This is a genomic window from Kitasatospora sp. NPDC088391 (assembly GCF_044753345.1).
In the GTDB taxonomy this organism is placed as follows: domain Bacteria; phylum Actinomycetota; class Actinomycetes; order Streptomycetales; family Streptomycetaceae; genus Kitasatospora.
Map to the genome: position 1 here is coordinate 225661 of NZ_JBIVNB010000010.1, position 57671 is coordinate 283331.

46 protein-coding genes (2 of these 46 only partly in view) are annotated in these 57671 nt (G+C 73.7%); 23 read left to right on the top strand and 23 right to left on the bottom strand.

The genetic code is table 11. The features are described 5' to 3' along the window. On the top strand, positions 1 to 60 hold the final stretch of the coding sequence (locus ACIQBJ_RS27395; RefSeq protein ID WP_400715831.1) for a discoidin domain-containing protein. 1884 nt of this gene lie to the left of the window's left edge; only the last 60 of its 1944 coding nucleotides appear in the window; its start codon lies beyond the left edge, outside the window; it ends in the stop codon at positions 58 to 60. 1 nt (position 61) lies between these two features. On the opposite strand, the gene ACIQBJ_RS27400 is transcribed toward ACIQBJ_RS27395, so the two are convergent. Then, a complete protein-coding gene (locus tag ACIQBJ_RS27400; RefSeq protein WP_400715689.1) occupies positions 62 to 1120 on the bottom strand; it encodes an AAA family ATPase in 1059 nt (352 codons plus the stop codon). After that, positions 1117 to 1707, bottom strand: coding sequence for a nicotinamide riboside transporter PnuC (pnuC, locus tag ACIQBJ_RS27405; RefSeq protein ID WP_400715691.1), 591 nt, complete (start codon positions 1705 to 1707; stop codon positions 1117 to 1119). Before pnuC ends, ACIQBJ_RS27400 begins: the two co-directional genes overlap by 4 nt. Positions 1708 to 1843: 136 nt before the next feature. Here pnuC and ACIQBJ_RS27410 point away from each other — a divergent pair, with 136 nt between their 5' ends. Both ACIQBJ_RS27410 and ACIQBJ_RS27415 read left to right on the top strand, forming a co-directional pair. Next, a complete protein-coding gene (locus tag ACIQBJ_RS27410; RefSeq protein ID WP_400715693.1) occupies positions 1844 to 3562 on the top strand; it encodes an ABC transporter transmembrane domain-containing protein in 1719 nt (572 codons plus the stop codon). A gap of 112 nt (positions 3563 to 3674) precedes the next feature. Then, complete coding sequence (locus ACIQBJ_RS27415; protein WP_400715695.1) at positions 3675 to 5408, top strand: ABC transporter ATP-binding protein; 1734 nt, start codon at positions 3675 to 3677, stop codon at positions 5406 to 5408. Positions 5409 to 5551: 143 nt separating this feature from the next. Here the strand turns inward: ACIQBJ_RS27415 and glgP are convergent, their stop codons facing one another. Continuing rightward, positions 5552 to 8224, bottom strand: coding sequence for an alpha-glucan family phosphorylase (gene glgP / locus ACIQBJ_RS27420; protein WP_400715697.1), 2673 nt, complete (start codon positions 8222 to 8224; stop codon positions 5552 to 5554). Positions 8225 to 9295: 1071 nt separating this feature from the next. Between glgP and ACIQBJ_RS27425 the strand changes: the two genes are divergently transcribed. The 4 genes from ACIQBJ_RS27425 to glgB all read left to right on the top strand — a co-directional run bounded on the left by ACIQBJ_RS27425 (position 9296) and on the right by glgB (position 17363). Next, on the top strand, positions 9296 to 11251 hold the full coding sequence (locus ACIQBJ_RS27425) for an alpha-1,4-glucan--maltose-1-phosphate maltosyltransferase (RefSeq protein WP_400715833.1): 1956 nt from the start codon (positions 9296 to 9298) through the stop codon (positions 11249 to 11251). Then, positions 11248 to 12966 (top strand): maltose alpha-D-glucosyltransferase, encoded by a 1719-nt coding sequence (treS, locus tag ACIQBJ_RS27430; protein WP_400715699.1) that lies wholly within the window; start codon positions 11248 to 11250, stop codon positions 12964 to 12966. Before ACIQBJ_RS27425 ends, treS begins: the two co-directional genes overlap by 4 nt. A gap of 271 nt (positions 12967 to 13237) precedes the next feature. After that, positions 13238 to 14725, top strand: a complete 1488-nt coding sequence (locus ACIQBJ_RS27435) for a maltokinase (RefSeq protein WP_400715701.1) — start codon at positions 13238 to 13240, stop codon at positions 14723 to 14725. A 157-nt stretch (positions 14726 to 14882) separates the two neighbouring features. Then, complete coding sequence (glgB, locus tag ACIQBJ_RS27440; protein ID WP_400715703.1) at positions 14883 to 17363, top strand: 1,4-alpha-glucan branching protein GlgB; 2481 nt, start codon at positions 14883 to 14885, stop codon at positions 17361 to 17363. Positions 17364 to 17447: 84 nt separating this feature from the next. Here the strand turns inward: glgB and ACIQBJ_RS27445 are convergent, their stop codons facing one another. Further along, positions 17448 to 18629, bottom strand: a complete 1182-nt coding sequence (locus tag ACIQBJ_RS27445; RefSeq protein ID WP_400715705.1) for a Fic family protein — start codon at positions 18627 to 18629, stop codon at positions 17448 to 17450. A gap of 280 nt (positions 18630 to 18909) precedes the next feature. Between ACIQBJ_RS27445 and pta the strand changes: the two genes are divergently transcribed. From pta to pyk, 3 genes are all read left to right on the top strand, one after another. Beyond that, complete coding sequence (gene pta / locus ACIQBJ_RS27450; RefSeq protein ID WP_400715835.1) at positions 18910 to 21048, top strand: phosphate acetyltransferase; 2139 nt, start codon at positions 18910 to 18912, stop codon at positions 21046 to 21048. Next, on the top strand, positions 21045 to 22250 hold the full coding sequence (locus ACIQBJ_RS27455) for an acetate/propionate family kinase (protein WP_400715707.1): 1206 nt from the start codon (positions 21045 to 21047) through the stop codon (positions 22248 to 22250). The genes pta and ACIQBJ_RS27455 overlap by 4 nt, the downstream gene beginning before the upstream one ends. Positions 22251 to 22362: 112 nt before the next feature. After that, positions 22363 to 23793, top strand: a complete 1431-nt coding sequence (gene pyk / locus ACIQBJ_RS27460; protein ID WP_400715709.1) for a pyruvate kinase — start codon at positions 22363 to 22365, stop codon at positions 23791 to 23793. Positions 23794 to 23871: 78 nt separating this feature from the next. Here the strand turns inward: pyk and ACIQBJ_RS27465 are convergent, their stop codons facing one another. The 4 genes from ACIQBJ_RS27465 to trxA all read right to left on the bottom strand — a co-directional run bounded on the left by ACIQBJ_RS27465 (position 23872) and on the right by trxA (position 28022). After that, positions 23872 to 25128 carry a hypothetical protein gene (locus ACIQBJ_RS27465; protein ID WP_400715711.1) on the bottom strand — a complete coding sequence of 419 codons (1257 nt, stop codon included), beginning with the start codon at positions 25126 to 25128 and terminating at the stop codon, positions 23872 to 23874. Next, positions 25125 to 25664 carry a DUF6114 domain-containing protein gene (locus ACIQBJ_RS27470; RefSeq protein ID WP_400715713.1) on the bottom strand — a complete coding sequence of 180 codons (540 nt, stop codon included), beginning with the start codon at positions 25662 to 25664 and terminating at the stop codon, positions 25125 to 25127. The genes ACIQBJ_RS27465 and ACIQBJ_RS27470 overlap by 4 nt, the downstream gene beginning before the upstream one ends. Before the next feature lie 147 nt (positions 25665 to 25811). Further along, positions 25812 to 26459 (bottom strand): DUF6230 family protein, encoded by a 648-nt coding sequence (locus ACIQBJ_RS27475; RefSeq protein ID WP_400715715.1) that lies wholly within the window; start codon positions 26457 to 26459, stop codon positions 25812 to 25814. Between the two features lie 576 nt (positions 26460 to 27035). Beyond that, positions 27036 to 28022: a thioredoxin gene (gene trxA, locus ACIQBJ_RS27480; RefSeq protein ID WP_400715717.1), complete on the bottom strand. Its 987-nt coding sequence runs from the start codon at positions 28020 to 28022 to the stop codon at positions 27036 to 27038. 446 nt (positions 28023 to 28468) lie between these two features. On the opposite strand from trxA, the gene ACIQBJ_RS27485 reads away from it, so the two are divergent. Further along, on the top strand, positions 28469 to 29092 hold the full coding sequence (locus ACIQBJ_RS27485; protein ID WP_400715837.1) for a TetR/AcrR family transcriptional regulator: 624 nt from the start codon (positions 28469 to 28471) through the stop codon (positions 29090 to 29092). 7 nt (positions 29093 to 29099) lie between these two features. Here ACIQBJ_RS27485 and ACIQBJ_RS27490 read toward each other — a convergent pair whose 3' ends face one another. The 4 genes from ACIQBJ_RS27490 to ACIQBJ_RS27505 form a co-directional block, all read right to left on the bottom strand. Then, on the bottom strand, positions 29100 to 29990 hold the full coding sequence (locus ACIQBJ_RS27490; RefSeq protein ID WP_400715719.1) for a sigma-70 family RNA polymerase sigma factor: 891 nt from the start codon (positions 29988 to 29990) through the stop codon (positions 29100 to 29102). 83 nt (positions 29991 to 30073) lie between these two features. Beyond that, complete coding sequence (locus ACIQBJ_RS27495) at positions 30074 to 31759, bottom strand: methylmalonyl-CoA mutase (protein WP_400715721.1); 1686 nt, start codon at positions 31757 to 31759, stop codon at positions 30074 to 30076. Between the two features lie 176 nt (positions 31760 to 31935). Next, entirely contained in the window at positions 31936 to 32268 is a 333-nt protein-coding gene (locus tag ACIQBJ_RS27500; protein ID WP_400715723.1) for a DUF3817 domain-containing protein, read from the bottom strand. Positions 32269 to 32288: 20 nt separating this feature from the next. Continuing rightward, entirely contained in the window at positions 32289 to 32828 is a 540-nt protein-coding gene (locus tag ACIQBJ_RS27505) for a MarR family winged helix-turn-helix transcriptional regulator (protein ID WP_400715725.1), read from the bottom strand. Between the two features lie 461 nt (positions 32829 to 33289). Here ACIQBJ_RS27505 and ACIQBJ_RS27510 point away from each other — a divergent pair, with 461 nt between their 5' ends. Continuing rightward, complete coding sequence (locus ACIQBJ_RS27510) at positions 33290 to 34936, top strand: M4 family metallopeptidase (RefSeq protein ID WP_400715727.1); 1647 nt, start codon at positions 33290 to 33292, stop codon at positions 34934 to 34936. 96 nt (positions 34937 to 35032) lie between these two features. On the opposite strand, the gene ACIQBJ_RS27515 is transcribed toward ACIQBJ_RS27510, so the two are convergent. After that, positions 35033 to 35362 carry a DUF3817 domain-containing protein gene (locus ACIQBJ_RS27515; RefSeq protein ID WP_400715839.1) on the bottom strand — a complete coding sequence of 110 codons (330 nt, stop codon included), beginning with the start codon at positions 35360 to 35362 and terminating at the stop codon, positions 35033 to 35035. Positions 35363 to 35515: 153 nt separating this feature from the next. On the opposite strand from ACIQBJ_RS27515, the gene ACIQBJ_RS27520 reads away from it, so the two are divergent. The 4 genes from ACIQBJ_RS27520 to ACIQBJ_RS27535 all read left to right on the top strand — a co-directional run bounded on the left by ACIQBJ_RS27520 (position 35516) and on the right by ACIQBJ_RS27535 (position 38769). Next, complete coding sequence (locus ACIQBJ_RS27520) at positions 35516 to 36292, top strand: DUF2127 domain-containing protein (RefSeq protein WP_400715729.1); 777 nt, start codon at positions 35516 to 35518, stop codon at positions 36290 to 36292. Positions 36293 to 36431: 139 nt separating this feature from the next. Beyond that, positions 36432 to 37070, top strand: a complete 639-nt coding sequence (locus ACIQBJ_RS27525) for an AIM24 family protein (protein WP_400715731.1) — start codon at positions 36432 to 36434, stop codon at positions 37068 to 37070. Further along, positions 37070 to 37720 (top strand): AIM24 family protein, encoded by a 651-nt coding sequence (locus ACIQBJ_RS27530; RefSeq protein WP_400715733.1) that lies wholly within the window; start codon positions 37070 to 37072, stop codon positions 37718 to 37720. The genes ACIQBJ_RS27525 and ACIQBJ_RS27530 overlap by 1 nt, the downstream gene beginning before the upstream one ends. A gap of 188 nt (positions 37721 to 37908) precedes the next feature. Beyond that, the gene (locus ACIQBJ_RS27535; protein ID WP_400715841.1) at positions 37909 to 38769 is read left to right on the top strand and encodes an AIM24 family protein; all 861 of its coding nucleotides are present in this window, start codon (positions 37909 to 37911) and stop codon (positions 38767 to 38769) included. Between the two features lie 74 nt (positions 38770 to 38843). Here ACIQBJ_RS27535 and ACIQBJ_RS27540 read toward each other — a convergent pair whose 3' ends face one another. The 6 genes from ACIQBJ_RS27540 to ACIQBJ_RS27565 form a co-directional block, all read right to left on the bottom strand. Continuing rightward, positions 38844 to 40019, bottom strand: coding sequence for a cytochrome P450 (locus ACIQBJ_RS27540; RefSeq protein WP_400715735.1), 1176 nt, complete (start codon positions 40017 to 40019; stop codon positions 38844 to 38846). Beyond that, positions 40016 to 40564 (bottom strand): GTP-binding protein, encoded by a 549-nt coding sequence (locus ACIQBJ_RS27545; RefSeq protein ID WP_400715843.1) that lies wholly within the window; start codon positions 40562 to 40564, stop codon positions 40016 to 40018. Before ACIQBJ_RS27545 ends, ACIQBJ_RS27540 begins: the two co-directional genes overlap by 4 nt. A gap of 70 nt (positions 40565 to 40634) precedes the next feature. Next, on the bottom strand, positions 40635 to 41003 hold the full coding sequence (locus tag ACIQBJ_RS27550) for a DUF742 domain-containing protein (RefSeq protein WP_400715736.1): 369 nt from the start codon (positions 41001 to 41003) through the stop codon (positions 40635 to 40637). Further along, positions 41000 to 41419 (bottom strand): roadblock/LC7 domain-containing protein, encoded by a 420-nt coding sequence (locus tag ACIQBJ_RS27555; protein WP_400715738.1) that lies wholly within the window; start codon positions 41417 to 41419, stop codon positions 41000 to 41002. Before ACIQBJ_RS27555 ends, ACIQBJ_RS27550 begins: the two co-directional genes overlap by 4 nt. After that, the gene (locus ACIQBJ_RS27560; RefSeq protein ID WP_400715740.1) at positions 41416 to 42807 is read right to left on the bottom strand and encodes an ATP-binding protein; all 1392 of its coding nucleotides are present in this window, start codon (positions 42805 to 42807) and stop codon (positions 41416 to 41418) included. Before ACIQBJ_RS27560 ends, ACIQBJ_RS27555 begins: the two co-directional genes overlap by 4 nt. A 44-nt stretch (positions 42808 to 42851) precedes the next feature. Then, positions 42852 to 43844, bottom strand: coding sequence for an MBL fold metallo-hydrolase (locus ACIQBJ_RS27565; protein WP_400715742.1), 993 nt, complete (start codon positions 43842 to 43844; stop codon positions 42852 to 42854). Positions 43845 to 43978: 134 nt separating this feature from the next. Here ACIQBJ_RS27565 and ACIQBJ_RS27570 point away from each other — a divergent pair, with 134 nt between their 5' ends. Then, complete coding sequence (locus ACIQBJ_RS27570) at positions 43979 to 44497, top strand: MarR family winged helix-turn-helix transcriptional regulator (protein ID WP_400715744.1); 519 nt, start codon at positions 43979 to 43981, stop codon at positions 44495 to 44497. A gap of 9 nt (positions 44498 to 44506) precedes the next feature. On the opposite strand, the gene meaB is transcribed toward ACIQBJ_RS27570, so the two are convergent. Together meaB and ACIQBJ_RS27580 are read right to left on the bottom strand one after the other, a co-directional pair. Beyond that, positions 44507 to 45460: a methylmalonyl Co-A mutase-associated GTPase MeaB gene (meaB, locus tag ACIQBJ_RS27575; protein ID WP_400715746.1), complete on the bottom strand. Its 954-nt coding sequence runs from the start codon at positions 45458 to 45460 to the stop codon at positions 44507 to 44509. Positions 45461 to 45542: 82 nt separating this feature from the next. After that, entirely contained in the window at positions 45543 to 46733 is a 1191-nt protein-coding gene (locus ACIQBJ_RS27580; protein ID WP_400715748.1) for an acetyl-CoA C-acetyltransferase, read from the bottom strand. 245 nt (positions 46734 to 46978) lie between these two features. Between ACIQBJ_RS27580 and mce the strand changes: the two genes are divergently transcribed. The 3 genes from mce to ACIQBJ_RS27595 all read left to right on the top strand — a co-directional run bounded on the left by mce (position 46979) and on the right by ACIQBJ_RS27595 (position 53140). Then, complete coding sequence (mce, locus tag ACIQBJ_RS27585) at positions 46979 to 47413, top strand: methylmalonyl-CoA epimerase (protein ID WP_400715750.1); 435 nt, start codon at positions 46979 to 46981, stop codon at positions 47411 to 47413. 351 nt (positions 47414 to 47764) lie between these two features. Next, on the top strand, positions 47765 to 52102 hold the full coding sequence (locus tag ACIQBJ_RS27590) for a hypothetical protein (protein ID WP_400715752.1): 4338 nt from the start codon (positions 47765 to 47767) through the stop codon (positions 52100 to 52102). A gap of 108 nt (positions 52103 to 52210) precedes the next feature. Further along, positions 52211 to 53140, top strand: coding sequence for a cellulose-binding protein (locus tag ACIQBJ_RS27595; protein ID WP_043916053.1), 930 nt, complete (start codon positions 52211 to 52213; stop codon positions 53138 to 53140). A gap of 98 nt (positions 53141 to 53238) precedes the next feature. On the opposite strand, the gene ACIQBJ_RS27600 is transcribed toward ACIQBJ_RS27595, so the two are convergent. Further along, positions 53239 to 54042, bottom strand: a complete 804-nt coding sequence (locus tag ACIQBJ_RS27600; protein ID WP_400715755.1) for an alpha/beta fold hydrolase — start codon at positions 54040 to 54042, stop codon at positions 53239 to 53241. A gap of 97 nt (positions 54043 to 54139) precedes the next feature. Between ACIQBJ_RS27600 and ACIQBJ_RS27605 the strand changes: the two genes are divergently transcribed. Then, a complete protein-coding gene (locus ACIQBJ_RS27605; RefSeq protein WP_400715757.1) occupies positions 54140 to 55102 on the top strand; it encodes an ABC transporter ATP-binding protein in 963 nt (320 codons plus the stop codon). Position 55103: 1 nt separating this feature from the next. Beyond that, positions 55104 to 55871: an ABC transporter permease subunit gene (locus tag ACIQBJ_RS27610; RefSeq protein WP_400715759.1), complete on the top strand. Its 768-nt coding sequence runs from the start codon at positions 55104 to 55106 to the stop codon at positions 55869 to 55871. A 7-nt stretch (positions 55872 to 55878) separates the two neighbouring features. Here ACIQBJ_RS27610 and ACIQBJ_RS27615 read toward each other — a convergent pair whose 3' ends face one another. Then, a complete protein-coding gene (locus tag ACIQBJ_RS27615) occupies positions 55879 to 56193 on the bottom strand; it encodes an ATP/GTP-binding protein (protein ID WP_400715761.1) in 315 nt (104 codons plus the stop codon). 417 nt (positions 56194 to 56610) lie between these two features. On the opposite strand from ACIQBJ_RS27615, the gene ACIQBJ_RS27620 reads away from it, so the two are divergent. Then, a protein-coding gene (locus ACIQBJ_RS27620) for an LLM class flavin-dependent oxidoreductase (protein ID WP_400715845.1) crosses the window boundary here: on the top strand, positions 56611 to 57671 show its 5' portion. It continues 55 nt past the right edge of the window; 1061 of the gene's 1116 nt are visible here — the first part of the coding sequence; its start codon is at positions 56611 to 56613; its stop codon lies beyond the right edge, outside the window.

The window sequence follows — 57671 nt, forward strand, 5'->3', positions numbered from 1 at the left end:
ACCGCCAACACCGGCTGGCCGGCCGGCCAGGTCGCCGGGCTCCAGGTGTACGCCTCCTGATTCAGAGCGCCGCCAGCACCGCGGCGACCCGTTCGGCGCGCCCGCCGCGGACCTCGGTCCAGGGCGCGCCGTGCGCGGCGAGCACCTCGCGGAACCGCCCGGTCATCCAGGTCCGCAGGTGTTCGCCGTCGCGCAGGCCGTCGTCCTCGAACGGGACGCCGTCCTCGGTGGTGAGCACGTAGAGCGCGCGGGGCGGCTGGGCGCGGGCCGCGGCCCAGGTCGCGGGGCCGGTGCGGCCGAGGTAGCGCTCCTCCCAGACGGCAGTGGCCAGCAGGTCGGTGTCGCAGACCAGCAGGGGGCCGCCGGCCCGGGCGGCCCGCTCCTCGGCCTCCGCCTGGCGCCGCCGGACCAGGGCGAAGTCGGCCTCGTCCCAGTCGAGCCGGTCCACGGTCGGGGCCGGCGCCCCGGCCCGGACGGCCCGGGCCCGGGCGACCGCCAGCTTGGCGGCGGTCAGTTCGCGGCCGTACTCGGCGACCCAGCCGGTCAGCGCGTGCGGGCCGCCGCGGGCGCGCAGCGCGGCGGCCAGGTCGCGGGAGAGCGTGGTGGTGCCGGTGGACTCGGCGCCGACCACCACCACCCGGCGGGCCAGCCCGGCCCGGACGGCGGGCTCCAGGTCGGCCCAGTGCGCGGCGGGGTCGGCCCGGACGGCGGTGCCGGAGACCGGGAAGGTCGCCCGGCCGAGGTCGAGCACCACGGGCGCGGCATCGAAGCGGCGGGCCAGTTCGACGCCGTAGTCCTCCGAGGAGAAGACCGCGTCGACCTGCTCGCCGGGGCGCAGCGCGGCGCGCATCAGGGCGACGTGGCCGTCCCAGATGTCGGGGTCCTCGTAGTCGACGGGGATGTTGTCGACGGTGCCGACCACCCGGACGTGCGGGTCGTCCCGCCAGCTCTCGCGGAGCCAGCCGAGCCGGTCGGCGAGCGGGATGTGCTCGCTGTCGGCGGCCATCACCACGACGGTGACCTGCCGGGCGGCGTCGGCGGCGCTGCGGATCAGGAAGTGGTGGCCGGCGTGCGGCGGGTAGAACTTGCCGATCACCAGGGCGTGGGCGAAGCGGCTCATGCGGCGGCCTCCAGCGGCCTTCCGGCGGTGGGGAGTTCGGCCCGCCAGCTGCGGAGGCCGTAGCAGCAGAGGCCGAGGAAGAGGCAGTAGACGGCGGCGGTGGGGTACAGGCCGCGGGCGAGGTAGAGCGGGACGTAGACCAGGTCGGCGGCGATCCACAGGTACCAGGTCTCGATCCGCTTGGTGTTCAGCAGCCACTGCGCGGCGAGCGAGAGCGCGGTGGTCAGCGCGTCCGCGAACGGCGCGCTGTCGCCGACCGCGGCCAGCAGCAGGTAGAGCCCGGCGGTGGCGACCGCCACGGCCGCGAGCGCGGCCCCGAGCACGGCCGGGCCGCCCCGCCGCACCGCGAGCCGGTCGCCGCGCTCGCCGCGGCGCAGCCAGCGCCACCAGCCGTGCGCGCCGAGCGCCAGGAAGACCACCTGGAGCCCGGAGTCGGCGTACAGGCCGGCCCCGGCGAAGATCACCAGGAAGAAGGCGTTGTCGGCGATGCCCACCGGGAAGTTCCACACGTTCGTCCGCACCGTCAGCCACACGCACACCGCGCCGGTGACGAATCCCAGCCACTCGGCCGTCGTTCCCCCTCGCACCCATTAACGTCAGGTTGACGATAATGGGTCGCGCCGTCCCCCGCAAGCCCCGCCCGGGGCCAGGTACCGGGGTGACCTGCGGAGGTCCCGGAAATCACATCGACCGGCCGGAGGGCGCGCCACTAGTCTTCGCTCCGTGGACGACCCGATCGCCGGCCACCCCGGCACCCCCGACGCCCGCGGCCCGATCCGCTTCCTGTGGTGGCTGGTGCTGAGCCAGCGCCGCCGTTCGCTGGCCGGCACCTTCTACGGCACCGCCTGGATGCTCTGCCTGACGGTGCCGCCCTACCTGCTGTCCCGGGCGATCGACGACGGGCTGCGGCCCGGGCGCCCGGGGACGACGCTGGCCTGGTCCGGCGCGCTGCTCGGCTACGGCGCGGTCAACCTGGTGCTGGCCTGGTGGCGGCACCGCACCATGACGCTGATCCGCAACGACGCGACCTTCCGCACCGTCGCCGTGGTGCTGCGGCACAGCGTCCGGCTCGGCGCCGCGCTGCCCCGGCAGGTCTCCGCGGGCGAGCTGGTCACCATCGGCATCTCCGACGTGGTGCGGATATCCCTGGCGCTGACCTTCATCGGCCCCGGCGTCGGCTCGGTGGTCTGCTACCTGACGGTCGCCGTGATCCTGCTGACCCTCTCCCCGCTGCTCGCCCTGGTCGTCCTGCTCGGCCTGCCCGCCCTCGGCCTGGTGCTGCGCCCGCTGTTCGCCCGCCAGCAGCGCACCGAGAGCAGCTTCCGCGAGCAGCAGTCCCGGCTGACCGCCCGCTTCGAGGACCTGGCCGGCGGCCTGCGGGTGCTCAACGGCCTCGGCGGCAAGGACGTCTACGCGGCCCGCTACCGGGACGACTCCCGGCGGCTGCGCGCCGAGGGCTACCGGGTCGGCGGCACCGCCAGCTGGATCCAGGCCCTGGGCACCGGCCTGCCGGTGCTGCTGCTCGCCACCGTCACCTGGCTCGGCGCCCGGCTCACCCTCCAGGGCCAGCTGACGCCCGGTCAGCTCGCCGCGGTGTTCGCCTACGCCGCCGTGCTGGTCGCCCCGATCTACTTCCTGATCGAGAGCGGCCAGGACATCACCCGCGCCGTGGTCTGCGCCCGCCGGGTCACCGACTTCCTCAACCTGCGGCCCGACCCGGACGCCGGCACCGCCGAGGCGCCCGCGGCCCCCGCCGAGCTGGCCGACCCGGAGTCCGGCGTCCGGCTCGCCCCGGGCGAGTTCACCGTGCTGGCCGGGCCCCGCCCCGCCGAGACCGCCGCCGTCGCCGAGCGGCTGGCCCGGCTCGCCCCGACCGCCGCCGAGTGGGACGGCGTCCCGCTCGCCGACCTGCCGCTGACCGAGGTCCGGGCCCGGATCGCCCTCGCCGAGAACGAGGCCGCGCTGTTCGCCGGCCCGCTGCGCGACACCGTCGGCGGCCGCACCGGGGCCGCCGACGAGACGCTGCTGGCCGCCCTCGGCTCCGCCGCCGCGCTCGACGTGCTGCACGCCCTCCCCGGCCGGCTGGACGCCCCGGTCGCCGCAGGCGGCCGCGACCTCTCCGGCGGCCAGCGCCAGCGGCTGCGGCTGGCCCGCGCGCTGACGGCCGATCCCGAGGTGCTGCTGGCCGTCGAGCCCACCTCCGCGGTCGACGCCCACACCGAGGCCGCGATGGCCGACGGCCTGCGCGCCGCCCGGGCGGGCCGCACCACCCTGGTCACCAGCACCTCCCCGGCCCTGCTCGACCGGGCCGACACCGTCCACTACCTGGTCGACGGCAAGGTCGCCGCCAGCGGCACCCACCGCGACCTGCTCCGCACCCAGCCCGGCTACCGCGCCCTGGTCTTCCGCGGCCCCGACTCCCCCACCGAGGACAACGGTTGAGCACCCTGCCGACCACGGCCGTCCGGCCCGCCCCGGCCGACCGCACCCGCCCCCGGTCCGACCGCCGCGCCCTGCTCCCACAAGGCCCCCACTCCCCCACCGAGGACGCCAGTTGAGCACCCTGCCGATCGCCACCGCCCGCCAGGTCCGGCGGGCCGCCGTCGCCCTGGTCCGCGCCGACGGCCGGGCCTTCGCCGTCGTCCTGCTGCTCAACGGCGCGGCCGCGCTGCTCGGCCTGGCCGGGCCCTGGCTGCTGGGCCGGATCATCGACCTGGTCACCCGGGCCCGGGGCACCACCACCGGCGAGATCGACCGGCTCGGCCTGCTGCTGCTCGGCTGCGCCGCCGCCCAGATCCTGACCAACCGCCAGGCCCGCTACCTGGCGCACAAGTTCGGCGAGCGGGCCGCCGCCCGGGTCCGCGAGCAGTTGCTCGACCGGGTCCTCGCGCTGCCCGCCTCCACCGCCGAACGGGCCGGCGCCGGCGACCTCACCGCCCGCGGCACGGCCGACGCCACCGCCGTCGGCGAGGCCCTGCGGGATGCCGCCCCCGAACTCCTGGTCGCCTGCGCGCAGGCCCTGTTCATCCTGGTGGCGCTGCTGGTCCTGAGCCCGCTGCTGGGGAGTTGCGCCCTGCTCGGCGTCCTGATGATCAGCCTGGGCGCCCGCTGGTACCTGCGCCGCGCCCCGGCCGCCTACCTGGCCGACCGGGCCGCCAACGCCGACCTCGCCGAGACCCTGTCCGCGACCGCCTCCGGCGCCCGCACCGTCGACGCCCTCGGCCTCCAGGAGCAGCGCCTGGCCGCCGGGCGGGACGCCCTCGCCGCCGCCCGCCGCACCCGGCTGGGCACCCTCCGGCTGCGGCTGCGCTTCTTCGCGGTGATCAACGCCGCCTACACGGTGCCACTGGTGCTGGTCCTGCCGCTCGGCGCCGTCCTGGTCGGCAACGGCACCATCACCCTCGGCGCGGCCGTCTCCGCGGCGCTCTTCCTGCGCCGCCTGGAGGACCCGCTGGACACCGTGGTCGTCCTGCTCGAATCCGTCCAGAGCAGCACCGCCGCGTACGCCCGGGTCGAGGGCCTGGCCGCGCCCGCCGAGGAGCGGCCCGTCGTGGACGCGGTGCCCGCCGACGACCGCATCCGGGTCACCGGCGTCCGCTACGCCTACCCGGACGGGCCCGACGTCCTGCACGGCCTGGACCTCGACCTGACCCCGGGCGAGCGGCTCGCCGTGGTCGGCCCGTCCGGCTCCGGCAAGACCACCCTCGGCCGCCTGCTGGCCGGCATCGACCGGCCCCGGGCGGGCAGCGTCACGGTCGGCGGCGTGCCGGTCGCCGAACTCTCCCCGGAGCGGCTGCGCCGCCAGGTCGTCCTGGTCACCCAGGAGCACCACGTCTTCCTCGGCACCCTCCGCGACAACCTGCGGATCGCCGCCCCGGACGCCGAGGACGCCGCCCTGACCGCGGCGCTCGACTCGGTCGGCTGGCAGCACGACCTGCCGGACGGCCTCGACACCGAACTCGGCCCCGCGGCGACCGTCCTGGACGGCGCCCGGGCGCAGCAGCTCGCCCTCGCCCGCGTCATCCTGGCCGACCCGCACACCCTGATCCTGGACGAGGCCACCGCCCTGCTCGACCCGACCGCGGCCCGCAGCACCGAACGCGCCCTCGCCGCCACCCTCACCGGCCGCACCGTCATCGCCATCGCCCACCGGCTCCACACCGCCCACGACGCCGACCGCGTGGCCGTCCTCACCCAGGGCCGCCTCACCGACCTCGGCCCGCACGAGACCCTGCTCGCCGCGGACGGCCCGTACGCCAGGCTCTGGCACACCTGGCGCACGGAGTAGGGGACTTCACGCCCCGGGCCCGCCGGGAGCGAAGCTCCAGGGGCCCGGGGAACGGCGGTGCCGAGGGGCGGGTGACCGACGGGCCGCGAGGCGCCGACCCCGTTCCGGGCCGAAGGCCCTCGGCGGAAGCCCGGCGCACGCCCCTAGCGCAGCACCCCCGAGTCGATCCCGCCCGGCTCCACCGGTACGGCCACCAGGCCGAGTTCGGCGATCGAGGCGAGTCGCGGGTGGGACGGCAGGACGCGGACGGTGTAGCCGAAGGGCCCGGTGCGGGCGAGTTCGAGGTGGCCCTCGTAGCGGACCCGGCCGTCGAGGTCGGTGCCGCCCGCGGCGGGCTTGAGGGCGAGCGCGGTCGCCTCGGAGATCCGGTCGCTCTCGTCGACCCGCCCGGAGACCACCTGCACCTCGACGTCCTCGGGCCGGAGCCGGCCGAGCGCGACCTGGACCCGGAGGGCCAGTGTCGTGCCGAGCTCCTGGGCCTCGCCCGTCCCGTCGGCCTCGACGTGCTCGACCCGGACGGCCGGCCAGCCCTCGCGGACGGCGGCCTTCCAGCCCGCCAGGGCCTTCGCCGCCGCGTACCCGCCGTCGCCGCCGGCCAGTTGCCGCCGGGCGTCCGCCGCGGGGGCGTACAGCCGCTCGACGTACTCGCGGACCATCCGCCCGGCCAGCACCTTCGGGCCGAGGGTGACGAGGGTGTGCCGGACCATCGAGATCCAGCGGTGCGGGAGGCCGTCCTCGCCGCGGTCGTAGAACCGGGCCGCGACCTGGTGCTCGATCAGGTCGTAGAGCGCGGCGGCCTCGATGTCGTCGCGCCGTTCGGCCTCGGGGCTGTCCGGGTCGAGGACGCCCTCGCCGGTGCCGCCGTCGGCGGTGGGGATGGCCCAGCCGTTCTGGCCGTCGTACCACTCGTCCCACCAGCCGTCCAGGATGGACAGGTTGAGGCAGCCGTTCAGCGCGGCCTTCATGCCGGAGGTGCCGCAGGCCTCCAGCGGGCGGAGCGGGTTGTTCAGCCAGACGTCGCAGCCGGGGTACAGGGCGGTGGCCATCGCCATGTCGTAGTCGGGCAGGAAGACGATCCGGTGCCGCACCGCGGGGTCGTCCGCGAACGCGACGAGCTGCTGGATCAGCCGCTTGCCGCCGTCGTCGGCGGGGTGCGCCTTGCCGGCCACCACGATCTGCACCGGACGCTCGGGGTGCAGCAGCAGCGCGCGCAGCCGGGCCGGGTCACGGAGCATCAGGGTGAGCCGCTTGTACGAGGGGACCCGGCGGGCGAAGCCGATGGTGAGCACGTCGGGGTCGAGGACGGCGCCGGTCCAGCCGAGTTCGGCCTCGCCCGCGCCGCGCTGCCGCCAGGAGGCGCGGAGCCGGCCGCGGGCCTCCTCGACGAGTTGGGCGCGCAGGGTGCGGCGCAGTTCCCAGACCTCGGTGTTGCCGATCCGCTCCAGGCCGGTCCACTGGGCGGCGGTGCCGACGGCCATCGCGGCCTCGGCGCGCTCCTGGCCGATCTCGGTGGCGCCGAGCCGGACGACGGCGGGGTCGATCCAGGTGGGGGCGTGCACGCCGTTGGTGATCGAGGTGATCGGGACCTCGGGGGCGTCGAATCCCGGCCACAGGCCGCGGAACATCTCCCGGCTGACGGCGCCGTGCAGGGTGGAGACGCCGTTGGCGCGCTGGGCGAGCCGCAGGCCCATCGCGGCCATGTTGAACAGCTTGGGGTCGCCGTCGGGCCAGCTCTCGGCGCCGAGCGCGAGCGCCTGCTCGACCGGGACGCCGGGGAGGGCCGCGTCGCCGCCGAAGTGCCGGGCCACCAGCTCCCGGTCGAAGCGGTCGATGCCGGCCGGGACGGGCGTGTGGGTGGTGAAGACGGTGCCGGCCCGGACGGCCTCCAGCGCGTCGGCGAAGCCCAGGTCCGGGTGGGCGCCGGTGAGTTCGCTGATCCGCTCCAGGCCGAGGAACCCGGCGTGGCCCTCGTTGGTGTGGAACACCTCGGGCTCGGGGTGGCCGGTGAGCCGGCAGTACGTCCGGACGGCGCGGACGCCGCCGATGCCCAGCAGTATTTCCTGCAGCAGCCGGTGTTCGCTGCCGCCGCCGTAGAGGCGGTCGGTGACGTCGCGTTCGGCGGGGCTGTTGGCCTCGATGTCGGAGTCGAGCAGCAGCAGCGGAACCCGGCCGACCTGGGCGCGCCAGACCTGGGCGGCCAGGGTGCGGCCGCCGGGGAGCGCGAGGTCGATCCGGCAGGGGGTGCCGTCGGCCTCGCGGAGCAGGGTGACGGCGAGCGCGTCGGGGTCGAGCAGGGGGTAGCGCTCCTGCTGCCAGCCGTCCCGGTCGAGGGACTGCCGGAAGTAGCCGTGCCGGTAGAAGAGTCCGACGCCGATGATCGGGACGCCGAGGTCGGAGGCGGCCTTGAGGTGGTCGCCGGCCAGGATGCCGAGGCCGCCGGAGTACTGCGGGAGGGCGGCGGCGATGCCGTACTCGGGGGAGAAGTAGGCGACGGCGGCGGGCAGCGGGTCGGCGGCGTCGGCGTTCTGGTACCAGCGCGGTCCGGTCAGGTAGTCGCGCAGGTCGTCGGCCAGGTCGCCGAGGCGGCGCAGGAAGCGCCGGTCGCCGGCGAGTGCGGCGAGTTTGGTGGCGGGGACCTCGCCGAGCAGTCGGACCGGGTCCTCTCCGACGGCGGCCCAGACCTCGGGGTCGACGGAGCGGAACAGCTCCCTCGTCTCGGGGTGCCAGGACCAGCGGAGGTTCAGCGCGAGCTCGTGCAGTGGCTGCAGTTGTTCGGGCAGGACGGTGCGGACGGTGAACCTGCGGATTGCCTTCACGGCATGGAGCGTAGACCCGGACGCACGCCTGAGGGGGCGTCAACTCCCGCGCGCCGCACCCGTTCGGAGCAGTGTTGAGATCGTTCCGGGCGCGCGGTGGCAGATCGGGGCGCACAAGGGGCGCAAGCCGGGATCGGACGCGCCGTCAGGTGTGAACTTCTGGGGACGGCGGTGTTGCCGTTGTCCGTTTCACCGTTGCATACCGGCCGAAACCGCGCGCCTACCCGCACGTAGCTCTTGCCGGTGGTGCGAGGATGCAACAAGGTCGTGGTTGCTGCGGTGCGCGATCGGGTGGTCGCTCTCCGCTGCCTTCGGCCGGTTCATGCCCTGTTCGACGAACCCTCACCCCCTCCCTCCCCCTTCGCCCGTTCGGCCCCAGTTGCCGGGCCTTCGCGTGTCCTTGTTCCCGGCCCCGTCGTTTGCCGGTGGGTTGGGTCACGCGGGGGCGTGCACCGAGGCGACGCACGCCGGGACACGTGCGCTCCGCTCGGCACGCCGCCGCACGGCCGGGTCCGGCGGGCGGGGGTGGCGGGGTGCGTCGGCACGGCAGGACCCGGTCGCGCGTCCGTCCTCTACCCAGTAGTCCTCCCGGCCCTCCCCGCCGCGCCGCTGCCGCGGGAGGCCGCCGATCTCGGGCAGGAGCTTGGCATGCACGGCGACACACGGGACCAGTCCACGGTGCCGACGGACGACGCGACCGACCCGGCGTCGGCCGGGGAACCCCCGGTGCCGTCCCCGCGGGCCGGGGCGGCGCGCCGGAGAGCGGCCGAACCGGCCGCGAAACGCGCCGCGGGCACCCCGCGCAAGGCCGCCGCGAAACGGACCACCACCGTCAGGTCCGTTGCCGCCGAGGGGAGTTCGGACCCCACCGGGCCCGCCGGCGCCACCGCCACCGCGACCAGCACCGCGACCACCGCGACCAGCACGACCAGCACCGTCGACGGCCGGGGCGCCGACACCGGCGCCACCGCCGCGAAGCCCCCGCGCAGGGCCGCGAAGAAGTCCCCGGCCGGTTCCCCCCGCACCGCCGGTCCCACCCGTACCGCCCGCAAGACGACAGAGAGCGACACCGTGATCGGCCGCATCCCCGTGCTTGACGTCTCCCCGCTCGTCGACGCCGGTCGGCGTCCGGCCAAGGCCGTGGAGGGGGAGCGCTTCCTGGTCTCCGCCACGGTCTTCCGGGAGGGCCACGACGCGGTCGGCGCCAACGTGGTGCTGCGCGACCCGCGCGGCCGCAGCGGCCCGTGGACGCCGATGCGCGAGCTGTCCGAGGGCAGCGACCGCTGGGGCGCGCACGTCACGCCGACCGCGCCGGGCCGCTGGTCGTACCTGGTGGAGGCGTGGTCGGACCCGGTGGCGACCTGGAAGAAGCACGCCGCGGTGAAGCTGCCGGTCGGGATCGACACCGCGCTGGTGCTGGAGGAGGGCGCGCAGCTGCTGGAGCGCGCGGCCGGCGGGGTGCCGAAGAAGGACGGCCGGCCGGTGGTGCTGGCGGCGGTGGACGCGCTGCGCGACCCGGGGCTGCCGCCGCTGAGCCGCTACGCGGCGGCGCTGGACCCGGAGGTGACGGCGCTGCTGGCCCGGTACCCGCTGCGCGAGCTGGTCTCGGCGACCCGTCCGCAGCCGCTGCAGGTGGACCGCAAGCGGGCGCTGTTCGGCTCCTGGTACGAGTTCTTCCCGCGCTCGGAGGGCGCGGTGGTCGACCCGTCGGGCGTCGAGCCGCCGGTCTCCGGCACCTTCCGGACGGCGGCCGAGCGGCTGCCCGCGGTGGCGGCGATGGGCTTCGACGTGGTGTACCTGCCGCCGGTCCACCCGATCGGCCGGGCGCACCGCAAGGGTCCGGACAACTCGCTGACGGCCGGTCCGCGGGACGTCGGCTCCCCGTGGGCGATCGGCTCGCCGGAGGGCGGGCACGACGCCGTCCACCCGGACCTCGGCACGATCGAGGACTTCGACCACTTCGTGGCCGAGGCGGGGGCGCTGGGCCTGGAGGTGGCGCTGGACTTCGCGCTGCAGTGCTCGCCGGACCACCCGTGGGTGCAGAAGCACCCGGAGTGGTTCAGCCACCGCGCGGACGGCACCATCGCGTACGCCGAGAACCCGCCGAAGAAGTACCAGGACATCTACCCGGTCAACTTCGACCAGGACTTCGACGGGATCGTCCGCGAGACGCTGCGGGTGCTGCGGTTCTGGATGGCCCGCGGGGTGCGGATCTTCCGGGTCGACAACCCGCACACCAAGCCGGTGAACTTCTGGGAGAAGGTGCTGGCGGACGTCGCCCGCACCGACCCGGACGTGCTGTTCCTGGCGGAGGCGTTCACCCGCCCGGCGATGATGCACACCCTGGGCAAGGTGGGCTTCCACCAGTCCTACACGTACTTCACCTGGCGGGACACCAAGCCGGAGCTGACGGAGTACCTGACCGAGCTGACCGGCGAGGCCGCCGCGTACATGCGGCCGAACTTCTTCGCCAACACCCCGGACATCCTGCCCGAGTACCTGCAGCACGGCGGCCCGGCCGCGTTCGCGGTGCGCGCGGTGCTGGCGGCGACGCTCTCCCCCACCTTCGGGGTGTACGCGGGCTTCGAGCTGTTCGAGAACGAGGCGGTGAACCCCGGCTCGGAGGAGTACCTGCACTCGGAGAAGTACGAGCTGCGGCCGCGCGACTGGTCCCGGCAGGACTCGCTGGCCCCGCTGCTGACGGCGCTGAACCGGCTGCGCCGCCGGCACCCGGCCCTGCAGCAGCTGCGCGACCTGCGCTTCCACTCCGTCGACAACGACCGGATCATCGCGTTCTCCAAGACCGCCGTGACCGAGGACGGCCTGGAGGACCACGTGATCTGCGTGGTCAACCTGGACCCGCACCACGTCCAGGAGGCCACGGTGACGCTCGACGCGCCGGGGCCGCTGACGGTGCACGACGAGCTGACCGGCGCCACCTACGCCTGGGGCCGTCACAACTACGTCCGGCTCGATCCCTCTTCCGGGCCGGCCCACCTCCTCACGGTTCGGAGGAACCCGCAGTGACAGTCAACGAGCCCGTCCCCGACACCTTCGCCGACACCCCCGCCCGGGACCGCGACCCGGAGTGGTTCAAACGCGCGGTCTTCTACGAGGTCCTGGTCCGCTCGTTCCAGGACAGCAACGGCGACGGCGTCGGAGACCTCAAGGGGCTCACCTCCCGGCTCGACTACCTCCAGTGGCTGGGGGTGGACTGCCTCTGGCTGCCCCCGTTCATGAACTCCCCGCTCCGGGACGGCGGTTACGACGTCTCGGACTACCAGTCGGTGCTCCCGGAGTTCGGCAACCTGGCCGACTTCGTGGAGTTCGTGGACGCCGCGCACCTGCGCGGCATGCGGGTGATCATCGACTTCGTGGTGAACCACACCAGCGACCAGCACCCGTGGTTCCAGGCCTCCCGGAGCGACCCGGACGGCCCGTACGGCGACTTCTACATGTGGGCCGACGACGACAAGCAGTACCCGGACGCGCGGATCATCTTCGTCGACACCGAGTCCTCGAACTGGACCTTCGACCCGGTCCGCAAGCAGTACTACTGGCACCGGTTCTTCAGCCACCAGCCCGACCTCAACTACGACAACCCGCAGGTGCAGGAGGAGGTGCTGGCGGCGCTGAAGTTCTGGCTGGACCTCGGCATCGACGGCTTCCGGCTGGACGCGGTGCCGTACCTGTACGCCCGCGAGGGCACCAACTGCGAGAACCTGCCGGAGACGCACGACTTCCTGCGGATGGTCCGCAAGGAGATCGACGCCAACTACCCGGACACCGTGCTGCTGGCCGAGGCCAACCAGTGGCCGGAGGACGTGGTCGACTACTTCGGCGACTTCGCCTCCGGCGGCGACGAGTGCCACATGGCGTTCCACTTCCCGGTGATGCCGCGGATCTTCATGGCGGTCCGCCGGGAGTCCCGCTACCCGGTCTCGGAGATCCTGGCGAAGACCCCGGCGATCCCCTCGGGCTGCCAGTGGGGCATCTTCCTGCGCAACCACGACGAGCTGACCCTGGAGATGGTCACCGACGAGGAGCGCGACTACATGTACGCGGAGTACGCGAAGGACCCGCGGATGCGGGCCAACGTGGGCATCCGCCGCCGGCTCTCGCCGCTGCTGGAGAACGACCGCAACCAGGTCGAGCTGTTCACCGCGCTGCTGCTCTCGCTGCCCGGTTCGCCGGTGCTGTACTACGGCGACGAGATCGGCATGGGCGACAACATCTGGCTGGGCGACCGGGACGGCGTCCGCACCCCGATGCAGTGGACCCCGGACCGCAACGCGGGTTTCTCGTCGGCGGACCCGGGCAGGCTCAGTCTGCCGCCCATCATGGACCCGGTGTACGGCTTTCAGGTGACCAACGTCGAGGCGCAGCAGAGCAGTTCGAGTTCGCTGCTGCACTGGACGCGCCGCATGATCGAGATCCGGAAGCTCAACCCCGCGTTCGGCCTCGGCAGCTACACCGAACTGCCCTCCAGCAATCCCTCGGTGCTGGCCTTCGTCCGCGAGTACGAGGGCGACCTGGTCATGTGCGTGAACAACTTCTCGCGGTTCGCGCAGCCGACCGAACTGGACCTGCGGCAGTACGGGGGGCGCTACCCGGTCGAGCTGATCGGCGGCGTGCGCTTCCCCACCATCGGCGAGTGGCCGTACCTGCTGACGCTGGCCGGCCACGGGTTCTACTGGTTCCAGCTGCGCCAGGCCCGGACGGACCCGTCCGGTTCGCGGTAGCGGCCGGAGCCGCCGCAGCACGTCCACGAAGCAACGATCCCTCGTCAGGCCCCGAACGGGACGTCACCCTCCGGGGGTGCGCGGGTCTCCGCGCACCCCCGGGGGTCTTCGCACCACCGCGTACGGAGAACAGCCCAACGGCCACCCACACGAAGGCGTGACACCGAGCCGCGGCTCGCGTGCCGCCGCCGCCGCGCCGCCGAAATCCGGAAGACTGAAGGGCCCGGCCACGATCCGTCGGGGAGCCGCCCGCTTCCGGGGAAAGGGAGTCATGTCCGAACCCTCCCGTTCTCGAGCCCACCTGCACCGCGAGCCCTCCGACGCCCCCGGGCCGGTCGGGACGCGGGCGCCGGGGGCGCGGAGAACCGCCGCGGGAGTCAGCGAGCTGGTCCAGGCGGCGCTGCCGCTGATCGCCGAATGGCTTCCCACCCAGCGCTGGTACGCCGGCAAGGGCCGCCCGATCGCCGCCCTCACCCCGGTGGTCGGCACCCCGCTCCAGGTCGGCGACCCGGCACTGCTGCACCTGCTGCTGCGGGTGGAGCACGGCGGCGCGGCCCCCGGGCCGGACGACGTCTACCAGCTGCTGCTGGGCGTCCGCTCGGAGCGGCCGGCCCCGGTCGGCCCGACGGCGGTGCTGGGCCGGCTGGCGGGCGGTACCTACGACGGCGCGGTGCTGTACGACGCGGTGCACGACCCGGAGCTGACGGGCCGGCTGCTGGAGCACCTGGCCACCGGCGACCGGTTCGGCCCGCTGTCCTTCCGGCGCACCCCGGGCCCGGGCCTGCCGGGCAACCTGCCGGGGCGGGCGTCCACCGCGGAGCAGTCCAACTCCTCGGTGATCTACGACACTTCGTTCATCCTGAAGCTGTTCCGCCGGATCAGTCCGGGCACCAACCCGGACCTCGAACTGTCGCTGGCGCTGTCCCGGGCCGGCTCGACCCGGATCCCCCGGGTCGCCGCCTGGTTCGAGTGCCGGCTGGAGCGCTCCGAGCCCGCCACCCTGGGGCTGCTGCAGCACTACCTGGCGGACGCCGAGGACGGCTGGGAGCTGGCCCTCGACCAGGTCGCCCGGCTGAAGGGCGACCCCTCGCCCGGCAACTTCGCGATCGAGGCGCACCGGCTCGGCCGGGCCACCGCCGAGGTGCACCGGGTGCTGGCCCGCACCATGCCGACCGCCCGGCTGGACCGGGCCAGGACCGGCGAGCTGGCGGCCGCGATGGCCGACCGGCTGGACTCCGCGGTCACCGCGGTGCCCGGCCTGCTGCGCTACCGCTCCGCGCTGCGCGGCGCCTTCCGGCAGCTGACCGAGGCCGACCTGGACGGGCTGCCGCTCCAGCGCGTCCACGGCGACCTGCACCTGGGCCAGGCGATGCGCACCCCGCAGGGCTGGGTGCTGCTGGACTTCGAGGGCGAGCCCGCCAAGCCGCTGGCCGAGCGCCGCCTGCCGCAGCCCGCGCTGCGGGACGTCGCCGCGATGCTCCGCTCCTTCGACTACGCGGCCGCCCACCTGCTGGCCGGCGCCCCCGGCCAGGACCCGGAGCTGGCCCACCTGGCCTCGGCCTGGGCGGCCCGCAACCGCGCCGCGTACTGCGCCGGCTACACGGCGGGCGGCGGCGCCGACCCGGCCGGCGCACCGGAGCTGATGCGCGCGCTGGAGATCGACAAGGCCGTCTACGAGGTGGTGTACGAGGCCCGGCACCGGCCCGGCTGGCTCCCGATCCCGCTGGCCGCGATCAACCGCCTGGCCGACTCCGCCTGACCCCGCCCGGCCGCCCCGTGGGCGGCCGGGCGACCCGCTCTCCCGAACTCCCGTTCCCCGCAAGGTCATTGCCCTCCCCGCCGTTCGCTCCCCGCCACCCCTTCCGTACTGCTCCTGCGTCCCCGTGCAGGACACCCCGCTCCAGGAGGACTCCGCCGTGACTCCGCTCGGTCCGCTCGACCCGTCCGCCGACCGCCAGTCGGCCGTCCCGGCCACGTTCCGGGGCGGGCCGCGCACCGAGGGGGCCGCCGGGCGGGCGCCCTCCCGGGCCGCGAAGACCCCGGCGGCGAAGACCCCGACCGCCAAGACCCCGACCGCCAAGGCCCCGACCGCCAAGGCCCCGGCCGGGCGGACGACCGCCCGCGGCACCGCCCGGGGCACGGCCGCCCGGCACCCGGAGCCCGCCCGCGCGGCGCGCGCCGCCGACCCGTCCGGGGCCGCGCTGCGGCTGCCGGAGGCCCCGCTGCCGCCCGCCGAGGTGGAGCGGCTGGTCTCCGGCGCGCACCACGACCCGCACGCCCTGCTGGGCGCGCACGCGACGCCGGAGGGCACCGCGGTCCGGGTGCTGCGCCCGTTCGCGGAGCGGGTGGTGGTGGAGACCGACCTCGGCCCGGCGGAGCTGACGCACCAGCAGGACGGCCTGTTCACCGGTCTGCTGACGGGCCGTGACTTCCCGCGCTACACGCTGCGGGTGACGTACCCGGGCGCCGAGCCGGTGCTCCAGGAGGACGGCTACCGTTTCGCCCCGACGCTGGGCGAGCTGGACCTGCACCTGATCCGCGAGGGCCGGCACGAGCAGCTCTGGCGGGCCCTCGGCTCGCACCTCCGCACCGTGGACGGCGTCGCGGGCACCGCGTTCGCGGTGTGGGCGCCGAACGCGGTCGGGGTCCGGGTGATCGGCTCCTTCAACCACTGGGACGGCACCGCGCAGCCGATGCGCTCGCTGGGCTCCTCGGGCGTGTGGGAGGTGTTCCTGCCGGGCGTCGGCGAGGGCGAGCGCTACAAGTACCAGATCCTCACCCGGGGCGGGGAGCGGCTGGAGAAGGCCGACCCGCTGGCCCGGGCCACCCAGTGCCCGCCGGACACCGCCTCGGTGGTGACGGTCTCCCGCCACGAGTGGCAGGACGCCGACTGGATGGCGCGCCGGGCGCAGGTGGTCCAGCACCGGGCCCCGATGTCCGTCTACGAGCTCCACCTCGCCTCCTGGCGGCCGGAGTTGACGTCCTACCGGGCGATCGCCGAGGTGCTGCCCGGCTACCTGACCGAACTCGGCTTCACGCACGTCGAGTTCATGCCGGTGATGGAGCACCCGTTCGGCGGCTCCTGGGGCTACCAGGTGTCCGGCTTCTACGCCCCGACGGCCCGGCTCGGCACCCCCGACGACTTCCGCTTCCTGGTCGACACCCTGCACCGGCACGGCATCGGCGTGCTGGTCGACTGGGTTCCGGCGCACTTCCCGAAGGACGGCTTCGCGCTGTCCCGCTTCGACGGCGAGCCGCTGTACGAGCCGGCCGACCCGCTGCGCGCCGAGCACCCGGACTGGGGCACCCTGGAGTTCGACTACGGGCGCACCGAGGTCCGCAACTTCCTGGTCGCCAACGCGGTGTACTGGTGCGAGGAGTTCCATGTCGATGGCCTGCGGGTGGACGCGGTGGCCTCGATGCTCTACCTCGACTACTCCCGCGAGGGCGACGCCTGGACGCCCAACCAGTACGGCGGCCGGGAGAACCTGGACGCGGCCGCCTTCCTGCAGGAGATGAACGCCACCGTGTACCGGCGCTGCCCGGGCGTGCTGACGGTGGCCGAGGAGTCCACCGCCTGGGACGGCGTGACCCGGCCCACCGACTCCGGCGGCCTGGGCTTCGGCATGAAGTGGAACATGGGCTGGATGCACGACTCGCTGGTCTACATGTCCAAGGAGCCGGTGCACCGCAAGTACCACCACCACGACATGACCTTCTCGATGGTGTACGCGTTCTCGGAGAACTACGTGCTGCCGATCTCGCACGACGAGGTGGTGCACGGCAAGGGCGCGCTGGTCGCCAAGATGCCCGGCGACTGGTGGCAGCAGCGCGCCGACCACCGGGCCTACCTGGGCTTCATGTGGGCCCACCCGGGCAAGCAACTCCTGTTCATGGGGCAGGAGTTCGCGCAGGGCGCGGAGTGGGACCACGAGCGCGGCCCGCAGTGGTGGGTGCTCGACGAGGGCTGGCCCGCGCACGGCGACCACCGCGGCGTGCAGCGCCTGGTCGGCGACCTCAACCGGGTCTACCGGGACACCCCCGCGCTGTACGAGCAGGACACCGTCCCGGCCGGCTTCCGCTGGCTGGACGGCGGCGCGGCCGACGACAACGTGCTCTCCTTCGTCCGCTACGCCGCCGACGGCACCCCGCTGGTGGCGGTCTGCCACTTCTCCCCCGTGGTCCGGCACGGCTTCCGGGTCGGCCTGCCCCGGCTGGAGGGCGCCGAGCAGCTCTGGGAGGAGGTGCTCAACACCGACGCCGAGCAGTACGGCGGCAGCGGCCTGACCAACTCCGCCCCGGTGAAGTCCGAGGGCACCCCCTGGAACGGCCAGCCCCGCTCCGCCGAACTCCTCCTCCCGCCCCTCGCCACCCTCTGGCTCCGCCCGGCCCGCTGACCGGCTGCGGCCTCACGCTCCCTTGCAGCGAGGAGTGCGCGGTCGCAGCCGCCCGGTGTCCCCCGGCGGGCCGAAACACCGGGGTCAGGGGGCCTGCACCAAGACGTCCAGCACCTCGTCGCAGACGAAGACGCGGTCGTAGTTGCCCTCCGAGAACTGGCGGAGGTAACCGAGGTCGACCAGGCGGCGGACAGCCGTGTTCGCCGCCTGGTAAGTGACACCGTGACGGTCCTTCATCGCGTTCACCGTGAGCATCGGGTATCCGATCAGCTCCCGGGCGATCTCCAGCGGCGTCCCCTTCGCCTTGTGCCCCTTCAGCTCTTCGAGCATGCGGTTCCGAACGGCGACGAGTCTGTCGACCCGGCGAACAGCGGCCACGGCCTGCGCCTCGATCGCCTGGCAGACGAAGACGATCCACGGCTCGAAGTCGCCCGTGACACTGACCTGGTAGAGGTGGTCCTGGTACTTCCTCCGGTTCGCCTCCAGCCAAGGTGACAGGGCGATGCTCGGCAGCCGCAGCTCCTCCGCAGCGATCAGCTGAAGCAGCATCACCAGCCGCCCGAGTCTGCCATTGCCGTCGTTGAAAGGGTGCAGGGTCTCGAACTGGTAGTGACCGAGGGCCAGTCGAGCGAGCAGTGGCAGATCGCTGGGGCGATTGATCCATGCCTCCCAGTGCAGCAGCCCGTCCGTCAGCCGTTGCCCCGGTGGGCACGGAATGAACCGGGCGTCCTCGATCCGGTGCCCTTGGACGCCGATGAAGACCTGGACATCCCTCACTCGACCGGCCTGGGGGCCGTCACTGGTGGTGCCGGTGACGAGCTGCCGCTGGAGGTACTCCAGCAGATGAACGCTGATCGGCCGCGGCTCCCTGATCCAGTCCACCGCGGCCTCGGCCGCCAGTACGTAGTTGTAGACCTCGGCGACGTCACCGCTGTACTCCGACGAGGCGAGGAAGTCTGCCTGGAGCACTTCCTCCATCTGCACGTACGTACCTTCGATGGCAGAGGTACTGACGGCCTCCTGCCTGATCACCAGTCGGGCCAGAAGTTCGGGATTAGGAAGCTGGACCATGGCCTGGTCCGCCCGGGCCACCTTGCTCATCGCCCTGCTGAGGGCGTTGTGGGTGGCGCCGGACAGCACGAGATCGTCGGGGAGCTGGTTCGGCAGGTAGGCGGACGCCGAGTAGTCGGCACCGCGACGGGGATCGTATCCGCCCACTGGCACCAGCAGGCCGATCGGAGAGTTCGCCAGAGGAGAGGTGGACATGCCTTGAGGCTAGCCAACCTTGAAAAGTAAGGGGACCTTCTCAAGCAACCTTGCATTCCTGCTGACTGCATAGGCATCCAGCTCAGGGCGGTTCTGCACGTTCAGGTGAGGTACTCGCGATTGCTTGACGCTCACCGTTGAAATTCAAGGTTGGGCGCATGGAGCACCCTCATCATCCACCTGGCGCTAGCACCGGTGCCATAGCAAGTTCCGCGTGTTGTACGACGGTATGGTCGGTATGACCGCGGCCTGGGACGACGGACGGACGGAGAGCTCCACTGTGGCGCGCAGCGTGTACGTGACCGGGATCGACCGGGGGGACGGTCGGCAGGCGGTGGAGCTGGGGGTGATGGAGCTGCTCACCCGGCAGGTGGACCGGGTGGGGGTGTTCCGGCCGCTGGTGCACGCGGGGGACGCCGGGGAGCCGGGCAGCGACCACGTGGTGGAGCTGCTGCGCGGGCGGTACCGGCTGGACCTGCCGACGGCGGAGCTGTACGGGCTGACGTACGACGAGGCGGCGGCGCTGCAGGCCGCCCGGGGCCAGGACGAGCTGGTCTCGGCGCTGGTGGACCGCTTCCACCGGCTGGCCCGGCGCTGCCAGGCCGTCCTGGTGCTGGGCACCGACTTCGCGGGGACGAACATCCCGGACGAGCTGGCCTTCAACGCCCGGCTGGCGAACGAGTTCGGGGCGGGCGTCCTGCCGGTGGTCGGCGGCCAGCACGAGGACCCGCAGGCGGTGGTCGCCGAGGTGCGCAACGCCCACCGCGCCTACCGGGACCTGGGCTGCTCGATCCTGGCGATGATCGCCAACCGGGTCGCGCCGGGCGCCAAGCAGCAGGTGCAGCGGGCGCTGGCCGAGAAGCTGCCGGTGCCGGTGTACGTGATCCCGGAGGAGCCCGCGCTGGCCGCGCCGACGGTGGCGCAGCTGGTGGAGGCGACCGGCGCGAAGGTGCTGCTGGGCGACGCGGCGGGCCTGTCCCGGGACGTGCGGAGCTTCGTGTTCGGCGGCGCGATGCTGCCGACCTTCCTGGACGCGCTGACGGAGGGCGCGCTGGTGGTGACCCCGGGCGACCGGGCCGACCTGGTGATCGGCTCGCTGGCGGCGCACGCGGCGGGCTCCCCGCCGATCGCGGGCGTGCTGCTGACGCTCGGTCAGCACCCGGGCCCGAACGTGATGGCGCTGGCCTCCCGGCTGGCCCCGGGCACCCCGGTGGCGGAGGTGACCGAGGGCTCCTGGCTGACCGCGGCGGCGCTCACCCACCTGGAGGGCCGGATCGGCCCGAACAACCCGCGGAAGGCCGAGGTCGCCCTCGGCCTGTTCGAACTGCACGTGGACACCGCCGAGTTGACCAGCCGGATCGAGCTGAGCCGGTCCGAGCGGGTGACCCCGATGATGTTCGAGCACGCGCTGCTGGAGCGGGCCCGCGAGGACCGCCGGCACATCGTGCTGCCGGAGGGCACCGAGGACCGGGTGCTGCGCGCCGCCGAGGTGCTGCTGCGCCGCAACATCTGCGACCTGACCCTGCTGGGCGACCCGGACGCGGTGCACCGCAGGATCGCCGCGCTGGGCATCGAGCTCCCGCAGCCGGGCGACGCGGGCGCGCAGGTCCGGATCGTCGACCCGGCGGCCAGCCCGCTGCGCCCGCGCTTCGCCGAGCTGTACGCGCAGGCCCGGGCGCACAAGGGCATGACGGTGGAGCGGGCGCTGGACGTGGTCACCGACGTCTCGTACTTCGGCACCCTGATGGTGCAGGAGGGCATCGCGGACGGCATGGTCTCCGGCGCGGCGCACTCGACGGCGGCGACCATCCGCCCGGCCTTCGAGGTGATCAAGACCTCGCCGGGGGCGGCGATCGTCTCCTCGGTGTTCTTCATGTGCCTGGCCGACCGGGTGCTGGTGTACGGCGACTGCGCGGTCAACCCGGACCCGGACGCCCGGCAGCTGGCCGACATCGCGATCCAGTCGGCGGAGACGGCGGCCCAGTTCGGGGTGGAGCCGCGGGTGGCGATGCTGTCCTACTCGACCGGCACCTCCGGCTCGGGCGCGGACGTGGACAAGGTCCGCGCGGCCACCGGGCTGGTCCGCGAGCTGCGGCCGGACCTGCTGGTGGAGGGGCCGATCCAGTACGACGCGGCGGTGGACGCGCACGTCGCGGCGACCAAGCTGCCGGGCTCGCCGGTGGCCGGCCGGGCCACCGTGCTGATCTTCCCGGACCTGAACACCGGCAACAACACCTACAAGGCGGTGCAGCGCTCGGCCGGGGCGATCGCGGTCGGCCCGGTGCTGCAGGGCCTGAACAAGCCGGTGAACGACCTGTCCCGGGGCGCCCTGGTGGAGGACATCGTCAACACCGTGGCGATCACCGCGATCCAGTCGCGGACCCAGGGCCCGACACACGCCGCAGGAGGCGCGCAGTGACCGCCGGTACCCGTGTCCTGGTGCTGAACGCCGGGTCGTCCTCGGTGAAGTACCAGCTGATCGACATGCTGGACGGCTCCCGGGCGGCCTCCGGCCTGGTCGAGCGGATCGGCGAGGAGGCCGGCCGGCTGCTGCACCTGCCGCTGGTCGGGGAGCCGCGCGAGACGCTGCGCCGCTTCGACGGGCACGGCGAGGCGCTGGCGGCGGTCGCCGAGGAGCTGGCGAAGGACCTGATGGGCCTGGACTCGCCGGAGCTGGCGGCGATCGGCCACCGGGTGGTGCACGGCGGGCTGCGGTTCACCCGGCCGACGCTGATCACCGACGAGGTGCTGGCCGAGATCCGCCGGCTGATCCCGGTGGCGCCGCTGCACAACCCGGCGAACATCACCGGCATCGAGGTGGCCCGGGCGCTGCGCCCGGACCTGCCGCAGGTCGCGGTGTTCGACACCGCCTTCCACGCGACGATCCCGGAGTACGCGGCCCGGTACGCGATCGACCGGAGGGTCGCGGACGAGTACCGGGTGCGCCGCTACGGCTTCCACGGCACCTCGCACCAGTACGTCTCGCGGGCCACCGCCCGGCTGCTCGGCCGGGACCAGGCGGAGCTGAACGTGATCGTGCTGCACCTGGGCAACGGGGCCTCGGCCTCGGCGGTGGCCGGCGGGGTGTGCGTGGAGACCTCGATGGGCCTGACCCCGCTGGAGGGCCTGGTGATGGGCACCCGCTCGGGCGACGTGGACCCGGGCCTGGTGTTCCACCTGCACCGGGTGGGCGGGATGACGGTCGATCAGATCGACGACCTGCTGAACCGGCGCAGCGGCCTGCTCGGCCTGTGCGGCGACAACGACATGCGCGAGGTGTGGCGGCGGGCCGAGGAGGGCGACGAGGACGCGGCGCTGGCGTTCGACGCCTACGTGCACCGGATCCGCCGCTACCTGGGCGGCTACTACGCGGTGCTGGGCCGGGTGGACGCGGTGGCGTTCACGGCGGGTGTCGGGGAGAACTCCGCGCAGGTGCGGGCCGCAGTCTGTGCCAACCTGGAGGAGTTGGGCATTTCGGTCGATCCGGAGCTGAACGCGGTGCGCTCGCGCGAGGCCCGGGTCGTCTCGCCCTCGTACGGGCGGGTCGCGGTGGCCGTGGTGCCGACCGACGAGGAACTGGAGATCGCCCAGCAGACGTTCGCGCTGGTCCACGAGGTGTAGGCCCCGCGCGGGATGACTACTCGTCAGTATCCCACCCCTCGGAATGTTCGTTGGCGATATCTGACGGTTCGAGCCGAATGCACCGATAACACGAACGGATAGACTGACGGATATGCGCCGAGCGAAAATTGTCTGCACCCTGGGTCCCGCGACGGACTCCTACGAACAGCTGAAGGCCATCGTCGAAGCGGGCATGAACGTCGCCCGCCTCAACATGAGCCACGGCTCCCACGCCGAGCACGAGGACCGGTACCGCCGGGTCCGCCAGGTCTCGGAGGACACCGGCCGCACCATCGGTGTGCTGGCCGACCTGCAGGGCCCCAAGATCCGTCTGGCGACCTTCGCCAACGGACCGGTGACCGTGGACAACGGCGACACGTTCACCATCACCACCGAGGACGTCCCCGGTGACCAGCACATCTGCGGCACCACCTACAAGGGCCTGCCCGGCGACGTGAAGCCCGGCGACCCGATCCTGATCAACGACGGCGTCATCGCCCTGGAGGTCGTCAGCGTCGACGGCCCGCGGGTGAAGACCGTGGTGGTCGAGGGCGGCGTGCTCTCCAACAACAAGGGCATCAACCTGCCCGGCGCGGCGGTCAACGTCCCCGCGCTGTCCGAGAAGGACAAGGACGACCTGCGCTTCGCCCTGCGGCTGGGCGTCGACATGGTCGCGCTGTCGTTCGTCCGCAACGCCGCGGACATCGACGACGTGCACAAGGTCATGGACGAGGTCGGCATTCGTGTGCCGGTCATCGCCAAGATCGAGAAGCCGCAGGCCGTCGAGGCGATGGAGGAGATCGTCCTCGCCTTCGACGCGATCATGGTGGCCCGCGGCGACCTCGCGGTCGAGTACCCGCTGGAGAAGGTGCCGCTGGTCCAGAAGCAGTTGGTCACCCTGGCCCGCCGGAACGCCAAGCCGGTCATCGTCGCCACCCAGATGATGGAGTCGATGATCCACGCCTCGCGCCCGACCCGCGCCGAGGTCTCCGACGTCGCCAACGCCATCCTGGACGGCACCGACGCGGTCATGCTGTCCGCCGAGTCGAGCGTCGGCAAGTACCCGGTCGAGACCGTCAAGACCATGAGCCGGATCGCCGAGAAGGCCGAGGAGGAGCTGCTCTCGCAGGGCCTCCAGCCGCTCAACCCGGGCCGCAAGCCGCGCACCCAGGGCGGCTCGGTCGCCCGCGCCGCGTGCGAGCTGGGCGACTTCCTCGACGGCAAGGCGCTGGTCGCGTTCACCAAGTCCGGTGACACCGCGCGCCGGCTGTCCCGCTACCGCTCGCCGATCCCGGTGATCGCCTTCACCCCGGACGTCGCCACCCGCAACCAGCTCTCGCTGAGCTGGGGCGTCGAGGCGTACGTCTCGGAGCAGGTGGCCACCACCGACGAGATGGTCGAGCAGGTCGACCGCGAGCTGCTGAAGATGGGCCGCCTCTCCGAGGGCGACACCGTGATCGTCACGGCCGGTGTGCCGGTCGGCATCCCGGGCACCACCAACATGGTCCAGGTGCACCACCTGGGCGCCCGCTCCGACGGCTGAGCCGGCGTCAGGAGAGGAAACCCGCAGGGGCGGGGCCCGAGGACCGGGCCCCGCCCCTGCGGGTTTCCTGCGGCGGCCTCAGCCGTCGTAGGGCTCCTTGTCGTTGAACAGCCGCATGCCCGGGATGGTCAGGTCGCCGCCGAACTGGCCCGCCTGCACCGCCTTGGCGTCGGTCAGCGTGAGGTCCAGCGGGATCGGGATCGCGCCCAACAGGTCCCACAGCCACTTCGGCAGGGTGTCCGGGGTGAGCGTGATCGGACCCGGGTCGATCAGGATCGGCAGGCCGTAGACCGCCGCCAGGTGGCCCGACAGGCTCTCCACGTACATGGTGACCGGGCCGTTGCGCATGGTCGAGGTCGACCCCGGACGGCTCTTCACGTGGAAGGTCAGGCCCGGGATCTGAATGGTCGACATGTCGAGGTTCTCGATGTCGACGCTGTCGGTGGTGAACTTCAGCACCCGCTTGGTGCCGCTCTCGGTGGTGACGTCGTAGACGCCGTTGAACACCGAGCCGTGCAGTGCCAGCCGGGTCGAGTGCAGCACCCAGTTCTGGTCCGGCACCACGTCGCCCTTGGGCGCGGCCTTCGCGGCCAGGCCCTTGGTGCTGACCAGGCAGTTCGGGTCGGCCAAAGCGGACGGCGACGGCGTGGCGGCCGCGGCCTTCGGCGCGGTCGCGGCGGACTTGCCGCCCACCGGGGCCTGCGGGGCCGACGAGGACGGCGCGGTGGCGGCCCGGTCGGCGGCGGACGGCGACGGGGCGGCCGGGGACGGCTTGCCCTCCGCCGGGGCCGAGGGCGCGGGGGTGGCCGGGGCGGTGGTCTTCGCGGACGGCGAGGGCGACGGCGAGGCGGCGGTCTGGCCCGGGTGGAACAGGCCGTCGAGCCAATCGCCGATGATCCCGGCCTGCTGCACGCCGCCCGACGCGGCGTCCGTCGTGCTGTACACCGCGGACCGCACGGCGGCGGTGCCGGTGAACGACGCCGGCACCGCGGCGGCACTGCCCGCGGGCGCCTGCCCGGCGGACCCGGCGGACCCGTCCTGCGCGGACTGCGCGGACTGCGCGGCCTCGGCCTGGCTCACCGAGGAGTCCGGCAGCACCTTGATCTCGCTCTTCGGGACGGGCGTCTCCTTGAGCACGGTGTCCGGGCTGCTGGCGCACGCGCCGCTGCCCGGGTCGGCGGCGACCGCCAGCGTCGGCGTGTAGGCCGCGCCGACCAGCAGCGCGGTCGGCACCGCGGCGATCGCCAGCGCCCGCCCGCGCAGCCGGGAGCGCACGCCCTCCCGGGGCGCCGCGTGCCGGGGGCCCGGGACGGCCGGCTTGTCGGACCCGGTCACTGCGGCCCCTCTCCCGTGCTCGACTCCGGGGCGGCGCCGTACTCCAGCGGCTGCTGGACGGCCGGGGCGGGGGCCTGCTCGGCGGCCGGCGCCTCGGCGGCCTCGGCCGCGAGCGGCTCGACGGGCAGTTGGAGCGGGGACCAGGAGACCAGCAGGCCGCCCGCGATCAGGCCCGGGACCAGGCCCATGCCGAAGCCGCCCAGGTTGGAGACCGGGATCGAGATCAGCGCCAGGATGGTGGTCGCCACGCCGCAGAAGATCCGCACCATCGGCTGGAACCAGGCGGTCAGGCCGAGCACGATCATCATGATGCCGATGATCATCGAGCCGGCGCCGGCGGTGGTCGACATCGCCATCGTGAGGCCGCCCAGGCTGAGGTGGGCGTACGGGAAGTACAGGATCGGCACGCCGGCGATCATCGCCAGCAGGCCGCCCCAGAACGGCCGGGTGCGCCGCCAGCCGCGGAACCCTCCACGGACGCGGCGGACGGGGCCGACCTGGCCCTCGGGCCAGGCCTCGACGGTTGCGCTGGACATGGTGCGACTCCTCGATGGTGGGTCCGAGGGAGGGAAGCGGATGGCCCCGGGGTGCCCGGGGGTGCGGTGCGAGGGGACGGCACGCGGCCGCCCCCTCCACCGGCGTGTCCGCCGTCGGGCCCGGACTGACGGGCCCTCAGGTGCGGACTAGTAGCACTCGACGCCGGCGCCGGAGCCCTGGTTGATGTTCAGCCGCAGGCCGTTCAGCGTGAAGGTGCCCGCCGAGGTCGCCCAGGCGGTCTGCTGCACGTTGGTCAGGTGCGCCGACTTGGCGGCCTGCGCGAAGCCCTGCGCGCCGGTCGGCAGGGTGCCGCCGTCGGCCTTCAGCTTGTCGACCGCGGAGCCCTTCAGGGTGCTGGCGTCCTGGCCGATGTTGATGCTCTTGAACTCGGCGTCGGCGTTCAGCTGGTTGAGGTCGATCAGCAGCTGCTGGGCGTCGACCTGCTTCTGCGGGTCGGTGCTGTTGCCGGCCTTCAGGACCAGGGTCCACTTGCCGAGCGGGCCGAGGTCGGTGACGACCGACTGGCACAGGTTCTGCAGCTTGGCGTGGTCGAACGCCGAGATGGCGACCGGGTGCGGGGACTTGTCGGCCCCGAAGTCGACGCCGCCGAACTGCGAGAAGCCCTCACCCTGCAGGTCGTCGACGGTGACCTTGAAGCTCTGCCCGGAGACCGAGAACGAGGCCGCCAGCGCGGAGTTGGCGAGCGAGACGCCGATCGCCGCGGTGGCCGCGACGCTGGGCACCATCACCAGGGCGAAGCGCTTCCAGCGGGTCTTGCCGTAAGACATGGACATGCGAGTCCTCCTTCTAGGACGTACATCTCCGGCCGTTCCGGTGCGTCCCGCACGTGGTCAGGCCCGGGATGGGAGAGAGCTACGTCCTCGGTAGCGGAGAGCGCCTGCGCCGTGGGGACGGCACCGGGCGATCACCCCCGAGCGACAACCCTGCGACCGCGCGGGGTGCGCGACCGCGGAGGCCAGGAACCGCCGCGTGGGATCTGCGGTTACCCCCCTGTCCTCACCCGGTGGGGACCCCCGTTGCCGAGGGACCGGGCGTCGCCGATCGTTGTCGAATCCCGGGCGAAGCACAAGGGGTCCGTTACTGACGGGTAATCCAACAGTGAACACGGTCGATCATGGAATCGAAGGCTCCACTACGGATCGTGACGGACGCCGGGTGTTAACCGATCGGAAACCCGGGGAAACAACGACCAACACCCCTCCGCCGTCACGGGACGTGACGAAGAAGGGGTGTTATCAAGATTTGGTAAACCTGGCCGGAGGCCACTCGAAAGTCGTCAAATCACCGACGACACCGCAGGTCACCCGAGGTGTCACCCGGTGCCGCCGGAGCGCTCCCCGGAGCCGCCGTCAGAACAGCACCCGGGCCAGCGCCTGACGCGCCGCCACCGTCCGCGGGTCCTCCGGGCCGATCACCTCGAACAGCTCCAGCAGCCGCAGTCGCGCGGCGTCCCGGTCCTCGCCGAAGGTCTTCGCCACGGTGGACACCAGCCGGCCGAACGCGTCCTCCACGTGCCCGCCGACCAGGTCCAGGTCGGCCGCCCGGAGCTGGGCCGGCACGTCCTTCGGGTCGGCCGCCGCCTCGGCGCGCACCTGCTGCGGGTCCAACTGCTCGACCCGCTGGAGCAGTTGGGCCTGCGCCAGGCCCAGCTTGGCCTCCACGTGGCCCGGCCGGTCGCTCAGCACGTTCTGGTACGCCCGCACCGCGCCGCCGAGGTCGCCCCGGTCCAGCGCCTCGTGCGCGGCCTCCAGCGCCGGGTCGGCCGGCACCCGCGGGGCCGCCTCCCCGTCCTCGTCGCCCGCGCCGTGGCCGAGGCCGCCGACGATGCCGAAGCGCTGCTCGGCGACCTGGATCAGCTGGTCCAGGATCTTGCGGACGTTGGCCTCGTTCTCGGCGCCCTGGAACAGCGGCACCAACTGGCCCGCCACCACGGCCATCACGGCCGGGATGCCCTGGATGCCGAACTGCTGGGCGATCAGCTGGTTGGCGTCCACGTCGATCTTGGCCAGCACGATCCGGCCGGCGTACTCCTCGGCGAGGCGCTCCAGGATCGGGCTGAGCTGCTTGCAGGGACCGCACCACTCGGCCCAGAAGTCCACCACCACGGGGACCTCGGTCGAGCGCTGGACGACCTCCTCCTCGAAGGTCTCCTCGGTGACGTCCAGGACGAGGGGGTACTCGGCGGGGGCCGGGCCGTCGCCCGTCGCCGCCTGCCGGGCCCGCTCGGCCCGGGTCTGCTCGGCCTTCTGGGCGGCCTCTCCGGCCGCCTTCACCGCGGCGAGGTCCACCGCACCGCGCAGGGCGGAGCTGTTGAGACGCGAATTCCGTGACTGCATGGCTCTATCCTCCCCCGCCGGAGCCGCTACCGGACGCCAACCGCCCGGAAAAGACCGTCACGAGCCGCCCGCCTCCCCGGCGGGGCCCGGAACCGTGGCCGCGGGTCCCCACCCGGGCCGCGCGCCCGCCCGATCCCAGAGGGCGGGGCACGATGGTTGTCGCTCTTTCGCTACTGGTCGTAGCGTATCTGTCCCCGGGGCTCCCCCCGCAAGCCCCCACCGCCCTCCGGAAGCGTGAGCTGCCCCACTTTCCCCGGCGGGGCGGGTGCCGGTGGGGGTGGCGGGTCGCTACCGTGGGTCGAGCAAGTTACTTCCGAGTAAACAAGCCAGGAGGCGCGGTGGCCCCCACCACCCGGCACCCCGCCGAGCACCCGGACCCGCCCGTCGACGAGCCCGCCGGCGCACCGGTCGCCGGCGCACCGGTCGCAGGCGCGCCGCCCGTCGACGTGCCTGCGGCCGACCCGCCCGCCCGCGGCAAGGGCCGCCCGCGCAGCGCCGCCGCCGACCAGGCGATCCTGGACGCCACCCGCGAGGCGCTCGCCGAACTCGGCTGGGGCGGCCTCACCATGGGCGACGTCGCCCAGCGGGCCGGGGTCGCCAAGACCACCCTCTACCGGCGCTGGCCGTCCAAGAGCGAACTGGTGGTCGACGCCATCGCCAGCCTCTTCGACCAGCTGGAGTGCGCCGACCACGGCAGCCTGCAGGCCGACATCGAGGCCGTGGTCGCCCGCTTCGCCGAACTGCTCAGCCTCCCCGAGACCCAGGCCGCGCTGCTCGCCCTGTTCGCCGAGGGCTCCCGCGACCCGCAGCTGCGCCGGCGCATCCGGGAGCGGATCGTCCAGCCGCAGAAGGTCCTGGTCCAGCTCGGCCGGGCGAACGCCCAGGCCCGCGGCGAGATGGACCCGGACCGCGACCCGGCCGCCGCCGACGAGGAGATCGACATCATCTTCGACACCATCGCCGGCACCGTCGAGCACCGGCTGCTGGTGAGCGGCGAACCCGTCACGGCGGACTGGGTCCGCCGCTTCACCACCCTGCTCCTCAACCCCTTCCCGGGGCTGCTGCGCTGACCCGCCGTCAGCCGGTCGGGCCGGTCAGGCCGCCCAGGTCCAGCGCGGCCAGCCGCTCCGGGTCGGTCAGCACGTCGATCTGCGCGACCCTGCCGCCGGAGACGGTGAACGCCATCACCGACACCGGCTTCCCGTCGATCACGGTCAGCACCCCGTAGGCGCCGTTCACCAGCACCAGGCGGCCGAACGGGGCCAGGTGCCGGAAGCCCTGCGCCGAGGACGCGATCACGGCGCCGCCGCGGATCACCTTGCTCAGCTGCGCCATCGCCGCGCCGCCGTCCGCCCGCAGCACCGCGTCCGGGGCGAGCACCGCCACCAGGCCCTCGAAGTCGCCCTCCCGGGACGCCGCCAGGAACGCCTCCACCGCCGTCCGCTGCGCCACCGGGTCGCGGTCCGGCTCCGGCGCGCCCTCCTTGACCCGCTTCCGGGCCCGGGACGCCGCCTGCCGGACCGCCGCCGGGGACTTCTCCAGCAGCGGCGCGATGTCCTCGAACGGCACCGCGAACAGGTCGTGCAGCACGAACGCCAGCCGCTCCGCCGGGCCCAGCGTCCCCAGCACCACCTGCAGCGCCAGGCCGACCTGGTCGCCGAGCAGCGCCGCCGCCTCCGGGTCGTCCCGCTCCGGCGCGGTCAGCACCGGGTCCGGCACCTCGGTGTCCAGCGCGTCCTCGCGCCGCCGCGAGCGGCCGCGCAGCTCGTTCAGGCAGACCCGGGACGCCACCGTGGTCAGCCAGCCCCCGAGGTTGTCCACCTCCTCCGCGTGCCGGTCCAGCCGCAGCCAGGTCTCCTGCACCGCGTCCTCGGCCTCGCCCAGCGACCCCAGCATCCGGTAGGCCACCGCCCGCAGGCGCGGCCGGTGCTCCTCGAACCGCTCCGCGAGAAGCGCTCCCCCGCTCATCCGCCCCACCCCTTGTCCGGTCGTGCCCGTACCGCGGAGCTCCCACTCTGCCAGGCCGCCCGGACGTCGGGGCCGGAGGGGCGTCAGAACGTGGCGTTCTCCTGGTAGGTGCCCCACTCCGCGCGCAGCGCGTGGCAGATCTCGCCCAGCGTCGCCTCCGCCCGGACGGCGCGGAGCATCGGCTCGATCATGTTGGCGCCGGACCGGGCCGCCGCCAGCATCTCGTCGAGCCCGGCCCGGACCGCCGCCTCGTCGCGCCGCGCCTTGCGCTCGCCCAGCACCCGGACCTGCTCGCGCTCGACCTCGTGGCTGACCCGGAGGATCTCCAACTCGGGGGTGACGCTGCGGGGGTGGCAGTTGACGCCGACCACCCGCTTCTCGCCCTTCTCGACGCCCTGCTGGTAGCGGAACGCGGCCTCGGCGATCTCGCCGGTGAACCAGCCCTCCTCGATGCCGCGCAGGATGCCGGAGGTCATCGGCCCGATCGGGTGCTCGGCGCTGCCCTTGTCGAGGATCCGCCGGAAGATCTCCTCGGTCTGGGCCTCGATCCGGTCGGTGAGCGCCTCGACGTACCAGGAGCCGCCCAGCGGGTCGGCGACGTTGGTGACGCCGGTCTCCTCCATGATCACCTGCTGGGTGCGCAGCGCGATCTCGGCGGCCTGCTCGCTGGGGAGGGCGAGCGTCTCGTCCAGGGCGTTGGTGTGCAGGGAGTTGGTGCCGCCGAGGACGGCGGAGAGCGCCTCGACGGCGGTGCGGACCACGTTGTTGTAGGGCTGCTGGGCGGTCAGCGAGACGCCGGCGGTCTGGGTGTGGAAGCGCAGCCACTGCGCCTTGTCGGTCTTCGCGCCGAAGTGGTCGCGCATCCAGCGGGCCCAGATCCGGCGGGCGGCGCGGAACTTGGCGATCTCCTCGAAGAAGTCGAGGTGGGCGTCGAAGAAGAAGGAGAGGCCGGGGGCGAACACGTCGACGTCCAGGCCGCGGGAGAGGCCGAGTTCGACGTAGGCCAGGCCGTCGGCGAGGGTGTAGGCGAGTTCCTGGGCGGCCGTGGCCCCTGCCTCGCGGATGTGGTAGCCGGAGACCGAGAGCGGCTTGTAGGCGGGGATGCCCGCGGCGCAGTGCTCCATCAGGTCGCCGATCAGGCGCAGGTGCGGCTCGGGGGCGAACAGCCACTCCTTCTGCGCGATGTACTCCTTGAAGATGTCGGTCTGCAGGGTGCCGTTGAGCACGGCGGGGTCGACGCCCTGGCGCTCGGCGGCCACCAGGTACATGCAGAAGACCGGGACGGCGGGGCCGCTGATCGTCATCGAGGTGGTGACCTCGCCGAGCGGGATGCCGCGGAACAGCACCTCCATGTCGGCGGCGGAGTCGATCGCGACGCCGCAGTGGCCGACCTCGCCGAGCGAGCGGGCGTCGTCGGAGTCGTAGCCCATCAGGGTCGGCATGTCGAAGGCGACCGAGAGGCCGCCGCCGCCGGAGTCGAGGATCATCCGGTAGCGCTCGTTGGTCTGCTCGGCGTTGCCGAAGCCGGCGAACTGGCGGATGGTCCAGGCCCGGCCGCGGTAGCCGGTGGGGTGCAGGCCGCGGGTGTAGGGGTACTCGCCGGGCCAGCCGATCCGCTCGAAGCCCTCGACCTCCTGGCCGGGCGGCGGGCCGTAGACGGGCTCGACGGTGTCGCCGCTGAGGGTGGTGAAGTCGGCGTCGCGCTTGCGCGCCTTGTCGTACCGCTGCTGCCAGCGCTGCCGGCCGGCTTCGATCTGCTCGGCGTCCATCGGCTCCGACTCCCGGTCCGTGCGGCCGTCCTCGTGGGGCGGCGGAGAGAACTGCTTGGATGTCCCACTAATTTACTCGGACGTCCTAGTACCTGTCGATGCCCGGCCCCCGGACACGCGAAGGGCGCCCCTTCCGGCGGAAGGGGCGCCCCGGCAGAGCGCTGGCGCGGGCGCGGTCAGGCGGCGGCGGGCTCCGGTGCGACGATCAGCGGCGCGACCTCGCGGCTGACCCGGCGCTCGACGAAGAACACGGCGGTGGGGATCGTGCCGGCCAGCAGCGTCCAGGCGAGCTTGCCCAGCGGCCACTTGGCCTTGGTGCCCAGGTCGAAGGCGAGCACCAGGTAGACCACGTACAGCCAGCCGTGCGCGATGCCGACCGCGGTGGTGAAGCCTGCCGCGCCGGAGAGGTCGAGGACGTACTTGGCGATCACCCCGAGGGTGAGCAGGATCAGGAGCACGCCGGTGACGTAGGCCAGGACGCGGTAGCGGGTCAGCACACTCTGCTTCATGCCCACGAGGGTAACCGCCCCTACACCTGCTCCCGGGCCGCCCCCTCGTCGGCGGGCGGCGCGAAGTCCCCGGCGGCGACCCGCAGCGGGCGGAGCATCTCGAACACCTCGCGGCAGGCGTCGGCGTCGTAGCCCTCCAAGCCGAACTCGACGCCGACCAGCTCCCGGGTGGCGTCCTCGACCACCTGGCGGCCGCGCGGGGTGATGGCGGCCAGCACGCCGCGGCCGTCCATCGGGTTGGGGCGGCGGGTGACCAGGCCGGACCGCTCCAGGCGGTCGACGGTGTTGGTGACGCTGGTGGGGTGGACCATCAGGCGCTCGCCGATCTTGGAGAGCGGGAGTTCGCCGGAGCGGCTGAAGGTGAGCAGCACCAGGGCCTCGTACCGGGCGAAGGTCAGGCCGTAGGGCTTGACCACGGCGTCGACCCGGGCGAGCAGGATCTGCTGGGCGCGCATCACGGAGGTGATCGCCGCCATGGACGGCACGTTGCCCCAGCGGCGGGTCCAGAGCTCGTCGGCGCGGGCGATCGGGTCGAAGTCGAGGGCGAGGGGCTTGGGCACGCCCCCACCGTACCGGCGGGCGCGGGCGGGGGTAGCAGGTGTCCACGATGCTGGACAAGGCGACCACTTGGCGGGATCACGCCAAAAGAGAACGGGCCCGCGCACGGCGACCCTTTACACCTCATATTCCGTCACTATTCAGTGAAAAACCGGAAGTTGGACTCCGCCCCAGCCCGGACCGCACGGTTCGCAGCGAAACCTCCGATTTCCGGTATCCCGGACCACCTGCGCATTGGCGAGAGTTTGCCAATTGTTGCCGAGGCGCTGTCCGTCGATTCCGCCGGTTGTCATGCTTCTGGCCAGCCCCGTTGGACACCGCCGGCCCCACCCCCCCGGCGACTGTCTCCTGACCGCACGGAGCTGCACGTCAGCACCCGTTTCCGCCCCAGCAGGCACTGACCCCGGTGCCCCGGAGCGCGGTGCGACCGCAACACGCGGTTGATCCGGAAGGAACCCGTACCGTGAAGCGAAAGCTCGCTGTCGGAGCCGTTCTCTCTGCCTCTGCCCTGCTGGCCGGCGCGATCCAGGTCAGCGCCGGAATCGCGCAGGCCCTTCCCTCCCCCGCCGCCCAGAACGCCGCGGGCCAACACCGCAGCGAACTGCTGACGCTGGCCGCCGCCCAGGCGCCCGCGAACGCCAAGGCGCTCGGCCTCGGCGCCCAGGAGAACCTGGTCGTCAAGGACGCGATCGTCGACGCCGACGGCACCCGGCACTTCCGCTACGAGCGCACCTTCAACGGCCTGCCGGTGCTCGGCGGCGACCTGGTCGTCCACCAGGACGCCAAGGGCCGGCTGCGCGGCAGCGACAAGGCCGTCCCCGGCAGCCTGGCCCCGGCCTCGCTGAGCCCGAAGCTGACCGCCGCCCAGGCCGCCTCCGGCGCCGCCGGCGCGGTGCAGGCCACCGTCGGCGCCAAGGACGCCGAGGAGGCCGCGCTGACCTCCGTCTCCGGTGCCAAGAACGGTGCGCAGCTGGTGGTCTGGGCCGCCGACGGCGCCCCGCGGCTGGCCTACCGGACCACCGTGGAGGGCATGCGGGCGGACGGCACCCCGAGCCGGCAGATCCTGGTCACCGACGCCGACAGCGGCGCGGTGCTCTCCACCCACGAGGAGATCCAGACCGCCAACGCGACCGGCAGCGGCAACGGCGTCTTCGTCGGCAACGTCACGCTGACCACCACGCTGTCCGGCTCGACCTACACGCTGAAGGACGCCACCCGCGGCGGCCAGTACACCACCAACCTGGCCAACAAGACCTCGGGCAAGGGCACCGTCTACTCGAAGACCACCAACACCTGGGGCAACGGCACCGCCTCCAACAAGGAGTCCGCCGCCGTCGACGCCCAGTACGGCGCGGCCGCCACCTGGGACTTCTACAAGAACACCTTCGGCCGCAACGGCATCCGCAACGACGGTGTGGGCGCGTACAGCCGGGTGCACTACGGCAGCAACTACGTCAACGCCTTCTGGGACGACAGCTGCTTCTGCATGACCTACGGCGACGGCTCGGGCAACACCCACCCGCTGACCGAGCTCGACGTCTCCGGCCACGAGATGACGCACGGCGTCACCTCCAACACCGCGGGCCTGAACTACTCGGGCGAGTCCGGCGGCCTGAACGAGGCGACCTCCGACATCTTCGGCAGCATGGTGGAGTTCTCCGCCAACCTGACGAAGGACAAGGGCGACTACCTCATCGGCGAGCTGATCGACATCAACGGCAACGGCACGCCGCTGCGGTACATGGACAAGCCCTCCAAGGACGGCGCGTCCGCCGACTACTGGTCCTCCACGGTCGGCAACAAGGACGTCCACTACTCCTCGGGCGTCGCCAACCACTTCTTCTACCTGCTGGCCGAGGGCAGCGGCGCCAAGACCATCAACGGCGTCAGCTACAACTCGCCGACCTACAACGGCTCGACGCTCACCGGCATCGGCCGGGACAAGGCCAGCCAGATCTGGTACCGCGCGCTGACCGTCTACATGACCTCCACCACCAACTACAAGGCCGCGCGCACCGCGACCCTGAACGCGGCGAAGGACCTGTACGGCTCCGGCTCGGCCGAGTACAACGCGGTCGCGGCCACCTGGACCGCGGTGAACGTCAACTGACGACCGCCCGGTAGAGCGCGCACGAGCTCGCGGCGGCCGCGCCCCTCACGAGGGGGCCCGGCCGCCGCGCACCATTTCCGGGACTCCCGGCTGACGTCAGGCGGTCGCCGGGGCGGCCGCGCCGGTCTCGCCGCGCTCCTCCTTGGCGAGCATCCGCTCGGCGAAGAAGCCGCCGGTCGGCAGGACCGAGAGCACGAACAGCAGCAGGGTGCGCTTGGGCTCCCAGCGGCGGGCCTGGTGCGCCAGCACCAGGAAGACCAGGTACAGCACGAACAGCACGCCGTGCACCATGCCCATCACCGGCACCGCGTTGAAGCTGGTGGTGCGCTTCAGCACCGAGCAGATCAGCAGCAGGATGAAGGACAGGCCCTCGGGGCCGGAGACCAGGCGCAGGCGGTGGACGGCGGCGACGCTCTTCACGGGGATTCCTCACGGGGCACGGCGGGCAGTGGGCTTGTGAACCGGTGCACAAGCCAGGCCTATTATCACCGACCTGACAACCCGGTCGGACGGACCCCCTATCCTGCTGTGCTGCGCGCGGCCTGAACGGCAGGCCCGCGGACCCACGGGGGACCGAACATGCTCAAGCGGGACTGGGACCGGCACACCTGTGCCCGGCGCGGCCACATCACCTACGCCCCGGACGAGGCGGAGCTGCGCGGCCGGCTGCACGCCGAGACCGCTCTCGGCACCGTCTGGCGCTGCCTGCGCTGCGGCGACTTCGCGCTCGGCGCGCCGCACGGCTCCGGCCCGGCCGGGGACGCGCCGCTGGTGCCGCGCGGCAAGGCGCTGCGCGACCTGTTCATCCTGCGCTTCCTGGCCGTCGAGCGGCTGCTCCGCGGCCTCCTGATCATCGTGGTGGCCTGGGGCGTCTGGAAGTTCTCCAACTCCCAGGACGCGGTGCGCCGGATCTTCGACGAGAACCTGGGCGTCCTGAAGCCGGTGACCGAGCACTTCCACTGGGACCTGGAGCACTCGCCGATCGTCGACACCATCCGCAAGACCTTCGACTACAAGCACTCCACCCTGCTCTACGTGGCCGCCGCGCTGGTGGTCTACGCGCTGATCGAGATCGTCGAGGCCTTCGGGCTGTGGTGGGGGCGCCGCTGGGCCGAGTACCTGACCGTGGTCGCCACCGCCGCCTTCCTGCCGCTGGAGGTCTACGAGCTGACCGAGCACGTCAGCGTGCTGAAGATCTGCACCCTGCTGCTGAACGTCGTCGCGGTGCTGTGGATCCTGCTCTCCAAGCGCCTGTTCGGCCTGCGCGGCGGCCTGGCCGCCTTCGAGGCCGAGCGGCACTCGGCCTCGCTGCTGGAGGTGGAGACCTCCGCCGGGGCGGTGCCGCACCCGGCCTGACCCTTTGCCCGTTTCGTCCCGTTCCGTCGCATTGTCGCCCGGTTGACGGACGGTCAGGTGTCCGGATTTCGTACCGAACCGGTACCGACGGGGCCGCTCCCCCTCCCCACCCGGGGAGGGGGTCGGTAGATTCCCGGACGTGGCACAGTTCCGACTCCAGGGGTCCAAGGTCCTCGCCGTCGATCTCGCCGGCGACACCGTCAAGGCACGCAACGGCTCGATGGTCGCCTACACCGGGCAGATGGGCTTCAAGAAGCTCTCCGGCGGCGGCGACGGCCTGCGCGGCATGGTCACCCGCCGGCTGACCGGCGAGCGCATGGAGGTCATGGAGGTGAAGGGGCAGGGCACCTGCTACTTCGCCGACAGGGCCACCGAGATCAATCTGGTCCGGCTGAACGGCGAGACGCTGTTCGTCGAGTCGGACAACCTGCTGTGCACCGAGGCGACGCTGCACACCGGCACCTCCTTCACCGGCCTGAACGGCATGGCCTCCGGCAACGGCCTGTTCACCACCAAGGTCGAGGGCCACGGCTGGGCCGCCGTCACCTCCAAGGGGCCGGCCGTCATCCTCCGGGTCGCCCAGGGCCTGCCGCTGCGGGTCGACCCCGGCGCGTACGTCGCCCACACCGGCAACCTGAACCGCGCCCTCAAGTCCGGCGCCGGCTGGACCACGCTGATCGGCGAGGGCGGCGGCGAGGCGATGCAGGTCGAGTTCACCGGCGACGGCCTGGTCTACGTCCAGCCGTCCGAGCGGATGACCTTCGGAGGGGACGTCTGATGGCCTTCACCCGGATCAACAACAAGATGATCTCCGCGAAGATCCTCCCCGGCCAGCGGGTGCTGTCCCAGCGCGGCTCGATGCTCGGCTACTCCGGTGAGGTCACCTTCCAGCCCAACCTGATGGGCGGGCAGGGCGGCGTGATGTCGATGATCGGCCGCCGGGTCGCCAACGAGGACACCCCGCTGATGACCGTCGAGGGCCAGGGCGAGGTGATGTTCGGCCACGGCGGGCACCACGTGCACCTGGTCGACCTGACCGGCGACACCCTGTACGTCGAGGCGGACCGGCTGCTCGCCTTCGAGGGCAGCCTGCAGCAGTCCACCATGTTCATGGGCCAGCAGGGCGGCCTGATGGGCGTGGTCCGCGGCCAGGTCACCGGGCAGGGCCTGTTCACCACCCAGCTGACCGGCCACGGCTCGGTCGCGGTGATGGCCCACGGCGGCGTGGTGGAACTCCCCATCTCCCCGAACCAGCCCGTCCACGTGGACCCGCAGGCCTACGTCGCGCACCGCGGCCAGGTCACCAACAAGCTCTCCAGCGCCCTCGGCTGGCGCGACATGATCGGGCGCGGCTCCGGCGAGGCGTTCCAGCTCGAACTCTCCGGACACGGCGTGGTCTACGTGCAGGCCAGCGAGGTGAAGCTCTGATGTCCTACCCCCCGCAGCAGCCCTACGGCCAGCAGCCGTACCCCCAGCAGGGGCAGCCCTACCCGCCGCAGGGGCAGCCGTACCCGCCCCAGCAGGGCGGCCAGCCCTACCCGCCGCAGCCGCCGCAGGGCCAGCCCGGCTACTCGCAGCAGCAGTACCAGCAGTCGTACCAGGCCACCCAGGTCGGCATGCCCGCCCCGCAGCAGCCCTACCAGGCGCCGCCGGCCGGGCAGTTCGGCGCGCCGGTGTTCCAGCCGCCCGGCGGCGAGGGCCCGACCGTCCACGACCCGTCGACGCTGCCGGTCAACGACAACGTCAACCCGTACTGCTTCTCGGTCGACCTGAACGGCGCGTACTACCTGCAGAAGGGCAAGATGATCGCCTACTACGGCGACATGCGCTTCTCCGGGATCGGCCGCGGCGTGCTCGACCAGATGCTCGAACGGAACTTCAACTCCCCGCTGCACGCCTCCGACTGGGTGGTGGCCGAGGGCCGCGGCAAGCTGCTGCTCGCCGACCGGGCCTTCGACCTGAACTCCTACGACCTGGAGGACGGCAACCTGACGGTGCGCTCGGGCAACCTGCTGGCCTTCGAACCCACGCTGAAGCTCAAGCAGTCGATCATCCCCGGGTTCCTCACCCTGATCGGCACCGGCAAGTTCGTCGCCGCCTCCAACGGGCCGGTGCACTTCGTCGAGCCGCCGGTCCGGGTCGACCCGCAGGCCCTGGTCGGCTGGGCCGACTGCCCCGCGCCCTGCCACCACTACGACCACAGCTACATGCACGGCCTGATCGGCGGCCTGCGGCACCTGACCGGGCTCGGCGGCGCCAGCGGCGAGGAGCACCAGTTCGAGTTCATCGGCGCCGGCCAGGTGCTGATGCAGTCCACCGAGACCCTGATGGCCGAGCGCTCGGTCGGCGTGGTCGCCGCGGAGGCCGGCGTCCCGGGCTCCGGCGTCCCGCACCAGGCCGGCGGCCAGCAGCTGCCGAACGTCAACGTCCCGGGCCTGGGCAACCTCGGCGACCTCGGCCGCCGGTTCGGCCTGTAGCACCCCGGACGCATCCCGGACGCGTCCCGGACCGGAGGGCGGCACCGCACCGGCGGTGCCGCCCTCCGGCGCGTCTACAGCGGGGTGAACTCGACCGGCAGCGAGACCAGCGCCCGGTGGATCGGCCCCTGCCGCCAGGCGATGCCGTCCGCGGGGACGGCGAGCCGGAGGTCGGTGAGCCGGCTGATCAGGTACTCGACGGCGGTGACCGCCATCAGGACGGCCGGCTGCCGGGCCGGGCAGCGGTGCGGCCCGGCGCCCCAGGCGAGGTGCGCGTAGGAGCCGCCGAGCGACTCGGCCTCGGCGGGGGGCAGCGCCGCCTGCGCGTTGGCGGAGGCGTACGAGACCAGGACCGGCTGCTCGGGGGTGAGCACGGTGCCGTGGAAGACGATCTCCCGGCGCGGGTAGTGCGGGGAGAAGTTCGACAGCGGCGGGTCCTGCCAGAGCACCTCGTTGACGGCGTCGTGCGCGGTCATCGCGCCGCTGTGCAGCGAGCCCGCGTACCGGTCGTCGGAGAGCATCCGCAGCAGCGCGTTGGCGGTGAGGTTGGCGGTCGGCTCGTGGCCCGCCATCAGGGTCAGCGTGATGTGCCGGACCACCTCCTCGTCGGCGAGCTTCGCCGGGTGGTTGAGGAAGGCGGAGATCAGGTCGTGCCGGGGGGTCCCGCGGCGCTCGGCGACCAGCCCGGTGATCACCGCGACCAGGTCGGCGTACGCGGCGGCGGCGCCGGTGGAGGACTCGAAGGCCCGGTTCATCGCGGCGCTGATCCGGTCGATGTCCGGGTCCGGGATGCCGTACCAGGAGGTGAGGATCAGCAGCGGCAGCCGGTAGGCGTACTGGGCCAGCAGGTCGGCCCGGCCGGTGCCGGCGAACTCGGCGATCAGCTGCTCGGCGACGGCGGTGGTGTCGCGCTGCAGCAGGTGGGGCTCCAGGATGCCGACGCTGTCGGTGATCACCTGGCGGTAGCGGGCGTGCGTCTCGCCGTCCGAGAACAGCGCGGTGGGGCGCCAGCCGAACAGCGGGAGCAGCGGGGAGTCGGCGGGCTGGGTGGCCTGCCAGCGGCGGGCGTCCCGGGTCCAGGTCTCGGTGTCGCGGAGGATCTCCAGGGCGACGTGGTAGTCGGTGACCAGCCAGGCGTCGACGCCGGGGGCGAGCTGGACGGGCGCCAGCGGGCCGCGGTCGCGCAGCCGGGCGTAGTGGGTGTGCGGGTCGGCGGCGAACTGCGGGCCGAACAGCGCGGTGCGGGTCACGGGGCGGGCTCCGGGGGGAGGCGGTCCAGGACGTGCTCGGTGAGGGCGATCAGGGCGTCGACGCAGCCCTCGCGTTCCCGGGCGTCGCACTCCAGCAGCGGCGTGGCGGGGTCGAGGTCGAGGGCGGCGCGGATCTTGTCGAGTTCGATCGGCGGGGTGTCGGGGAAGTTGTTGACGGCCACCGCGTAGGAGAGGCCGGCCTCCTCGATCAGGTCCATGGCGTCGAAGGCGTCGGCGAGCCGCCTGGTGTCGACCAGGATCAGCGCGCCGAGGGCGCCGCGGGCGAGGTCCTGCCAGAGCGGCAGGAAGCGCTGCTGCCCGGGGGTGCCGAACAGGTACAGCACGAACTCGCCGTCGGACAGGGTGAGCCGGCCGAAGTCGACGGCGACCGTGGTGGCGGTCTTGCCGGGCGTGCGGGAGGTGTCGTCGACCGGGACGCCGTGGGCCGTCATGGTCTCCTCGGTGTGCAGGGTCGGGATCTCCGACAGCGAGCGCACGAAGGTGGTCTTGCCGACCCCGAACGGCCCGGTGACCATGAGCTTCATCAGGATCGGGTCGGTGGCGGGGAGGTAGGCGGGGGCGCCTGACGGGCCGTCACCGGGCAGGGTGGCGGTGCTACTTGAGGGCGCGAAGTCCACTGAGGAGCCTTTCGGCGAGGTCCCGGCTGACCGGCTGGGCGTTGGGGATCGGGGAGCGCACACGCAGGGCGCCGCGGTCGGCCAGGTCGGCGGCGATGAAGATCGTCGCGCTGACCGGCAGCCGGAGATGGGCGGCGGCCTCGGCGACGGTCAGGGCGCCGGGGCGGACCAGTTCCCATAACTGGCGGTGTTCGCCGCCCAGGCCGGCCGGCAGGTCGGCGGCGGCGTGCAGGATGCTGAGCCGCTCCAGCTGGTGCCCGCCGGGGGCCGCGGTGCGGCCCTGGGTGGCGAGGTAGGCCGGGACGAGGCGGCGGCTGGGGCCGTAGAGGCCGCGGGAGACGGTCATGTGCCGCTCGCCTCCCTGGCCGGGCTGGCGAGCGCCCGGGCGAGCGCCGCGACCTGCACCTGCATCTGGTAGGCGATGGTGCCGAGGTCGGCGCCGGGCGTGGCGAACACCGCGAGCGAGGAGTTCTCCCCGGCCGGGGTGACCACCGCGTAGCCGTGCTCGGACTCGACCACGGTCTGGTTGAGCCGGATCTGCTCGGCGCCGGTGAAGGCGGTGGTGAAGGCGCGGGCCGCGGCGTGCAGCGAGGCGGTCATCGCGGCGACCCGGTCGGCGTTGTCCCGGCCGAGGTCGGCGGAGTGGCCGGTGACCAGGCCGTCGCCGGTGGCGATGACGGCGTTCTGCACGCCCGGCAGTTCGAGCAGCGGCGTGAGGACCCAGGAGAGGTCCTCGGTGTGGCGGCGGAGCTGTGCGGTCACGGGGTGTCGACTCCTTCGGTGGCGGCGGGGCCTTCGGTGCTCGTGGTCGGGTCCGCGGCGCTGCGGCCGGCCAGGGTGCCGGACTGGAGGGCCGACCAGGCGGTGCGGGCCCGGTCGGGGGTCTGGCCCGTCGGGGCGGCGAGGGGGGCGTGGCCCGCCGGGGCGCCGGCGTCCTGCCGGGGGATCCGCGGGGCGCGGCGCTTGCGGGTGGGCAGCGCGTCGCCCGCGTCGAACACCGGCGCGGTCTGGGTGATCGGCCGGGGCGCGAGCGCGGACAGCGGCGCGGCCGGGTCGGTCAGGGTGAGCAGGTCGGCGGGGAGCCGCAGGATGGCCCGGACGCCGCCGTACGGGGAGGGCTCGACCCGGCAGCCGAAGCCGAACTGGCGGCAGAGCAGGCCGATCACGGCGAAGCCGGCCTGCGGCGGGTCGCCGAGTTCGGTGAGCAGCACCTCGGCCTGGCCGTCGAGCAGGTCGCCGGCCCGCTCCAGCTGGTCGGGCTCCATGCCGACGCCCATGTCGTCGACCACCACCAGGGCGCCGGAGCTGCCCTGTTCGATGGAGACCACGACCCGGGTCTCGGGGTGCGAGTAGGCGGTGGCGTTGCCGAGGATCTCGGCGAGCGCGATGGCGACCGGCTCGGCGGCCCGGGCGGCCACCGCGAGCCGGGGTTCGCGCAGGTGGTTGGTGATCTCGACGCGGGCGTAGCCGGACACCCGGGACTGCGCGCCGACGCAGAGCTCGGCGAGCGGGGAGTCCTCCCGGGTCATGCCGGGCCAGGCGCCGGAGAGCACCGCGAGGGACTGCACCCGGCGGAGCGTCAGCTCGTTGCGGAAGTCGAGGGCGAGCAGCCGGGGGTCGTCGACCGAGAGCTGGATCTCCTCCAGCAGCGAGCGGACCTGGATCAGCAGCGCCTGGATCTTGGAGGCGGCGCCGCGCAGCGCGGCCCGGGCGGCGGCGTCGGTGCGCTCGCGCTCGGCGAGCACGGCGCGGACGGCGGCGGCGAGCGCGGTGTCCAGGGCGCGGTGGAGCTCGTCGGTGCCGGTGGCGGGATCGAGCGGCCCGGGCACGGGGGTGCGCGGGTGGGTGAGCGCGGTGGCGGCGGCGGGGAGCCGTTCCTGGGCGAGGTGGGCGGTCTCCCGCAGGGCGGCGGCGAACCGGGCGTCGGCGAGGGTCTGCCGGGCCTCGGCGGCCCGGCCGCGGGCGTCGGCGGCGCGGGCGCCCTCCTCGGCGGCGAGGGCCCGCCGGGTGGCCGCGTCGGCGCGGTTCTCGGCGTCGGCGGCCCGGTGCGCGGCCGTTCGGGCGGTGCGGCTGGCGCGCCGGGCGGACCACAGCAGCGGTCCTCCGGCCAGGGCGGCGCCGGCCAACAGGGCGAGCACGATCTCGACCATGGGGTCCTCGGGGGGTGTCGTCGTACGCGGAACGGATCAGCGGGTCAGACGGTGCTGGTGGCGCTCTCGGCGGCGCGCTGCCGGGCCAGGCCGGCCATCCGGCCGACGACCTCCAGCATGGCGGGGGGCTCGGCCCCGTCGAGGTGCCGGTACTCGGTGCCGAGGGTGACCAGCAGCCGTTCGGGGAGGCCGAGTTCGGGGTAGCGGCGCTCGTCGAGCACGGTCCGGACGGCCTCGGCGAGCGGGACGCCGGCGGCGTGCAGGGCGTGCGCGCGGTCGCGCAGGTAGCGGAGGTAGCCGGCGTGGGCGCGGAGGTCCGCGCGGGTGAGCAGCGGGCCGTGGCCGGGGACGATCGTGGCGGCGCCGGTGTCGAGGAGCCGTTCGACGGCGTCGACCACGTTGCCGAGCGGGCCGGCCCAGTGCACGGCGTGGTCGCCGGGGTGCTCGGCGGTGGAGCCGAAGACGATGTCGCCGGTGAACACGGTGGAGCGGGTGGGCAGGTGGACGATCAGGTCGCCGCTGGTGTGGGCCGGCGGGAGGCTGCTGATCTGCACCGGGATGTCGCCGACCCGGAGTTCGAGCTCACCGGTGAAGACGGTGTCGGGGACGACCGGCGGGGTGTCGGACCAGTCGAAGCAGCCGAAGTGCTCCTGCAGGTAGGAGCCGGTGTCGCTGTCCGGGTCGAGGGTCTGCAGCAGGGCGTGCTGCTGTTCGGGCGTCGGCTCGTAGGCGATGTGGTGCAGCGCCTCGCGGGTGGTGATCACCTCGGCGTCGGGGAGGACGCCGGCGCCCCACAGGTGGTCGCCGTTGGCGTGGGTGACGACGATCCGGTCGACGGTGGCGCCGGGCGGGAGGACGGCGCGGCTGCGGTCGAGGAACTCGCCGGCCAGGGCGCGGTCGTACGGGGTGTCGATCCACAGTGCGCTGCCGGCGGCGGCGACCAGTCCGCAGTTCGCCAGGCCCCAGCCGCGCTGCCGCGGCTGCCAGGCGTACACCCCGTCGGCTATCGAATGGAAATTCGCACTCCGAATCGTCATGTCCGCGATTATGCCTAACGCGGTGTCACCGTCCGACTCCGCCCCATGAATTGGCAAGGAACGGCCCCTGCCGGCCGGTCGGGCCCGCGGGGGCAAGTTGTACAACATTGAACAATATCGGCTATACTCGCGGCATGGACACCCCCGACACCGAAGCGCCGGCGGTCCCCCCCTCCCGCGACGCGGAGCCGGGGACGCCCTGGCTGGACGCCCGTGAGCAGCGGTTCTGGCGCACCCACCTGGAGGTCGGCAAGCTGCTCGACCACCAGTTGAGCCGCGAACTGCAGACCCACGGCCTGGCCATCAACGACTACGAGATCCTGGTCGTGCTCTCCGAGTCCCCGGACCACCGGATGCGGATGACCGACCTGGCCACCGCCACCCTGCAGTCCAAGAGCCGGCTCTCGCACCAGATCACCCGGATGGAGACGGCCGGCCTGGTGCTCCGCCAGGACTGCCCGGGCGACCGCCGCGGACTCTACGCCCACCTGACCGAGCACGGCTGGGACACCCTCCGCAAGGTCGCCCCGGACCACGTCCGCGGCGTCCGCGAGCACTTCGTCGACCGCCTCACCGACGAACAGCTCGACGCCCTCTACACGGCCCTCGCCCCGATCGCCGAACACCTCCGCGGTCTCCGCGGCCGGGGCTAGCGCCCCTCCTCAGGAGGTCAGTTCGGCGACCAGCCGGTCCGCCGCCGCGTACGGGTCGAGTTCGCCCGCCGCGACCTGGCCGGCCAGGGCGTCCAGGTGGCGGTCGCCGCGCAGGTCGCCGATCCGGGCCCGGAGCGCGGCGAGCGTGATCGCCTCGACCTCCTGGGCGGCCCGGCGCCGCCGCCGGGCCTCCAGCTGGCCGCTCCCGGCCAGCCAGTCGTGGTGCTTCTCCAGCGCCTCGACCAGTTCGTCCAGGCCCTCGCCGCGGGCCGCCACGGTCTTGACGATCGGCGGCCGCCAGTCCCCGGCCTGCCGGGACTCGCCCAGGCCGAGCATGTGGTTGAGCTCGCGGGCGGTGGCGTCCGCGCCGTCCCGGTCGGCCTTGTTGACCACGAACACGTCGCCGATCTCCAGGATGCCCGCCTTCGCGGCCTGGATGCCGTCGCCCATGCCGGGGGCCAGCAGCACCACCGAGGTGTCGGCCTGCGCGGCGATCTCCACCTCGGACTGCCCGACGCCGACGGTCTCCACCAGGATCACGTCGCAGCCCGCCCCGTCCAGCACCCGGAGCGCCTGCGGGGCGGCCCAGGCCAGGCCGCCGAGGTGGCCGCGGGTGGCCATCGAGCGGATGAACACCTCCGGGTCGGTGGCGTGCTCCTGCATCCGGACCCGGTCGCCGAGCAGCGCGCCGCCGGAGAACGGCGAGGACGGGTCGACGGCCAGCACGCCGACCCGCTTGCCGCGCTTGCGGTAGGCGCTGACCAGCGCCGAGGTGGAGGTCGACTTGCCCACCCCGGGCGAGCCGGTCAGGCCGACCGTGTACGCCCGCCCGCTGTACGGGGCGAGCGCCGCCATCACCTCGCGCAGCTCCGGCGCGGCGTTCTCCACCAGCGTGATCAGCCGGGCCACCGCCCGGGGACGGCCCTGCCGGGCCTGCTCGACCAGCGTCGCCACATCGGCCATCGGAATCGCTCCTCGCAGCAGAAAGACGGACGCCCCGCCGGGCCGCGTGACACGGCCCGGCGGGGGTCCGGAGGGGTTCGGGTCAGCCCTGCGCGGGGACCTTGACGATCAGCGCGTCGCCCTGGCCGCCGCCGCCGCACAGCGCGGCCGCGCCGACGCCGCCGCCGCGGCGCTGCAGCTCCAGCGCCAGGTGCAGCACCACGCGGGCGCCGGACATGCCGATCGGGTGGCCGAGCGCGATCGCGCCGCCGTTGACGTTGACGATCGAGTCGTCCACGCCGAGGTCCTTCACCGACTGGTGGGCGACCGCGGCGAACGCCTCGTTGATCTCGATCAGGTCGAGGTCGGCGACCTCCAGGCCCTCCTTGGCGAGGGCGTGCCTGATCGCGTTGGACGGCTGCGACTGCAGCGAGTTGTCCGGGCCCGCGACGTTGCCGTGCGCGCCGATCTCGGCGATCCAGCTCAGGCCCAGCTCCTCGGCCTTGGCCCTGCTCATCACCACGACCGCGGCGGCGCCGTCGGAGATCTGCGAGGAGGTGCCGGCCGTGATCGTGCCGTCCTTGGCGAACGCCGGGCGCAGCTTGGCCAGGCCCTCGACGGTGGTGTCGGCGCGGATGCCCTCGTCCTGCGCGAACAGCACCGGGTCGCCCTTGCGCTGCGGGATCGGCACCGGGACGATCTCGGCCTCGAACACGCCGTCGGCCTGGGCCTTGGCGGCGCGCTGGTGCGAGGCGGCGGCGATCGCGTCCTGCACGTCGCGGGTGATGCCGAGGCGGGTGTTGTGCTTCTCGGTGGACTCGCCCATCGGGATGTTCTCGTAGGCGTCGGTCAGGCCGTCGTGGGCCATCGAGTCGAGCATGCCGATCGCGCCGTACTTGAAGCCCTCGCGGGACTTCGGCAGCAGGTGCGGGGCGTTGGTCATCGACTCCTGGCCGCCGGCCACCACGACGTCGAACTCGCCGGCCCGGATCAGCTGGTCGGCGAGCGCGATGGCGTCCAGGCCGGACAGGCAGACCTTGTTGATGGTCAGCGCGGGGACGTTCATCGGGATGCCGGCCTTGACGGCGGCCTGGCGGGCCGGGATCTGGCCCGCGCCGGCCTGCAGCACCTGGCCCATGATCACGTACTGGACCTGCTCGCCGGTGATCCCGGCCCGCTGGAGCGCCGCCTCGATCGCGAAGCCGCCCAGCTCGGCACCGGAGAAGCCCTTGAGCGAGCCGAGCAGCCGCCCCATGGGAGTGCGTGCACCTGCGACGATCACAGAAGTTGTCATGGACGAGCCCCTTCGCGCGTCGGACCAGAGGGTAGGAATGCCGTCAATGTACTGACCGGTCACCCCTGCGTCACCGCCGGGACGATGTGATCAGCGCTACTGGCACTGCCCAGTGAACACCGTGCCGGAACCGGGCAGGGGCGTGTGAGCAGACTCGCAGGGCGCGCCGCTGGCGTGCGCCCGCCGCGATGCGCTGCACTGAGTGCCACCCTCGTTCCCGTCCGCACCCCTCGGAGGACTCCACCGTGCTGACCCGCATCGACCACATCGGCATCGCCTGCTTCGACCTGGACCGCACCGTCGAGTTCTACCGCTCCACCTACGGCTTCGAGGTGTTCCACACCGAGGTCAACGAGGAGCAGGGCGTCCGCGAGGCCATGCTGAAGATCAACGACACCGGCGACGGCGGCGCCTCCTACCTCCAGCTGCTGGAGCCGACCCGGGAGGACTCCACGGTCGCCAAGTGGCTGGCCAAGAACGGCGAGGGCGTGCACCACATCGCCTTCGGCACCGCGGACGTCGACGGGGACGCCGCCGCGATCGCCGGCAAGGGCGTGCGGGTGCTGTACGACGAGCCGCGGCGCGGCTCGATGGGCTCCCGGATCACCTTCCTGCACCCCAAGGACTGCGGCGGCGTGCTGACCGAACTGGTCACCTCCGCGGAGCCCGGCGAGCACTGAGCCGAGCACCGGGCCGAGCACCGGGCGGCCGCCGCCGGGGCGGGCCGTCCGGTAACGAACCGGCCGGTAACTTCCGAAAAGACCCTCGCCCCCATTCCCCCCGCAGCGGCTCCCACTACAATGCCCAGGTGCGCAGGTACCACCGGTCCGCGCACCGCAGGGGAGTCCACGACGCGGGCACGGCCGAACGGTCGCCGTTCGGATCTGTCACCATTCTCCAGAGGCAACAGATCGCTCGGCAGTCCACCCGGACGGCGGAGCGGTGGCAAGGACCAACCGGTCCGACCCGGCAGGCTGCGGGACGGACCGGCCCGGTCGAGGACGCGACCAGGAGATGGATGGGACCGCGGAGTGCGGGGCTACGACCGCTACGAGGTTGAGGATCACCTCTCCAAGTTCGAGGCCGAGCTGGAGAAGGCCCGCAAGGAGCGGGACAAGACCGTCGAGCACGCCGACGACCTCGCCTACCAGGTGGAGGTGCTCCGGGCCAAGCTGCACGAGGCCCGCCGGCAGCTCGCCCAGCCGCGCGCCTTCGACTCCGTCTCCGGCCAGGCCGAACAGGTCCTGCGCAACGCCGAGATGCAGGCCGAGGCGCTCCGCGCGGACGCCGAGCGCGCGCTGCGCGAGTCGCAGGCCGCCACCCAGCGGATGATGGCCGAGGCCGCCGAGCGGACCGCCCAGTTGGAGGCCGAGTTCAACGCCCGGCGCCGCCGGCTGGAGGAGGAGCTCACCGAGTTCCGGGCCGCCGCCGAGCGCCACGTCAACGAGAACGTCAACTGGGCCGAGCAGACCCGCGCCGGCACCGAGCAGGAGGCCCAGCGCCTGCTCCAGGAGGCCCGGGTCGAGGCCGAGCGGATGATGGCCGCGGTCCGCGCCGAGGCCGCCGCGCTCGCCGACCAGGCCCGCGCCCAGACCGCCGCCGACGTCGACGCCGCCCGCGGCGAGGCCCAGGCCCAGGCCCAGGCCGCCCTGCTGCGCGCCCAGACCGACGCCGAACGCCTGCTGCGGGCCGCCTCCGAGCAGGCCCAGCAGACCGGCGCCCAGGCCGAGGAGCACCGCGCCGCCACCCTCGGCGCCGCCCAGCAGCAGCTCGCCGACGCGCACGCCGCCGCCGAGCAGAAGCTGGCCGCCGCCGAGGCCGAGATCACCGCCCTCAAGCAGCAGGCCCGCTCCGACCAGGAGCGCGCCGAGGCCGCCCTGGCCGGCGCCCAGGCCGAGATAGAGCGGCTGCGCGCCGAGGCGCTGGCCGAGACCGAGCGGGCCCGCGCCGAGGCCGCCCGGACCCGCGAGGAGGCCACCGCCGCCGCGCAGCGCCTGCAGGCCGAGGCCACCAGCGAGGCCGAGCGCAAGGTCGCCGACGGCGCCGCCGCCTCCGAGCAGCGCTCCGCGACCGCCCGCGCCGAGATCGCCAAGATGGTGGCCGCCGCCACCCGCGAGGCGGACCTGATCCGCTCCGCCGCCGCCACCGTCCAGGCCGAGGCGGACGCCGCCAGGGCCGCCGCCCGCGAGGAGAGCGAGCGGCTGCGCGGCGCCGCCGAGTCGGTCGCCGCCGAACTGCGCGCCGAGGCCGAGGCGGAGATCGCCGAGCAGCGGGCCGCCGCCGAGGGCGAGACCGCCGCGCTGCGCGAGGCCGCCGCCGCCGAGGCCGAGCGGCTGCGCGTCGAGGCCGAGGAGGCCGGCCGCGCCGAGGGCGCCAAGGACGCCGCGCTCCGGCTGGCCCGCGCCGCCAAGCAGGCCGAGGAGGTGCTGGCCCGGGCCGGCACCGACGCCGAGTCCACCCGCGGCGAGGCCGCCGCGGAGGCCGAGCGGCTGGTCGGGCACGCCAAGTCCGAGGCGCGGACCCTGCTGGAGCAGGCCCGCGAGGCCGTCGAGCAGGCGCAGAACGCCGCGATGGAGGACGCCGCCTCGATCCGCGAGCAGCTGGAGCGGATGCAGGCCGAGGCCGCGACCGCCCGCGAGCAGGCCGAGGAGCAGCGCGCCGCCGCCGAGGCGGAGGCCGAGCGGGTCCGGGCCGAGGCCCGCCGGCAGGCCGCCGTCCAGGTCGAGGAGTCCGCCAAGCAGGCCGAGGAGCTGCTCACCACCGCCAAGACCGATGCCGACGCGCTGCGCTCCGGCGCCGCCGAGGAGGTCGAGCGGCTGCGCGCCGAGGCCCGCGAGCAGGCCGCCGCCGTGCAGGGCCGGGCCGAGCAGACCCTGACCCGGGCCCGCACCGAGGGCGAGAAGCTGACCGCCGCCGCCGAGCGGGAGCGCCGGGAGAAGCTGACGGCGGCCCAGGAGGCCGCCGACGAGCGGCTGGCCGAGGCCGAGCGGGACGCCGCCGCGCTGCGCGAGCAGGCCGAGGCCGCCGCGGCGACCGTCCGGGCCGAGGCCGGGGCCGCCGCCGAGGCGCTGCGCGCCGACGCCGCGCAGTGGGCCGAGGAGCACCGGGCGCAGGCCGAGGAGGCCGGGCAGACCGTCCGGACCGAGGCCGAGCAGGCCGCCCGACTGGTCGCCGAGCAGGCCGAGGCCGCTGCGGCGGCACTGCGCGAGGAGGCCGCCGCCGCCCGCGAGGCCGCCCGCGCCGAGCTGGAGCGCGAGCAGGCCGAGAGCGCCGAGCGGCTCGCCGAGGCGGCCGCGATCCGGGCCGCCGCGGACGGCACGGCCGAGCAGGTCCGGACGGCCGCCGAGGCCGAGGCCGGGCAGCTGCGCGCCGAGGCCGAGCAGGCCCTCGCCGCCGCCCGCACGGACGCCGCGGCACTGGGTGCCGAGGCCGAGGCCGACCGCGCCGAGGCCGCCCGCCTGCGCGAGGAGGCGGCCGGCGCCGCGGCCGAGCTGCGGGCCGCCGCCGAGGAGTACGACCGCGAGCTGCGCGAGGGCGCGGACCGCGAGACCGCCGAGCAGCGCGCCGCGGCCGAGCGGGAGAGCGCCGAGCTGCGGGAGACCGCCGGGCGCGAGGTCGCCGAACTGCGCGAGAGCGCCGACCGCGAGACCGCCGAGCAGCGCGCCGTGGTCGACCAGGAGACCGCCGACCTGCGGGCCGCCGCCGAGCGCGAGAGCACCGAGCTGCGCACCGCCGCCGCCGCGTACGACCGCGAGCTGCGGGCGTCCGCCGAGCGGGAGGCCGCCGAGCTGCGGGAGGCCGCCGAGCGGGCCGCCGAGGAGGTGCGGGCGCAGGGCGAGGCCCGGGCCGCCGCGCTGGTCGAGGCGGCCGAGCAGGAGGCCGCCGAGGTCCGGCAGTCGGTGGCGGGCCTGCACGAGGGCGCGAGCCGGCAGATCGCCGAGCTGCGGGAGACCGCCGAGCGCGAGGTCGCCGAGCTGCGCGCGGCCGCCGCGGAGTACGACCGCGAGCTGCGCGCGACCGCGGACCGGGAGACCGCCGAACTCCGGGAGGCCGCGGCCGAGTTCGTCCGGCAGCAGCAGGCCGGGGCGGAGGCCGGGGCGCAGCGCGCGCTGGCCGAGGCCGAGGAGCTGGCGATGGCGGCGCTGGCCGAGGCGGAGGAGCGGGCGGCGGCGCTGCGCGCGGACGCCGAGGAGTACGCGCTGGCGACCCGGACGCTGGCGGAGGAGTTCGACGCGGACATCAGGTCCCGCGCGGAGTCCTTCGACCGGGAGACCCGGGAGGCCGCCGAGGCGTACGACCGGTCGACCCGCGACCGGGCCAAGTCGGTGCTGGAGAAGGCGTTCGCGGACGCCGAGCAGCTCGGCGAGGAGGCCCAGGCCGAGGCGCTGGCCACTGCCACGGCGGCCGAGGAGCAGGCCGACGCGATGGTGTCGGCGGCCCGCCAGGAGGCGGAGCGGCTGCGCGCGGAGGCCGAGGCGCAGGGCACGTCCGAGGTGGAGAAGGCCCGTGCGGACGCGGACGCGCTGCTCTCCGAGGCCCGCCGGGACTCCACGGCGATCCGGGAGCGCGCGGAGGAGCTGCGGGAGCGGACCGACGCGGAGATCGAGTCGCTGCACGAGCGCGCCCGCAAGGAGAACGCGCAGGCGATGAAGTCGGCCGGCGAGCGGGTGGACGCGCTGGTGACGGCGGCCCAGGAGCAGCTGACCGAGGCCGAGGAGCAGGCGCAGGCGCAGGTCGCGGAGGCCGAGGAGCGGGCCGCGGAGCTGGTCGCGGCGGCCGAGGCGCGGGCCGCGGAGCTGACCTCGGAGGCGTCCGCGGAGGCGGGCCGGGTCCGGATCGCGGCGGTGCGCAAGGCGGAGACGCTGCTGAAGGAGGCCGAGAACAAGCTCGCGGACTCCACCACCCGGGCCGAGGCGCTGATCATCAAGGCCGAGGCGAAGCTGAAGGCTGCCGAGATGGAGTCCGAGGAGCAGGTGGAGGCGGCCGCCGACCAGGCCGCGTCCCGGCTGAAGCGGGCCGACGACGAGGCCGAGAAGCGGGTCCGCCGGGCGGGTTCGGACGCCGAGGAGCAGGTGCGGCTGGCGGCCGAGGAGGCGGAGCGGCTGCTCGCCGAGGCCCGGGCCGAGGCGAAGCGCGTGACCGACGAGGGCCAGCGGGAGTTGGACGAACTGGTCCGTCGCCGCAAGGACATCAACACCGAGATCTCTCGGGTCCAGGACGTGCTGTCGGCGCTGGAGGCCTTCGAGTCGCCCGCGTCGTCGGGCCACAACAGCGGGGGAAACAGGAAGGACGGAGGGCCCAAGGCCGGTGCCGGGGTGGGCTCTCCGCGGTCGGGAGGCAATCGCTCCGGGGGCGCGCCACCCGATTGAGCGGTCATTGTCCGCGAACCAACGGTGTTTCGCCGTTGACACTCCGGTACCGTGTCAGGATTCCCTCAACCATCTCAGCGGTTTGACGACAGGAAGCCCAGAAATCCCATGAGCGACAGTCACTCCCCGCACGGCTTCGACCTGGTACGCCGTGGGTACGAGCGCGCCCAGGTCGACGAGCGGATCGCCAAGCTGGTGGCCGACCGCGACAGTGCGCTCTCCCGGATCAGCGCGCTGGAGAAGCGCATCGAGGAACTCCACCTGGAGACCCAGACGGCGCAGGCCGCGGTCACCGAGGCGGAGCCCTCCTACGCCGGCCTCGGCGCCCGGGTGGAGAAGATCCTCCGCCTCGCCGAGGAAGAGGCGAAGGACCTGCGCGACGAGGCGCACCGCGCCGCCGAGCAGCACCGCGAGCTGGCCGAGGCCGCCGCGCAGCAGGTCCGCACCGAGGCCGAGAACTACGCCAAGGACCGCAAGGCCAAGGCGGAGGACGAGGGTCTGCGGATCGTCGACAAGGCGAAGTCGGACGCGGCGCAGCTGCGGGCCGAGGCCAACAAGGACGCGCAGAACAAGCGTGAGGAGGCGGACGCCCTCTTCGAGGAGACCCGCACCAAGGCCGCGCAGGCCGCGCTGGAGTTCGAGACCAACCTGGCCAAGCGCCGGGAGCAGTCGGAGCGCGACCTGGCGGCCCGTCAGGCCAAGGCCGAGAAGCGCCTCGCCGAGATCGAGCACCGGGCCGAGCAGCTCCGCCTGGAGGCGGAGAAGCTGCGCACGGACGCCGAGCGCCGCTCCCGCCAGACCATCGAGACGGCGCAGCGCCAGGCCGAGGACATCGTGGCCGACGCCAACGCCAAGGCCGACCGGGTCCGCAGCGAGTCGGAGCGCGAGCTGGCGGCGCTCACCAACCGCCGCGACTCGATCAACGCGCAGCTGACCAACGTCCGCGAGATGCTGGCCACCCTGACGGGCGCGGCGGTGGCCGCGGCCACGCTGCCGACCGACGACTCCCTGGGCGTGCCGGCGCAGCAGTCCCGCTGACCCGTCGTCCGGACCGCTGAGCGTCCGGGAGGGCCCGGAGCCGTCTGGCTCCGGGCCCTCCCGCGTTCCCCGGCGGGCCGCCGTTCTCCGACGGGCCGTCAGGCGCCGTGCTGCTTGACCCGCTTGAGCAGGGCCCGGACGGCGGCGCTGAAGGTCTCGGGGGCCTCCAGCGGGGAGAGGTGGCCGACGGCGGGGATGACGGTCAGTTCGGCGTCGCCGAGGGCCTCGGCCATCATCCGGGCCTCGGCGAGCGGGGTGATGGTGTCGAGTTCGCCGACGATGACCGCGGCGGGCACCTCCAGGGCGGCCAGGTCGTCCAGCGAGTCGGGGCGGGCCGCCATCGCGCGCTGCGCCCGGGCGACCGCGGCCGGGTCGGCCTCGGCGATCATCCGCCGTACGGTGTCGACGAGTTCGGGTTCGGCGCCGGGCGAGAGCAGGTTCTCCGCGGTGCCCTCCTCGATCAGCAGGTCGACGTTCCCGGCGGCGAGCACGGCGGCGGCGATCCGTTCCCGGTTGTTCCGGCCGGCCTCGGTGTCGACGGTGGCCCGGGTGTCGGCGAGGACGAGTCCGGCGAGGCGTTCGGGGTACCGGCGGGCGAAGGCCATCGCCACGTACCCGCCCATGGAGAGGCCGCCCAGCACGGCACGCTCCAGGTCGAGGCGGTCGAGCAGGTCGGCCACCCGGTCGGCGGCGTCGTCCAGCGTGTGCGGCCGGTCGTCGAGCGGGGCGGCGCCGAACCCGAACTGGTCCGGGGCGACGACCCGGGCGTCGTCCCCGGCCGGGCCGGGTACCCGTTCCAATTGGGCCTCCCACATCCGCGCGGAGAGCGGGTAGGCGTGCAGCAGGACGAGCGGGGTGCCGGTGCCGTTCTCGCGGACGGTCGGCGCGCTGGGGGAGGTCATGGGCTCCACCGTAGGGCCCGTCGGGCACGCCCCGGGCGACGATAGTCCGTTTTGTCGGTTTTTTGTCCTAACCTGGCTCCGGACCAAGGAGTGGTAAATGATCGAGTTGCACCATCTGACGAAGCGTTATGGTGACAAGTTGGCCGTCACCGATCTGAACTTCCGGATCCCGGAGGGAGTGGTGACCGGTTTCCTCGGCCCGAACGGCGCCGGCAAGTCGACCACCATGCGGATGATCCTCGACCTCGACCAGCCGACCGGCGGCCGGGTCACCATCGGCGGCAAGCGCTACGCCGACATCCGGGACCCGCTGCGCGAGATCGGCGCCCTGCTGGAGGCCAAGGCCGTCCATCCCGGCCGCACCGCCTACGACCACCTGCTGTGGATGGCGCAGTCCAACCGCATCCCGCGCGCCCGGGTCGACGAGGTGCTGGAGCTGGTCGGCCTGACCTCGGTCGCGAAGAAGCGCGCCCGCGGCTTCTCGCTCGGCATGGGCCAGCGCCTGGGCATCGCCTCCGCGCTGCTCGGCGACCCGAAGACCCTGATGTTCGACGAGCCGGTGAACGGGCTCGACCCCGAGGGCATCCTGTGGATCAGGAACCTGATGAAGGGTCTGGCCGCCGAGGGGCGCACGGTGTTCGTCTCCTCGCACCTGATGAGCGAGATGGCGCTGACCGCCGACCACCTGGTGGTGATCGGCCGCGGCCGGCTGCTCGCCGACCTGCCGATGGCCGAGTTCATCAAGCGCAACTCCCGCTCCTCGGTGCGGCTGCGCACCCCGCACCAGGAGCAGCTGCTGAACGCCCTGCGCGGTGCCGGCCTGACGCCCGAGCAGGGCCCGGACGGCACCTGGGAGGTGGTCGACGGCGACCCGGTCTTCCTCGGCGACCTGGCCGCCGCGCACGGCATCACCCTGCACGAACTGAGCCCGCAGCAGGCTTCGCTGGAGGAGGCGTTCATGCAGATGACCGCCGACTCGGTGGAGTACCAGGCCGGTGGCCGCCCCACCGGGCAGCCGCAGCCCGTCTGGGGCGCCGACCGGGCCGGAAAGGAGAACTGAGATGGCCGCCTTCCCCGCCGTCGCCCAGTCCGAGTGGACCAAGATCCGCAGCGTCCGCTCCACCGTCTGGACGCTCGCCCTGACCTTCGTGGTCACCCTGCTGGTCGGCACCCTGCTGTCGCTGGTGACCAAGAACAACTTCGCCGACATCACCAAGGACTCCAGCACGCCGTTCGACGCCACCGGGACGGCCTTCTCCGGCATCATGCTCGGCGAGCTGGCGATCGTGGTGTTCGGCGTGCTCGCGATCGGCAACGAGTACAGCAGCGGCATGATCCGGGTCTCGCTGGCCGCCGTCCCGCAGCGCGGCACGCTGCTGGCCGCCAAGGCGGCGGTGCTGGCCGGGCTGGCCTTCGCGGTCTCGCTGGTGACGGTGTTCGTCACCTTCTTCGTCGCGCAGGCCGTGCTCGGCGAGCACTCCACCTCGCTGGGCGACGAGGGCGTGCTGCGCGCGGTGTTCAGCGCCGCCTGCTACCTGACCCTGCTCTGCCTGTTCGCGGCCGGGATCACCGTGCTGCTGCGCAACCAGACCCTGGCGCTGGGCATCCTGGTGCCGTTCTTCTTCCTGCTCTCGCCGATCCTGTCGGTGGTGCCGAAGGTGAAGACCGTCGCGCACTACTTCCCGGACTGGGCCGGCTCCCGGTCGATCCAGGTCTACCAGCCCGCCGACCAGCCGTACGGGCCGTGGACCGGCCTGCTGATCTGCGCCGCCTGGGCGGCCGCCGCGCTGCTCTGCGGCTACCTGGTGCTGAAGAAGCGGGATGCCTGACGGACCGTCAGTACTTCGGAGCGCCGCGGCCCCGCAGCAGGTTGGAGCCGCGGCGCTCCCGCGCTCCCCAGCACGCCCGGTGCCAGTGCCGCCGGTCGTCCACTCCCCCGCCGTGGTCGGGCCAGGCCACCACGTGGCCGACGCCCGGCGGGATCTCCTGGTCGCAGCCGGGGCAGCGGTAGAACCGCCCGGCGGTGCCGGCCACCGTCTGCACCACCCAGTCCTCGCCGCGGTACTCCTCGACCCGGCGCAGCGAGCCGCCCGTCGGTGCGGCGGAGCCGCTCTCGTCGGGCCTGTCGATCCGGTTGCGGCGGGGGGACACGTGACTGCCTCTCGGTCGGGCGCGCTGTCCCTCCAGGGTACGGGGCCCGGCGGGGCGGCCGCCGGGCAGTGACCGGAGCCGTCCGGCCGCGTTGTACCCCGGGGGGCTTCCGGTGTCCCGTGCGCCCCTCCCGCGCCAATAGCACGGACCACCGGGGCCCTGCCCGCGATTCGGCGGTAATCCACCCTTTCCTCGGCGAAATCACGGGTTCCGCGTGCCATTGGCACATGACATGGGTTACTCACGTGGTGACACGGCAGGGCTCGCGGGCCCCGCGCCCACCGAGGAGGCATCCCGATGACGAAGACCACCGCCCGGCCCGAGCCCCGTTCCGCCGGCCCGCGGACGGCCGGCAGCGGGGTGGTGCCGGCCGTCCAGGCCGGGCCGGAGCGGGCCGGGGGCGCCGACACGGACGGCATCCGGGTCGGCGCCTTCCTGCTGTCCGCCCAGTTCCCCGGCCAGGGCCACGAGGAGGCGCTGGACCGCACCCTGGCGGCGGCCGGCGCGGCCGAGCGGGCCGGGCTGGACGCGGTCTGGCTGGCCGAGCACCACTTCGTCCCGTACGGGGTGTGCCCGGACGCGGCGACGCTGGCGGCGATGCTGCTGGGGCGCACCCGGCGGATCGGGGTGGGCACCGCGGTGAGCGTGCTGAGCACCCGTCACCCGGTGGCGCTGGGCGAGCAGGCGGCGCTGCTGCACCTGACCTCGGGCGGGCGGTTCACGCTGGGCGTGGGCCGGGGCGGGCCGTGGATCGACCTGGCGGTGTTCGGCACCGGGTCGGAGGCGTACGAGCGGGGCTTCCCGGAGCGGCTCGACCTGCTGCTGGCCTGGCTGCGCGGGGCGCGGGTGGGGGCGTCGGGGCCGCAGTTCGACTTCCCGGAGGTGGCGGTGGTGCCGCGGGCCGCGGAGCCGGTCCGGCGGGCGGACCTGGCGGGCTGGCTGGGCCTGGAGGGCGCGGCGCCGGTGATCCCGCGGCAGCGCAAGGAGGACGGGCGGGCGGCCCGCTCCGGCCCGCCGGTGGTGATGGCCTGCACCTCGCCGAACGGGGTGCGGACGGCCGCCGAGCGGGGCCTGCCGATGCTGCTGGGCATGCACTCGGGCGACGAGGACAAGCGGAGCATGCTGGCCGCGTACCGGGCGGCCTGGCGGGCGACGGGGCGCGGCGAGGAGCAGTTGGCCCGGGTGGAGCGGGAGCACGTGGCGGCGGGCGTGGCGCAGATCGACGACCGGGCGGGCGCGGCCCGGGCCGGGCTGCTGCGGGCGATGCCGGACTTCTTCGCGCACGGGCTGGGCGCGCACCGCACGGTGGACGGCCGGGAGCGCTCGATGCGCGACCCGCGGGCGTACACCGAACTGCTCTGCGACCTGCACGCGGTGGGCACGCCGCGGCAGTGCGCGGACCGGCTGCTGGCGACGGCGGAGGGCACCGGCATCCGGCGGTTCGCGCTGCTGGTGGAGGGTTCGGGCGACACCGCGGC

Bases quoted from the DNA above. Each gene is read 5' to 3' on its own strand.
- ACIQBJ_RS27605 (WP_400715757.1), top strand. From the start codon at position 54,140: ATGATCGAGTTGCACCATCTGACGAAGCGTTATGGTGACAAGTTGGCC.
- ACIQBJ_RS27530 (WP_400715733.1), top strand. From the start codon at position 37,070: ATGGCCTTCACCCGGATCAACAACAAGATGATCTCCGCGAAGATCCTC.
- ACIQBJ_RS27520 (WP_400715729.1), top strand. From the start codon at position 35,516: ATGCTCAAGCGGGACTGGGACCGGCACACCTGTGCCCGGCGCGGCCAC.
- ACIQBJ_RS27600 (WP_400715755.1), bottom strand. From the start codon at position 54,042: ATGACCTCCCCCAGCGCGCCGACCGTCCGCGAGAACGGCACCGGCACC.
- ACIQBJ_RS27545 (WP_400715843.1), bottom strand. From the start codon at position 40,564: ATGAAGCTCATGGTCACCGGGCCGTTCGGGGTCGGCAAGACCACCTTC.
- ACIQBJ_RS27495 (WP_400715721.1), bottom strand. From the start codon at position 31,759: ATGGACGCCGAGCAGATCGAAGCCGGCCGGCAGCGCTGGCAGCAGCGG.
- meaB (WP_400715746.1), bottom strand. From the start codon at position 45,460: ATGGCCGATGTGGCGACGCTGGTCGAGCAGGCCCGGCAGGGCCGTCCC.
- pyk (WP_400715709.1), top strand. From the start codon at position 22,363: ATGCGCCGAGCGAAAATTGTCTGCACCCTGGGTCCCGCGACGGACTCC.
- ACIQBJ_RS27610 (WP_400715759.1), top strand. From the start codon at position 55,104: ATGGCCGCCTTCCCCGCCGTCGCCCAGTCCGAGTGGACCAAGATCCGC.
- ACIQBJ_RS27535 (WP_400715841.1), top strand. From the start codon at position 37,909: ATGCCCGCCCCGCAGCAGCCCTACCAGGCGCCGCCGGCCGGGCAGTTC.
- ACIQBJ_RS27445 (WP_400715705.1), bottom strand. From the start codon at position 18,629: ATGTCCACCTCTCCTCTGGCGAACTCTCCGATCGGCCTGCTGGTGCCA.
- ACIQBJ_RS27470 (WP_400715713.1), bottom strand. From the start codon at position 25,664: ATGTCCAGCGCAACCGTCGAGGCCTGGCCCGAGGGCCAGGTCGGCCCC.
- trxA (WP_400715717.1), bottom strand. From the start codon at position 28,022: ATGCAGTCACGGAATTCGCGTCTCAACAGCTCCGCCCTGCGCGGTGCG.
- ACIQBJ_RS27435 (WP_400715701.1), top strand. From the start codon at position 13,238: ATGTCCGAACCCTCCCGTTCTCGAGCCCACCTGCACCGCGAGCCCTCC.
- ACIQBJ_RS27580 (WP_400715748.1), bottom strand. From the start codon at position 46,733: ATGACAACTTCTGTGATCGTCGCAGGTGCACGCACTCCCATGGGGCGG.
- ACIQBJ_RS27490 (WP_400715719.1), bottom strand. From the start codon at position 29,990: ATGAGCGGGGGAGCGCTTCTCGCGGAGCGGTTCGAGGAGCACCGGCCG.
- ACIQBJ_RS27570 (WP_400715744.1), top strand. From the start codon at position 43,979: ATGGACACCCCCGACACCGAAGCGCCGGCGGTCCCCCCCTCCCGCGAC.
- ACIQBJ_RS27400 (WP_400715689.1), bottom strand. From the start codon at position 1,120: ATGAGCCGCTTCGCCCACGCCCTGGTGATCGGCAAGTTCTACCCGCCG.
- ACIQBJ_RS27595 (WP_043916053.1), top strand. From the start codon at position 52,211: ATGAGCGACAGTCACTCCCCGCACGGCTTCGACCTGGTACGCCGTGGG.
- ACIQBJ_RS27565 (WP_400715742.1), bottom strand. From the start codon at position 43,844: ATGACGATTCGGAGTGCGAATTTCCATTCGATAGCCGACGGGGTGTAC.
- ACIQBJ_RS27475 (WP_400715715.1), bottom strand. From the start codon at position 26,459: ATGTCCATGTCTTACGGCAAGACCCGCTGGAAGCGCTTCGCCCTGGTG.
- ACIQBJ_RS27500 (WP_400715723.1), bottom strand. From the start codon at position 32,268: ATGAAGCAGAGTGTGCTGACCCGCTACCGCGTCCTGGCCTACGTCACC.
- ACIQBJ_RS27560 (WP_400715740.1), bottom strand. From the start codon at position 42,807: ATGGTCGAGATCGTGCTCGCCCTGTTGGCCGGCGCCGCCCTGGCCGGA.
- ACIQBJ_RS27550 (WP_400715736.1), bottom strand. From the start codon at position 41,003: ATGACCGTCTCCCGCGGCCTCTACGGCCCCAGCCGCCGCCTCGTCCCG.